At 60.0% G+C, this 57,671-nt stretch carries 49 protein-coding genes and 1 pseudogene (1 of these 50 running past the window's edge); 29 read left to right on the top strand and 21 right to left on the bottom strand.

Annotated features, from left to right (window positions below):
- Together PL597_RS18935 and PL597_RS18940 are read left to right on the top strand one after the other, a co-directional pair.
- Nucleotides 1-271 (top strand): annotated as a pseudogene (locus PL597_RS18935) (MFS transporter); the annotation flags it as partial.
- Between the two features lie 177 nt (nt 272-448).
- Nucleotides 449-1,258: a cyclase family protein gene (locus PL597_RS18940; protein WP_191217955.1), complete on the top strand. Its 810-nt coding sequence runs from the start codon at nt 449-451 to the stop codon at nt 1,256-1,258.
- 23 nt (nt 1,259-1,281) lie between these two features.
- Here PL597_RS18940 and PL597_RS18945 read toward each other — a convergent pair whose 3' ends face one another.
- Complete coding sequence (locus tag PL597_RS18945; RefSeq protein WP_191217954.1) at nt 1,282-1,749, bottom strand: Lrp/AsnC family transcriptional regulator; 468 nt, start codon at nt 1,747-1,749, stop codon at nt 1,282-1,284.
- 121 nt (nt 1,750-1,870) lie between these two features.
- Here PL597_RS18945 and PL597_RS18950 point away from each other — a divergent pair, with 121 nt between their 5' ends.
- The 11 genes from PL597_RS18950 to ehuA all read left to right on the top strand — a co-directional run bounded on the left by PL597_RS18950 (nt 1,871) and on the right by ehuA (nt 13,773).
- Entirely contained in the window at nt 1,871-3,337 is a 1,467-nt protein-coding gene (locus PL597_RS18950; RefSeq protein ID WP_271365972.1) for an NAD-dependent succinate-semialdehyde dehydrogenase, read from the top strand.
- A 13-nt stretch (nt 3,338-3,350) separates the two neighbouring features.
- Entirely contained in the window at nt 3,351-4,754 is a 1,404-nt protein-coding gene (locus tag PL597_RS18955) for an aspartate aminotransferase family protein (RefSeq protein WP_077983964.1), read from the top strand.
- Between the two features lie 159 nt (nt 4,755-4,913).
- Nucleotides 4,914-6,362, top strand: coding sequence for a MocR-like ectoine utilization transcription factor EhuR (ehuR, locus tag PL597_RS18960; RefSeq protein WP_271365975.1), 1,449 nt, complete (start codon nt 4,914-4,916; stop codon nt 6,360-6,362).
- Nucleotides 6,363-6,430: 68 nt separating this feature from the next.
- Nucleotides 6,431-7,450, top strand: a complete 1,020-nt coding sequence (gene eutB / locus PL597_RS18965) for a hydroxyectoine utilization dehydratase EutB (protein ID WP_271365977.1) — start codon at nt 6,431-6,433, stop codon at nt 7,448-7,450.
- Complete coding sequence (eutC, locus tag PL597_RS18970; RefSeq protein ID WP_137411093.1) at nt 7,447-8,460, top strand: ectoine utilization protein EutC; 1,014 nt, start codon at nt 7,447-7,449, stop codon at nt 8,458-8,460. Before eutB ends, eutC begins: the two co-directional genes overlap by 4 nt.
- Nucleotides 8,457-9,635, top strand: coding sequence for an ectoine hydrolase DoeA (gene doeA, locus PL597_RS18975; protein ID WP_137411094.1), 1,179 nt, complete (start codon nt 8,457-8,459; stop codon nt 9,633-9,635). Before eutC ends, doeA begins: the two co-directional genes overlap by 4 nt.
- 4 nt (nt 9,636-9,639) lie before the next feature.
- Nucleotides 9,640-10,653: a N(2)-acetyl-L-2,4-diaminobutanoate deacetylase DoeB gene (doeB, locus tag PL597_RS18980; RefSeq protein ID WP_137411095.1), complete on the top strand. Its 1,014-nt coding sequence runs from the start codon at nt 9,640-9,642 to the stop codon at nt 10,651-10,653.
- A gap of 61 nt (nt 10,654-10,714) precedes the next feature.
- Nucleotides 10,715-11,566 carry an ectoine/hydroxyectoine ABC transporter substrate-binding protein EhuB gene (gene ehuB / locus PL597_RS18985; protein ID WP_077983852.1) on the top strand — a complete coding sequence of 284 codons (852 nt, stop codon included), beginning with the start codon at nt 10,715-10,717 and terminating at the stop codon, nt 11,564-11,566.
- A gap of 60 nt (nt 11,567-11,626) precedes the next feature.
- Nucleotides 11,627-12,292, top strand: coding sequence for an ectoine/hydroxyectoine ABC transporter permease subunit EhuC (gene ehuC / locus PL597_RS18990; protein WP_191217946.1), 666 nt, complete (start codon nt 11,627-11,629; stop codon nt 12,290-12,292).
- Between the two features lie 12 nt (nt 12,293-12,304).
- Complete coding sequence (ehuD, locus tag PL597_RS18995) at nt 12,305-12,997, top strand: ectoine/hydroxyectoine ABC transporter permease subunit EhuD (protein WP_080793428.1); 693 nt, start codon at nt 12,305-12,307, stop codon at nt 12,995-12,997.
- A complete protein-coding gene (gene ehuA / locus PL597_RS19000) occupies nt 12,994-13,773 on the top strand; it encodes an ectoine/hydroxyectoine ABC transporter ATP-binding protein EhuA (protein ID WP_137411098.1) in 780 nt (259 codons plus the stop codon). Before ehuD ends, ehuA begins: the two co-directional genes overlap by 4 nt.
- A 14-nt stretch (nt 13,774-13,787) precedes the next feature.
- Here ehuA and PL597_RS19005 read toward each other — a convergent pair whose 3' ends face one another.
- The 8 genes from PL597_RS19005 to PL597_RS19040 all read right to left on the bottom strand — a co-directional run bounded on the left by PL597_RS19005 (nt 13,788) and on the right by PL597_RS19040 (nt 22,006).
- On the bottom strand, nt 13,788-14,783 hold the full coding sequence (locus PL597_RS19005) for a hypothetical protein (protein WP_271365980.1): 996 nt from the start codon (nt 14,781-14,783) through the stop codon (nt 13,788-13,790).
- A 159-nt stretch (nt 14,784-14,942) separates the two neighbouring features.
- A complete protein-coding gene (locus tag PL597_RS19010) occupies nt 14,943-15,812 on the bottom strand; it encodes a D-psicose 3-epimerase (protein ID WP_271365981.1) in 870 nt (289 codons plus the stop codon).
- A 66-nt stretch (nt 15,813-15,878) separates the two neighbouring features.
- Nucleotides 15,879-16,544 carry a nucleoside triphosphate hydrolase gene (locus PL597_RS19015; protein ID WP_271365982.1) on the bottom strand — a complete coding sequence of 222 codons (666 nt, stop codon included), beginning with the start codon at nt 16,542-16,544 and terminating at the stop codon, nt 15,879-15,881.
- 25 nt (nt 16,545-16,569) lie between these two features.
- Nucleotides 16,570-17,418 (bottom strand): sugar phosphate isomerase/epimerase family protein, encoded by an 849-nt coding sequence (locus PL597_RS19020; protein ID WP_271365983.1) that lies wholly within the window; start codon nt 17,416-17,418, stop codon nt 16,570-16,572.
- Nucleotide 17,419: 1 nt separating this feature from the next.
- The gene (locus tag PL597_RS19025) at nt 17,420-18,415 is read right to left on the bottom strand and encodes an ABC transporter permease (RefSeq protein WP_271365984.1); all 996 of its coding nucleotides are present in this window, start codon (nt 18,413-18,415) and stop codon (nt 17,420-17,422) included.
- Nucleotides 18,412-19,428 (bottom strand): ABC transporter permease, encoded by a 1,017-nt coding sequence (locus tag PL597_RS19030; protein WP_271365986.1) that lies wholly within the window; start codon nt 19,426-19,428, stop codon nt 18,412-18,414. Before PL597_RS19030 ends, PL597_RS19025 begins: the two co-directional genes overlap by 4 nt.
- Nucleotides 19,421-20,911, bottom strand: coding sequence for a sugar ABC transporter ATP-binding protein (locus PL597_RS19035; RefSeq protein ID WP_271365987.1), 1,491 nt, complete (start codon nt 20,909-20,911; stop codon nt 19,421-19,423). Before PL597_RS19035 ends, PL597_RS19030 begins: the two co-directional genes overlap by 8 nt.
- 117 nt (nt 20,912-21,028) lie before the next feature.
- A complete protein-coding gene (locus tag PL597_RS19040; RefSeq protein ID WP_271365988.1) occupies nt 21,029-22,006 on the bottom strand; it encodes a substrate-binding domain-containing protein in 978 nt (325 codons plus the stop codon).
- Between the two features lie 238 nt (nt 22,007-22,244).
- Between PL597_RS19040 and PL597_RS19045 the strand changes: the two genes are divergently transcribed.
- Nucleotides 22,245-23,324, top strand: a complete 1,080-nt coding sequence (locus tag PL597_RS19045; protein WP_149148082.1) for a LacI family DNA-binding transcriptional regulator — start codon at nt 22,245-22,247, stop codon at nt 23,322-23,324.
- A gap of 48 nt (nt 23,325-23,372) precedes the next feature.
- Here the strand turns inward: PL597_RS19045 and PL597_RS19050 are convergent, their stop codons facing one another.
- Nucleotides 23,373-24,701, bottom strand: a complete 1,329-nt coding sequence (locus tag PL597_RS19050) for a putative bifunctional diguanylate cyclase/phosphodiesterase (protein ID WP_149148083.1) — start codon at nt 24,699-24,701, stop codon at nt 23,373-23,375.
- A 256-nt stretch (nt 24,702-24,957) separates the two neighbouring features.
- Here PL597_RS19050 and PL597_RS19055 point away from each other — a divergent pair, with 256 nt between their 5' ends.
- The 4 genes from PL597_RS19055 to PL597_RS19070 all read left to right on the top strand — a co-directional run bounded on the left by PL597_RS19055 (nt 24,958) and on the right by PL597_RS19070 (nt 30,480).
- Nucleotides 24,958-25,296: a tetratricopeptide repeat protein gene (locus tag PL597_RS19055; RefSeq protein WP_271365990.1), complete on the top strand. Its 339-nt coding sequence runs from the start codon at nt 24,958-24,960 to the stop codon at nt 25,294-25,296.
- A gap of 150 nt (nt 25,297-25,446) precedes the next feature.
- A complete protein-coding gene (locus PL597_RS19060; protein WP_271365991.1) occupies nt 25,447-27,330 on the top strand; it encodes a sigma-54-dependent Fis family transcriptional regulator in 1,884 nt (627 codons plus the stop codon).
- 160 nt (nt 27,331-27,490) lie between these two features.
- Nucleotides 27,491-28,564 carry a 2,3-butanediol dehydrogenase gene (locus PL597_RS19065; protein ID WP_271365992.1) on the top strand — a complete coding sequence of 358 codons (1,074 nt, stop codon included), beginning with the start codon at nt 27,491-27,493 and terminating at the stop codon, nt 28,562-28,564.
- A 113-nt stretch (nt 28,565-28,677) separates the two neighbouring features.
- A complete protein-coding gene (locus PL597_RS19070; RefSeq protein WP_271365994.1) occupies nt 28,678-30,480 on the top strand; it encodes an NAD(P)/FAD-dependent oxidoreductase in 1,803 nt (600 codons plus the stop codon).
- A 45-nt stretch (nt 30,481-30,525) separates the two neighbouring features.
- Here the strand turns inward: PL597_RS19070 and catB are convergent, their stop codons facing one another.
- Together catB and PL597_RS19080 are read right to left on the bottom strand one after the other, a co-directional pair.
- On the bottom strand, nt 30,526-31,161 hold the full coding sequence (catB, locus tag PL597_RS19075) for a type B chloramphenicol O-acetyltransferase (RefSeq protein ID WP_149148087.1): 636 nt from the start codon (nt 31,159-31,161) through the stop codon (nt 30,526-30,528).
- Nucleotides 31,162-31,484: 323 nt separating this feature from the next.
- Nucleotides 31,485-34,274 carry a bifunctional aconitate hydratase 2/2-methylisocitrate dehydratase gene (locus tag PL597_RS19080; RefSeq protein ID WP_271365996.1) on the bottom strand — a complete coding sequence of 930 codons (2,790 nt, stop codon included), beginning with the start codon at nt 34,272-34,274 and terminating at the stop codon, nt 31,485-31,487.
- A 358-nt stretch (nt 34,275-34,632) separates the two neighbouring features.
- Between PL597_RS19080 and PL597_RS19085 the strand changes: the two genes are divergently transcribed.
- Genes PL597_RS19085 through PL597_RS19100 form a run of 4 tightly spaced genes read left to right on the top strand, consistent with a single transcriptional unit; the run spans nt 34,633 to nt 39,228 of the window.
- Nucleotides 34,633-35,130: a Csu type fimbrial protein gene (locus PL597_RS19085; RefSeq protein WP_271358981.1), complete on the top strand. Its 498-nt coding sequence runs from the start codon at nt 34,633-34,635 to the stop codon at nt 35,128-35,130.
- A gap of 21 nt (nt 35,131-35,151) precedes the next feature.
- Nucleotides 35,152-35,871, top strand: a complete 720-nt coding sequence (locus tag PL597_RS19090; protein WP_271365997.1) for a fimbrial biogenesis chaperone — start codon at nt 35,152-35,154, stop codon at nt 35,869-35,871.
- The gene (locus PL597_RS19095; RefSeq protein WP_271365998.1) at nt 35,843-38,281 is read left to right on the top strand and encodes a fimbria/pilus outer membrane usher protein; all 2,439 of its coding nucleotides are present in this window, start codon (nt 35,843-35,845) and stop codon (nt 38,279-38,281) included. The genes PL597_RS19090 and PL597_RS19095 overlap by 29 nt, the downstream gene beginning before the upstream one ends.
- Nucleotides 38,278-39,228 (top strand): Csu type fimbrial protein, encoded by a 951-nt coding sequence (locus PL597_RS19100; RefSeq protein ID WP_149148090.1) that lies wholly within the window; start codon nt 38,278-38,280, stop codon nt 39,226-39,228. The genes PL597_RS19095 and PL597_RS19100 overlap by 4 nt, the downstream gene beginning before the upstream one ends.
- Nucleotides 39,229-39,243: 15 nt before the next feature.
- On the opposite strand, the gene PL597_RS19105 is transcribed toward PL597_RS19100, so the two are convergent.
- The 3 genes from PL597_RS19105 to PL597_RS19115 form a co-directional block, all read right to left on the bottom strand.
- The gene (locus tag PL597_RS19105; protein ID WP_271365999.1) at nt 39,244-40,827 is read right to left on the bottom strand and encodes an ABC-F family ATP-binding cassette domain-containing protein; all 1,584 of its coding nucleotides are present in this window, start codon (nt 40,825-40,827) and stop codon (nt 39,244-39,246) included.
- Nucleotides 40,828-41,008: 181 nt separating this feature from the next.
- Nucleotides 41,009-42,811 carry an ABC transporter ATP-binding protein gene (locus PL597_RS19110; RefSeq protein ID WP_271366000.1) on the bottom strand — a complete coding sequence of 601 codons (1,803 nt, stop codon included), beginning with the start codon at nt 42,809-42,811 and terminating at the stop codon, nt 41,009-41,011.
- A 640-nt stretch (nt 42,812-43,451) separates the two neighbouring features.
- Nucleotides 43,452-43,769, bottom strand: a complete 318-nt coding sequence (locus PL597_RS19115; RefSeq protein ID WP_080793469.1) for a GCG_CRPN prefix-to-repeats domain-containing protein — start codon at nt 43,767-43,769, stop codon at nt 43,452-43,454.
- Nucleotides 43,770-43,951: 182 nt separating this feature from the next.
- On the opposite strand from PL597_RS19115, the gene PL597_RS19120 reads away from it, so the two are divergent.
- The 7 genes from PL597_RS19120 to PL597_RS19150 all read left to right on the top strand — a co-directional run bounded on the left by PL597_RS19120 (nt 43,952) and on the right by PL597_RS19150 (nt 50,155).
- Complete coding sequence (locus PL597_RS19120) at nt 43,952-44,155, top strand: CsbD family protein (RefSeq protein ID WP_149148093.1); 204 nt, start codon at nt 43,952-43,954, stop codon at nt 44,153-44,155.
- 453 nt (nt 44,156-44,608) lie between these two features.
- Nucleotides 44,609-45,760, top strand: a complete 1,152-nt coding sequence (locus tag PL597_RS19125) for an extracellular solute-binding protein (RefSeq protein WP_271366003.1) — start codon at nt 44,609-44,611, stop codon at nt 45,758-45,760.
- 32 nt (nt 45,761-45,792) lie between these two features.
- Complete coding sequence (locus PL597_RS19130; RefSeq protein WP_245307129.1) at nt 45,793-46,641, top strand: ABC transporter permease; 849 nt, start codon at nt 45,793-45,795, stop codon at nt 46,639-46,641.
- Nucleotide 46,642: 1 nt separating this feature from the next.
- Nucleotides 46,643-47,467 (top strand): ABC transporter permease, encoded by an 825-nt coding sequence (locus PL597_RS19135; RefSeq protein WP_077983874.1) that lies wholly within the window; start codon nt 46,643-46,645, stop codon nt 47,465-47,467.
- A 9-nt stretch (nt 47,468-47,476) separates the two neighbouring features.
- On the top strand, nt 47,477-48,511 hold the full coding sequence (locus tag PL597_RS19140) for an ABC transporter ATP-binding protein (RefSeq protein WP_217003885.1): 1,035 nt from the start codon (nt 47,477-47,479) through the stop codon (nt 48,509-48,511).
- 1 nt (nt 48,512) lies between these two features.
- Nucleotides 48,513-49,349, top strand: coding sequence for a glycerophosphodiester phosphodiesterase (locus PL597_RS19145; RefSeq protein WP_271366004.1), 837 nt, complete (start codon nt 48,513-48,515; stop codon nt 49,347-49,349).
- Nucleotides 49,346-50,155, top strand: coding sequence for an inositol monophosphatase family protein (locus tag PL597_RS19150; protein WP_080793483.1), 810 nt, complete (start codon nt 49,346-49,348; stop codon nt 50,153-50,155). Before PL597_RS19145 ends, PL597_RS19150 begins: the two co-directional genes overlap by 4 nt.
- A gap of 39 nt (nt 50,156-50,194) precedes the next feature.
- Here PL597_RS19150 and PL597_RS19155 read toward each other — a convergent pair whose 3' ends face one another.
- The 6 genes from PL597_RS19155 to PL597_RS19180 form a co-directional block, all read right to left on the bottom strand.
- Nucleotides 50,195-52,006, bottom strand: coding sequence for an ABC transporter ATP-binding protein (locus PL597_RS19155; RefSeq protein ID WP_271366005.1), 1,812 nt, complete (start codon nt 52,004-52,006; stop codon nt 50,195-50,197).
- Nucleotides 52,007-52,010: 4 nt separating this feature from the next.
- Nucleotides 52,011-53,795: a gamma-glutamyltransferase family protein gene (locus tag PL597_RS19160; RefSeq protein WP_271366007.1), complete on the bottom strand. Its 1,785-nt coding sequence runs from the start codon at nt 53,793-53,795 to the stop codon at nt 52,011-52,013.
- 21 nt (nt 53,796-53,816) lie between these two features.
- Nucleotides 53,817-54,689, bottom strand: a complete 873-nt coding sequence (locus PL597_RS19165) for an ABC transporter permease (protein WP_271366008.1) — start codon at nt 54,687-54,689, stop codon at nt 53,817-53,819.
- A 12-nt stretch (nt 54,690-54,701) separates the two neighbouring features.
- Complete coding sequence (locus PL597_RS19170; RefSeq protein WP_077983880.1) at nt 54,702-55,649, bottom strand: ABC transporter permease; 948 nt, start codon at nt 55,647-55,649, stop codon at nt 54,702-54,704.
- Nucleotides 55,650-55,717: 68 nt separating this feature from the next.
- Nucleotides 55,718-57,226, bottom strand: coding sequence for an ABC transporter substrate-binding protein (locus tag PL597_RS19175; protein WP_173991670.1), 1,509 nt, complete (start codon nt 57,224-57,226; stop codon nt 55,718-55,720).
- A 75-nt stretch (nt 57,227-57,301) separates the two neighbouring features.
- Nucleotides 57,302-57,671: the 3' portion of a FadR/GntR family transcriptional regulator gene (locus tag PL597_RS19180; protein ID WP_137411127.1), read on the bottom strand. 404 nt of this gene lie beyond the right edge of the window; 370 of the gene's 774 nt are visible here — the last part of the coding sequence; the start codon falls outside the window, past its right edge; its stop codon occupies nt 57,302-57,304.

Below are 57,671 nucleotides of genomic sequence, written 5' to 3' on the forward strand. Positions count from 1 at the left end.
CAGCGGCGCCGCATTCGCGCTCGTCGCGCTTTGGGGCCTTGCCTTCGGCATGGCGCCCGTGGTGCTGCCGACCAATCTTTCCCGCGGTGCACCCGATGCGCTGGAAGCAGCAGGCAGCCTGATGGTCGTTTCCTTTCAGGTGGCCATCAGTATCGGTGCGGTCTTCGGCGGCTATATCGTCGATTCCTACGGTGCCACTGCGCCGCTGGCGCTGACCGCGATACTGGCCGCATCCACGGTAGCTCTGGCCTTGCTGCAACGTCGTGATTGATCCCTCTGCCTTTCCGGGGCCGCAGGCAATGCATTTGCCTGCGGCCACCTGATGGCCGGCGGCTTGCCGAAACCGCCACGTCAGCACGGGTCAAAAATCAGGGGATGTCCCGCCTTGCGTCACCCCACCTTTGCGCTACGCTTTGGAAAAGGGATTTCTCAATGGAGGGACTGAGGCATGTGCAACAACTGCGTGATCGAGAACGTCAAAAAGAACATGCTTTCACGGCGCCTGCTGTTCAAGGGCGCTGCGGCCGGTTTGACGGCCATGACGGCGGGCAGTCTGGCTTCCCCGGCGCTTGCGCAATCGCCCCGGGAGGTCGTTGATCTCACTCACACCTATGATTCCGCATTTCCCACCTTCGATGGCAAACCGGGCATAGAATATGAGTGGGCAGCGCAGATCGCCAAAGACGGCTATCAGCTCCACAAACTCACCATCTACGAACATACCGGCACCCATATCGATGCGCCTTTCCACTTCAGCGCCGATGGCGCGAGCGTCGACCAACTGGAGCCGCAGAAACTTGTCGCTCCGCTTGTCATCATCGACATCACCGACCGCGCCAAAGAGGATGCCAATTCCACCATTGAAGCCGAAGACATCGAGCGCTGGATATCTGCGAATGGCGACATCCCGACAGGTGCAATCGTGGCTTTACGCTCCGGATGGGCAACCAAAGTGAAGAGTCCCTCATTCCGCAATGACGAAGCCGGACAATTCGCCTTCCCCGGTTTCGGCAAATCGGCGACCGACCTTCTGCTCAAGCTCGACACCGTCGCCATTGGCGTCGACACACTTTCTCTGGATCCGGGCAACTCCGCAGATTTCGCGGTCCACAATTCCTGGCTGCCAGCAGGACGCTACGGTATCGAAGGGCTGAACAACCTCGAGGCTCTGCCGGTCAAGGGAGCGACCATAATCGTCGGCGCGCCGGCACACCGCGGCGGAACGGGCGGCCCAGCCCGTATTCTGGCCCTGGTCTGACACCGGGAGCCCCTTCCGTTCAGTCATGGGTCGATTGGAAAGGCGAAGCCGGCCTTGACGCGGTCCATGACGACCATCGTCTTGAACCCCTTGATGTCGTGGTTCTCGTAAAAAAACCGGCGGGTGAAGGCCTCGTAGTCCTCCATGTCCTTTGCCGTGATTACCAGGATGAAATCGGCATCGCCTGTCACATAATAACCGATCATCACCTCCCGCGTGGCGCGAATGGCGGCTTTGAAACGGTCGACAATATCGGCCCTTTCTCGCTCCAGTGAGACGAGAACGATCATGGTAATGCCGCGCCCGACGGCCTTGGGCGAAATGATTGCCACATCGGCTTCGATCACCCCCTCATCACGCAGACGCTTCAACCGGCGCTGGCACGCGGTTGGCGACAGGTTGACGACTTTGGCCAGGTCTTCCGAGGTCAGGCGATTGTTCTTCTGCACGGCGTCAAGCAGCGCCCGGTCGGCTCGATCTATCTGGGTCATGCGGGATTCCTGCATCTGAATAATAAACTAAGCATAATTTCTGCGTAAGGGCGCGCTTAAACGCCGTCAATCAATCATGCAGCGCAGTTAACCTTCTGGCAAATGAAAAGGGATCTTGCCGATGGAAGCTATCGCCAGCGCAGCGCTTAAAAACCTTCACCGACCGGAGCTGGTCGAGCATCGTGCCTTTCTGGATGGGCAATGGGTGGCGCGTAAGGAGACGCTGGGCGTTGTCGATCCGGCAAGCGGAGATCATCTGCTCGATGTCTCTTCCTGCTCCCTGAACGACGTGGACGCGGCGGTCGAAACCGCAGGCAGAGCATTCCTCCGGTGGCGGGACATGCTGCCCGTCGAACGCGGCGACGTCCTTCGGACATGGGGCCGGCTGATGCGTGACAATGCCCGCGATCTCGCAGTTATCATCAGCGCCGAACAGGGAAAGCCGCTTTCGGAATCGCTCGGTGAAATTTCCTATGCAGCAGCCTTTCTCGACTGGTTTGCAAGCGAAGGCGAAAGATCCTACGGCGAGACAATTCCAAGCCATCTCAAAGGCGGCAACATCTCCGTACGGATGCAGCCGATAGGGGTCACGGCTGCCATCACACCCTGGAATTTCCCATCAGCCATGATCGCCCGCAAGGCGGGCGCCGGCTGCACGATGATCGTCAAACCGGCGCCTGAAACACCGCTTTCGGCACTGGCCCTGGCAAAACTGGCACAGGAGGCGGGCATGCCGGCCGGTGTGTTGCAGGTTTTGCCGGGGGAAGCCGCGCCGCTTGCGCGCCGCCTGCTGGAACATGCTGAGGTTCGGGCGTTTTCCTTTACCGGTTCGACCGAGGTGGGACGGCTACTCCTCACGCAATCGGCGGCGACCATCAAAAAAGCCTCGCTTGAACTTGGCGGCCATGCCCCCTTTATTGCCTTTGCCGATGCGGACCTTTCCCAGACCGTGAAAGGTTGCCTCGCCGCCAAATTCGCCACATCCGGACAGGACTGCCTTGCGGCAAACCGCATCTATGTTCAGCGCGAGCTTTATGACCGTTTTATTGAGCGGTTCGCCGAGGCGACCTCCAGACTGACCGTTGGCCACGGCCTTGAACCGGGCATCGACATTGGGCCAATGACCCGGCCGTCCGTCGCCGAAAAGTGCCGTCAGCAGATCGCGCAGGCGCTTTCTGCCGGTGCACGTCTCGTCTGCGGCGGACAGGACAGCCCGCTCGGCGGCAATTTCGTCACCCCCACCGTGCTCGCCGATGTGAGCGACGACATGCTGATCGCGCGCGAAGAAACATTCGGGCCGGTGGCCGCCGTGCTGCCCTTCGATGACGAGCGGGAGGTCGTGCGACGCGCCAATGCCACGGAGATGGGGCTTGCGGCCTATGTCTACACCAACGATCTCGGCCGGGCGATGCGCCTGACGGACCAGTTGGAATACGGCATGGTCGCCGTCAATACACCGAAATTCACCGGCGCGCCCATACCCTTCGGCGGCTGGAAACAGTCCGGCCTCGGTCGTGAGGGTTCGCGTCACGGCCTCATGGAATATCTCGAACCCAAATATGTCTGCTTCGGCAATCTGGCTGCCTGAAAGGAACGCGCCTATGACCATCGACATTAAAAACATCGCGCAAATGGATCGCAACGCCGTTCTGCACCCATTCACCCAGCTGAAGGACTTCGCCAGCGGCAAGCTCGGCGAACCAACCATCGTTGAAACCGGCAAGGGCATCCGCATTCAGGACGCCCACGGCAAGCAGTTGATCGATGGCTTTGCCGGTCTTTATTGCGTCAATGTCGGCTATGGCCGCACCGAGGTGGCGGAAGCGATTTCCCGTCAGGCCTATCGGCTTGCCTATTACCATTCCTATGCCGCCCACACGACGGACGAACTGGCGATCCTGTCCGACCGGCTGGTGAAGATGGCACCCGGCAAGATGAGCAAGGTGTTCTACGGCATGTCTGGCTCGGACGCCAACGAGACCCAGGCTAAGCTCGTCTGGTATTACAACAACCTGCGCGGCAAACCGGAGAAGAAGAAAATCATCTCCCGCGAAAGGGGATATCACGGCTGCAGCGTAGTTTCCGGCTCCATGACAGGCATGAGCTTTTATCACGACCACATGGACCTGCCGCGCGCCGGCATTTTGCACACCGGCGCTCCGCACCATTACTGGGGCGCAGAAGCCGGTGAAACCGAGCTGGAATTCTCAAAACGCCGCGCCGACGAACTGGAAGCACTCATTCTGCGCGAAGGCCCCGACACGATAGGCGCCTTCATTGCCGAGCCAGTGCTCGGCACCGGCGGCATTACGCCGCCGCCGGAAGGCTACTGGCCGGCGATACAGGATGTTCTCAAAAAATACGATGTCCTTTTGATTGCCGATGAGGTGATTACCGGCTTCGGCCGCACAGGCTCCATGTTCGGCTCGCAACATTACGGCATCGAGCCGGACCTCATCACCGTCGCCAAGGGTCTGACATCGGCCTATTTCCCGCTTTCCGGCGCCATCGTTGGGGAAAAAGTCTACAAGGTCATGGAGGAAGGCGCTGACCGCGTCGGCGCCTTCTCTCACGGCTACACCTATTCCGGCCATCCGATCGGCGCAGCGGCGGCAAATGCCGTGCTCGACATCGTGGAAAAGGAAGACCTGCCCGGCAATGCCCGGGCTGTCGGCAGCTATTTTCAGGAGCAATTGAAGGCGAAGTTCGCCCAGCTTCCAATCGTCGGCGAAGTGCGCGGTGTGGGCCTCATGGGCGCCATCGAATTCGTGGCGGATCGTGAAAAGAAAACGCGGTTTGCCCCCGGTCTCACAGTCGGCGCACGCGTTTCGAAGGCGGCACGCAATGGGGGCCTTATTGCGCGCGCCATGCCGCATGGCGATATCCTGGGCTTTGCACCGCCGCTCGTCACAACGAAGGCGGAGGTGGACGAGATCATCGCCATCGCCGAAACCGCAGTCCGCAGCGTCATGGATGATCTGGTGCGGGCCGGCGAAAAAATCTGATCGTCAGCACGGCGTTCAACGATCGCAAATCCTGCTCATTTCGACGGCAACTGCGCCTCTCTGCGGCGCAGTTGCCGTCGGTGTTGCATAAGGCTTCATCTTTTCGCAGAACAATGCATAATGTCATGAAATCAATATCGTCAAAAACGAGACAATTTCATGCGTCGTCAAGCCAATTCGTCAAACCCCGATCCGGTGCCCGCAACCAGACCGGCGGCATGGCGGCCGATCCTGGCCAAACAGAAGGGCGAAACGAAACATTCCGCGCTGACGGAACGAATCATCGCCGATATCGACGCCGGCGTCCTGAAGCCGATGGACCGCATGCCGACCCACCGCGATCTCGCCCGCGAACTCGGCCTATCGGTCCAGACCGTCAGCCTCTCCTACAAGGAGGCTGAACGGCTGGGCTACCTCAGCGGCGAAATCGGCCGCGGCACCTTCGTGAAAACACGGGTGACGGACCGTGCTGGCCGCATGATGCTCGATCACAGCCCGACCGAGGTGCTCGACCTCTCCATTATCCGCGGCGTTTATCTCGACGACCATGAAAACGCCTCGCGCGCCGTACTTCGCGAACTGGCCGATGGTGACAATTCGGACTTCATGCGCCCCTGCCGTCCGGTCGCGGGCCTCGACAGCCATCGCGAAACCGCCCGGATCTGGCTTGGAATGGTGGGTGTCACCGCCGGCGCGGAGCGTATTCTCGTCACCAATGGCGCTGCGCATGGCATATTTCTCGCCTTGAGCTGCATCATCCGCTCAAACGACGTGGTTCTGTGCGAAAACCTCACCGACCACGGCATCATCGGCCTGTCGAACATTCTGGGCTTCAGCCTCAAGGGCTTGCCGACCGACAAAGAAGGTATAGTGCCGGACGCGCTGGAGGCCGCCTGCGCAGCCGGGGGCGTCAAGGCGCTGGTGCTCATTCCCACTCTCAACAATCCCACGGGACATGTTTCCGGCGTTGCACGCAGACAGGCGATCGCCGCGATTGCCGAACGGTACGGCGTCTTTGTTATTGAGGACGAAGTCTATCGCCCGATCATCGAGGATGATCTGCCATCCATCACCGAAATGCTGCCTGATCTTGGTTTTTTCGTCACCAGCTTTACCAAGACGGTGCTGACGGGGTTGCGCGTCGGCTATCTCGTCGTGCCGCCTGCCTATTCCATCCGCGCCGCCTCTATCCTGCGTGTATCGAGCTGGAGCGGAACCTATCTCACGGCCGAAATCGCCACGCGCTGGGTCGAAAACGGCACAGCGCGGCGGCTGCTGAATGTCCAGCGCGCCGAAGTGCGTGCGCGGCAAAAGATTGCCACGGACATATTGGGCAACCATATCGCCTCGACCCACCCCCTCTCCTTCTGCGCCTGGCTGAAGGTTCCACCCCGCTGGACGGAGGACGGTCTGGTGCGCGCGCTCACAAACCAGAACGTCGCGGTCACGCCGTCAGAACCATTCATTGCCGGTGCCGGCCATGGCGGCGGCATCCGCATATGTCTCGGTGGACGGCTCAATCACCCAAGCCTCGTCAAAGCCTTGACCACCGTGCGGCAGACCTTCGAGCAATTGCCGCCGGTCTACGATATCGGTTCAATCGGCTGAGACAGTCGCTCGAAAATCATTGAATCATTACAATATAATAATTGACATGATTTTACTTCGCTCACAACATGACAATCATGAAGAGCGAAAACCTGTCCATATCCGCCGATAAAAACCCGCTTCCGGTCTCACTGGCCGCGATAGAGCAGGCAGCATTGCGGCTTGCCGGACAGGTGGAGCGCACGCCGTTGGTCCGCTCGGACGTCCTGTCTGAACGCTGTGGCCACCCCGTTCATCTCAAGCTTGAAACCCTTCAGCCCATCGGCGCCTTCAAGCTGCGCGGCGCGATGAACGCCATACTGTCGCTTGACGACGACGCACGCAGGCGAGGCCTTGTCACCGCCTCGACCGGCAATCATGGCCGCGCTGTGGCCTATGCGGCCAGCAAGCTCGGAATTCCCGCCACGATCTGCATGTCGGCACTCGTACCGGCGAACAAGGTTGAAGCGATCCGCGCGCTCGGTGCGGAAATCCGGATCGTCGGCATGTCACAGGATGACGCGCAAGAGGAGGTGGAGCGCCTGACTGCAAGCCATGGTCTCACCGCAATCCCGCCATTCGATGATGCTGACGTTGTGGCCGGCCAGGGCACGATAGGTCTCGAGGTCGTCGAAGACATGCTTGAGCTGGCGACGGTGCTCGTTCCTCTTTCCGGCGGCGGCCTTGCGGGCGGCATCGCCGTTGCGGTCAAGGCGCTGAAGCCACGGGCACGGGTCATCGGCATTTCCATGGAGCGGGGCGCGGCCATGCATGCGTCGGTTGCAGCCGGCCGGCCCGTCGCAATACGGGAGGAAGAAACGCTGGCGGATTCGCTGGGCGGCGGAATTGGACTGAAGAACCGCGTGACATTCGCACTTTGCCGGGAACTCCTTGATGAGATCGTGCTGGTTTCCGAAGACGAGATTGCAGCCGGTATCCGCCATGCGGCACGCGAAGAAGATTTGACGGTCGAGGGCGCGGGCGCCGTTGGTTTCGCTGCAATCCTATCCGGCAAGATCGACATGAGCGGTCCGACCGCCATCATCGTATCGGGCGGAAATATCGACCCGGCGGTCCATAAGACCATCATCGACGGGGGAGCCGCATGAGCCGCATCACCATTCTGACCGAAAAAGACCTGCGCGGTGTCATCAAGCTAGATCTCTCGGCGGTCGACTGCGTGGAGCGGGCCTTTGCGGCGCTCGCAACGCAGACCGTCGCCATGCCGCCGATCATGCGGCTCGATATCCCGGAGTTCCGCGGCGAAGTGGATGTGAAGACGGCCTATGTGCCGGGCTTTGATGGTTTCGCTATCAAGGTCAGCCCCGGTTTCTTCGACAATCCGAAATTCGGCCTGCCGAGCCTCAACGGTCTCATGATCCTTTTCAGCGCAAGGACCGGGCTGGTGGAGGCCCTTCTCCTCGACAACGGCTATCTTACCGATGTGCGGACCGCCGCGGCAGGTGCTGTCGCGGCGCGGCACCTGGCCCGCAAAGACGCGTCCGTCGCCGCGATCTTCGGGGCGGGCATGCAGGCGCGTTTGCAGCTCGAAGCCCTGATGCTCGTGCGCCCGATCAGATCGGCGAGGATATGGGCGCGGGACCACCAGAAGGCCGAGAGACTTGCGGGCGATTTCGCCAGCGAACACGGCATCGAGATTGCCGCTTTGGCCGATCCGCAGGCTGCCGCGCGGGGTGCCGATATCATTGTAACAACGACGCCCGCCGAAAGCCCGATCCTCTTTGCCGACTGGCTGGAAGAAGGCCAGCATCTGACAGCCATGGGATCGGATGCCGAACACAAGAACGAGATCGATCCGGCCGTGTTCGCCAGAGCGCGCTATGTCGCGGACCGCATCTCGCAGACCCGTATTCTCGGTGAGTTGCATCACGCCATCGCCGCCGGGCGTGCCGCGTTGGATCAGCACTTCGCGGAACTTGGGGACGTCATTGCCGGCAAGGTGCAGGGCCGCGTATCGGGCAAGGACATCACCTTTGCCGATCTGACCGGCGCCGGCGTACAGGACACGGCTATCGCCAATCTGGCCTTTGCCCGCGCAAAGGAAGCCAAGAGCGGTCAAACAATCGAAAACACCATAAAAATGGGAGACGCGGCGTGAGCGTAACGCTGAACTTTACGCGCGAGGAATATGCCGCGCGCCTGTCCAAAACCCGCAAGGCTATGGAGAAAGCCGGGATCGATCTTCTGGTCGTCACTGACCCGTCCAACATGCATTGGCTGACCGGTTATGACGGCTGGTCCTTCTACGTCCACCAATGCGTGCTGGTGCCGCCGGAGGGCGAGCCGATCTGGTACGGCCGCAAGCAGGATGCCAACGGCGCTAGGCGCACAGCCTATCTCGCCCACGACAATATCATCGGCTACCCCGATCACTACGTTCAATCGACCGAACGGCACCCGATGGACCTGTTGTCTGAGATCATCGAGGAACGGGGCTGGTCCGGCCTGACGGTCGGCGTCGAGATGGACAATTATTATTTCTCGGCAGCCGCCTTTGCATCGCTGCAAACACATCTGCCGAACGCCCGTTTCAAGGACGCCGCTGGTCTCGTGAACTGGCAGCGCGCGGTGAAAAGCCCGGCCGAACTCAACTATATGCGCAAGGCTGGCAAGATCGTCGAACTGATGCACAAGCGTATTGTCGACGTCGTTGAGCCGGGCATGCGCAAATGCGATCTGGTGGCCGAAATATACGATGCCGGCATTCGTGGCACCGCCGAGTTCGGCGGCGACTATCCCGCCATCGTGCCGCTCCTCCCTTCGGGTGCCGACGCCTCGGCGCCGCATTTGACATGGGACGACAAGCCGATGCGATCAGGCGAAGGCACCTTCTTCGAAATCGCAGGCGCTTACCGCCGTTATCATTGCCCGCTGTCACGCACGGTCTTTCTCGGCAAGCCGACACAGGCATTCCTTGACGCAGAAAAAGCAACGCTTGAGGGCATGGAGGCCGGCCTTTCCGCAGCCAAGCCCGGCAACACCTGCGAGGACATCGCCAATGCCTTTTTCGCCGTGCTGAAAAAATACGGGATCATCAAGGACAACCGCACCGGCTATCCAATCGGACTTTCCTATCCGCCGGACTGGGGCGAGCGCACCATGAGCCTTCGACCCGGCGACCGCACGGAGTTGAAGCCCGGTATGACATTCCACTTTATGACCGGCCTCTGGCTTGAAGACATGGGGCTCGAAATCACCGAAAGCATTGCGATCACCGAAACCGGTGTCGAATGCCTTTCCAATGTGCCGCGGCAACTCTTCGTGAAAGGTTGAGACGATGTTGAGCACCGCGCTTCGCCCCTCACCGATCACGCCCTCCGTCGATTTTGACGCCAAGGGCGTGCAACACGGTCATCTCCGGCTGCCATACAGCCGCGATGACAGCGCGTGGGGCTCGGTGATGATCCCGATCTGCGTGATCGCCAATGGCGAAGGGCCAACGGCGCTTCTGACCGGCGCAAACCATGGCGACGAATATGAGGGACCGGCAGCACTCTTCGAACTCGCCCACACGCTCGATCCGGCCGAAGTGAAGGGGCGTATCATCATCGTGCCGGCGCTCAACTACCCGGCTTTCCGCGCAGGCACACGCACCTCACCCATCGACCGGGGAAACCTCAATCGCAGTTTTCCCGGCCGCCCTGACGGCACGGTGACGGAGAAGATCGCCGATTACGTGACCCGCCATCTGATACCGCTTGCGGATATCGTTCTCGATTTCCATTCCGGCGGCAGGACACTTGATTTCCTGCCATATGCGGCGGCTCACGAATTGCCCGACAAGACGCAGGAGGGCCGGTGTTTTGAAGCGGTGGCGGCTTTCGCCGCCCCCTATTCAATGAGGATGCTCGAAATCGACGCCGTTGGCATGCTGGACACGACCGTCGAGGAGTTGGGCAAGGTCTTTGTCACAACGGAGCTGGGCGGCGCGGGCACGGCAAGCGCGAAATCGATCGATATCGCGCGGAAAGGCATCGTCAATCTGCTGCGCCACACGGGCATTTTAGCCGGTTCACCCGTTCCCGCAAAAAGCCGTTGGCTGGATATGCCCTCCAGCGACTGCTTCACCTTTGCCGAAGACGACGGGCTCGTCGCTTTTGTTCGCGATCTGGGAGACGCGGTCACGGCGGGTGAGACAATCGCCCGGGTTTATCCGATCGGCAAAACCGGCCTTGCGCCGGTCGATTATCGCGCCTCCCTCAGTGGCGTGCTTGCCGCACGCCACGTTCCCGGCCTCATCAAGGCCGGAGACTGCCTTTCCGTCATCGCCACGGTCACGGAGAATACCTAGTCACTAGAAACATCGTGAGATCCGAAAACGGACCACGCAACCCAACCAGAGGAGTAAGAACATGCGTATGATCAGACTAGCCGGGCTTTCCGCCCTCGCTCTCACCATCGGCGTGACGTCAGCCAGCGCGCTCACCGTCGAAGAAGTCAAAAGCCAGGGCTATATCCGCGCCGCCACGGCCAATGAAGTGCCCTATTCCTATATGCAGCCAGACGGCACCTCCGCCGGCATCGGCCCGGATGTGGCCAATGCGGTTCTGAAATCGATGGGTATCGAAGAGGTCAACTGGACGGTGACGCCCTTCGGCACGCTGATCCCCGGCCTCAAAGCCCGTCGCTTCGATTTTGCGGCCGCCGAACAGAACATCTCGCCGGAGCGCTGCAAGCAGGTCGCCTTCACCGAACCGAACTCGTCCTATGGCGAAGGACTGCTGGTGAAGAAAGGCAATCCGAAAAAGCTTACCACCTACGCCGATATCGCCAAGGACCCCTCATTGAAGGTCGCCGTTGTTTCCGGCGCAAACAACGTCGATTTCCTGCGCGCAGTCGGGGTCAAGGAAGAGCAGATCGTGTTCATCCCTGCCAATGCCGACGCTATTCCCACCGTGCAAAGCCGAGTCGACGCCTATGCGGCCACGGAACTGACGGTTTCGGAACTCGCCAAGGGTCAGGCGAACGTCGAGCAGGTGACGCCTTTCACCGATCCGGTCGTGAAGGATGCGCCGGTGCGCAATTACGGCGGTTTCGCTTTCCGCCCGGAAGACAAGGAGCTGCGTGACGCCTTCAACGCGGCGCTCGTGGAATTCCGCAAGACGGACGACTACAAAAAGATCCTCACCAAATACGGCCTGTCCGAACAGAGTATTGCGGCAGCAGCCGAAAAGAAGGTCGCCGATCTCTGCGCCGGCAAATAATGCCAGCCGGCGCCCGGGCATAACCGGGCGCCGTTCCTCGGGAATTCGGGAAATCTCCAGATGGACATGACTGCCTATCTGCCGATGTTATGGCAAGGCGCGGTCGTCACGATGACGATTACGCTTGCAGCCCTTGCCGTCGGCACGGTGCTTGCCTTTTTCTTCGGCATCCTGCGCGTCGAGGGTGGACCGATCCTGTCGGCAATCGCGCTCTGTTATACGGAAGTGTTCCGCGGCACCTCGCTGCTGGTGCAGCTTTTCTGGTTCTACTACGCCCTGCCGCTCATCGGATTGAGCTTCGATCCGATCACGACGGGGGTGCTGGTGCTTGCCGCCCATGCCGGAGGCTACGGCGCGGAAATTGTTCGCGGCGCGCTGTCCTCCGTCTCGGTGCAGCAGTTGGAGGCCGCACGCGCGCTGAACTTCACGCGGATGCAGACGCTGTTTCGCATCTCGCTGCCGCAGGCCGTTGTCGAGATGATGCCGGCCTTCGGCAATCTCGCCATCGAAACGCTGAAGCTTTCATCGCTCGTGTCGTTGATCTCGATTGCCGATCTCACTTTTGCGGCGCAGTCGATCCGCAACCTGACGCTCGATAGCGCCAGCATCTATTCGATTACGCTGCTTTGTTATTTCGCGATGTCGCTGATCCTGATGGTCGTCATCCGGGTGATCGAACGCTTCGTGCGGCGCGGCAACGTCTTCCCGCGCACGCGCCATTCGTAAGGATATCTGCTCATGATGTATGGTTACGAATGGGATACGACCACCTGGCTCACCTACACGACCTCCATCCTGCCCATCATTCTGATCGGGCTCACGGTGACGCTGAAGGCCGCCGCCGCCGGCTTTGCCATCGCGCTGGTTCTGGGGCTCGTCTTTGCACTGCTACGCCGCAGCCAGGTGAAAATGATCTCTTGGCCGACCGCGCTGATTGTCGAGTTCCTGCGCGATACGCCGCTTCTGGTGCAGCTGTTCTTCCTCTATTACGTGCTTCCGGATTTCGGCATTGTCCTGCCGGCATTTCTCACCGGCGCGCTGGCGCTCGGCCTGCAATATGCCGCCTATACGTCCGAAGTCTATCGCGGCGGGATAGAGGCGGTGCATCACGGCCAATGGGAAGCGGCGACGGCGCTTAATCTCACGCACATGCAGACCTACAGGGACATCATCATCCCGCAGGCGATTCCGCGCATCGTTCCGGCCATGGGCAATTATCTTGTCGCCATGATCAAGGAAACGCCGGTGCTATCCGTCGTCACGGTTCTAGAAATGATGGGGCTTGCCAATATGATCGGCGAGCGCACCTTCGAATATCTGGTGCCGCTGACGCTGGTCGGCCTGATCTTCCTCCTTCTGACCATAATCTGCTCGGCAGGCCTCAGCCGCCTGCAAAGGGCGCTTCCAAAAGCAGGAATTCCCTTGCGATGACCAACACCACCAACAAGCCACTGATCGAATTTTCCGATGTCACGAAACGCTTCGGCATTCTGACGGTGCTCGACCGGTTCAATTTCAGCGTCGCGAAGGGCGAAAAAGTCACCCTCATCGGTCCATCAGGCTCCGGCAAATCAACGGTCCTGCGCATTCTCATGACGCTAGAGCCGTTCCAGGAGGGAAGACTGAGGCTTGCGGACATGTCCTACCAGGAGCCGGGCGGCAAAGGACCTTTCAAAGCCTCCGAAAAGCATCTTCGCCAGATCCGCAATCACGTCGGCATGGTGTTCCAGAGCTTCAATCTCTTTCCCCATATGACCGTCCTTCGCAATATCGTGGAGGCGCCGGTGCGGGTTCTGGGCATCAGCCGCGCAGAGGCGGAGGCGCGCGCAATCGAATTGCTGAAGATGGTCGGGCTTGTGGATAAGAAGGATCATTATCCAGTGCAGCTTTCCGGCGGGCAACAGCAGCGCGTCGCCATTGCCCGCTCGCTTGCCATGCGTCCGCGTGTCCTGCTTTTCGATGAACCGACATCGGCGCTCGACCCGCAACTGGTTGGCGAAGTGCTGTCCGTCATCCGCGACCTGGCCCATGAGCATGACCTGACGATGCTTCTCGTCACCCACGAAATGCGCTTTGCCCGGGAAGTCTCGGACCGCGTCTGCTTCTTCGACAAGGGCCGCATCTGCGAACAGGGGAAACCGGACGAGATTTTCGGCCAGCCGAAAGAAGACCGCACACGCGAATTTCTCGCCTCCGTCTTACGGTGAATTCTATAGTGCCGTCAGTCGGCAGGGCTGGACAGAACCTTTCCGTCCCTGCCCTGCACGATATCGTGCAGCGGCACCGGTGGAGCATCGGCAGCGGGCAGAGGCGGAATTATAAACCACGCGCCGGGATAGTCGTTGCGAAGATGCCGGGGATTGTAGCGAATACTGGTTCCGGCGGCATGGTGAAGCGTCCCGAGCGTTGCGTCTTTTGACAGGACACCTCTTTTGATCTCGTGGACTTTTCGCTCGCCATCAAGGGCAAGCGTCGCCTCGGAAAGATCGAAACTGTCGATGTGAATGGTATGGTCCTGAGCCGTATCGAGAACCCATCGATCGGAATCGACAAAGCCATCAATATAGACATTGCCGGTGGAGGCACGCAGGGACGTGCCTTTCGGCAGAGTGATGCCGTCGACAACATTGCCATCCGAAAGAGTGCAGTTGCTGAAAGCGGAGATGCCGCCATCGGGCGAAAGAACGAATTCCACCGGTTGCGTCGCGTCGCAGCGCCAGCCGTTCTGGGTGGTCACGCCGTTGCCGGTGATCCGCATGGTCTGCGGGGTAAAGCCCACCGTTTCATAATTCTCGTTGGTTTCTATCGCAATATAACGGGCGATTTCGACGGCATCGATATCCGCCACCCGCACCGGATGCGGAAACACGGCCCGGTCGAAGGCTTCCCTGTCGTTGGCAATGGCCAGTTCGAGTTTGGTGCCCTTGGGCATATCGATCTGGCAAAGGCGCGCCGGCTCGAGCAGTTCCGGCCGATGGCTTGCCGTCCTCTCTTTGTCATAGGCGCGCATCTGGAGATAAAAATCACCGAACCGAAAGAGGGTGAAAAGCGCGACGGTGGTTACCAGCCCATAGGGCAGGATCATCGGACGTTTCCAGCGGCCTGCCACATATTGCACGAACAGCGAGAGCGTCCAGGCGATCCATATGAGGGTCGTGATGAGCAAGAAGGCAAGGAGAAGCAACGCTTCGACGGACGGGAGTGCGACAGGGATCATGCAAACCAATGGTCTTGGGCGGATCGCTTTGATCCCGAAGAGACATCAGTGCTTTAGCCCACAAGCGGTTGTCTTTTCAACTCGGCGATTGCGGGCGAACATAGCAGTGGCTGCCCGGGCGACAGATAGCCGCCGCCCGGTCAATGCGCTTATCAGCCATCAGCCGCCAAGCACGAAACGGGAAAATGCCAGGGCATTGCGGGCATCCTCGTCCATTTTCGCCAGGTCGGCGCCGCCGCTGAGATCGCGCCACACCTTGATATCAGAGCCGATCGTGCCGCCAGTCTTGACGAAGGGCTCCATGACAACAGCACCGGTGTAATTGATATCGCGAAGGGCCAGACCAATTTCGTGCCAGGGCATCCTGCCCTTGCCCGGTACGCGGCGATTGCTCTCACCGGTATGAAAATGCCCCAGCAACGGGCCAGCCGTGCGGATGGCCTCGCCAAAACTGTCTTCCTCGATATTCATGTGGAAGGTATCCAGCATGACCTTCACATTGTTCTTGCCGACATCCTTGACGAAGGCAACACCTTCGGCCGCCGTGTTGAGCACGTGGTTTTCAAAGCGGTTGAGGACTTCGATGCACAGGTTGATGCCGAGATCATTGGCGAAATCGGCAATGCCGTGAATGCCCTCGACGCCGCGCGCATAATCACCCGCCTTGTCGACCGGCTGCGAATAGTCGATCGGCCAATAGGAATGCAATGCGCCGCCGATGGTATGGATGTCGAGCTTGGCGACATTGGTAAGAGTGCGTTCAAAGAACGCCTTGCCGGCTGCGCGCACGGAAGCATCCTCCGACGACAGGTTCTTCGTTTTCGAGGGGCCGATGCCGGCGGTGAGGATGATGCCGTTATCCTTCGCGCTCTGCCTGATGACGGCGAGTTCGGCGTCGCTGTATTCATTGATGTGGTGGGCGGCGACTTCGATGATATCGAAACCGAGCCTGGCGACCTTCTCGATATAGGGGCCGAACCTGGCGCTCCACTCATGTTCCCAGTAAGAATAATAGATGCCGTGTTTCATGGGGATCTCTTTCGCTTTTCTGTTTCGCTGAATTTGAATTTGGGCGGGACAGCGGCTCAGCCGGCTTCACGAAGTCGGCTTGCTTCCCGGATTTCCGATATGAAGGTCCGGCTCTGTGCTCGCGGAAATGATGAACCGGCCGTTCGGAAGGTCATTCTCTTCAACCTTGCGATTGATCTCGTCCTCACCGAGGCCAAAGCTGCGCCAACGCTCTCTCAGCCGTGCACGCAGGTCGTCCTCATCGACATCGACAAAGACCGTCAGGTCAAAAATCTGTTTGAGACGATCCCAAGGCGACTGGCTGGCAAGGAGATAATTGCCCTCACAGACAATGATATCGACGGATTGCGAGATGAGCCGGCCGCCTGCCCGGGCAATTTCAATCGCGCGATCAAAGACTGGGACAGCGACGACGTCGTCCTCATTTGCCTTCAGGCGCTCAAGCATGTGGCGCAAGCCGTGAGCATCGAACGTATCGATTGCGCCCTTGAAGGGACGGCGCTTCATCTCTTCCAGCACGGCATCGTCATAATGAAAGCCATCCATTGGCAAGAGTGCCCCAGACACGCCTTCGCCCGCGTTCAAAAGGTCAACCACATGCTCGGCAATGGTGGACTTTCCCGATCCGGGCGCACCGGCAATCGCAATCATCACACGCCGCCCATTGGCGCCGGCAAGACGCTTGAGGGTCAGGCCCGCAATTTCACGGGCATTATCGTCAATAGTGTTCAAGGTGCTCGCCTCGATAGTGGTACTGTCAGAAAACCCGGTACTGGTTCGCCTTGTCGCGCAGGAATGCCAGGCCCTTGTCGAGAACCTCATCGGCGCTGGGCGCAACCGGCCGCCAGGTCGAAATCACGCCCGCCATGTCCTTCGGCATCGCGACAAAACTTTCGAGCGTCAGCACGCCCTTGAAACCGATGGCGGCGAGTGCGGAAAACACTTCGTCCCAGTCAACGTTGCCAAACCCGGGCGTGCCGCGGTCGCTTTCCGACATATGCATGTATTTCAGGTGGTTGCGGGCGGTGATGATGCCGTTTGCGATGCCCTTTTCCTCCATGTTCATGTGGAAGGTATCGAGATGGATAAAGACGTTGTCCGCACCGATGCGCTCCACCAGCGCCACCGCCTGCTCGGCGGAATTGAGCAGATGGTTTTCGTAGCGGTTGACGGTCTCGATACCTAATTGCAGGCCGAGCGTTTTGGCGTGACCGGCAGCCCGCGAAAGCGCCCTTGTCACATTGTCATATTCACCCTGTGTCGGCGGAAATCCGGTTCGCTCATTGGTGCCGCCATAGGTGACCCCCGTCAGCGCCTCCGCCCCCATATCGGCGGCCTTGTCGAGCGCGGCATTCAGATGGTCGATTGCCGCATCGGGACGCACGGACGCCCAGGCGGGCTCCGGCAGCACCAGCGAACAGACGGCGCGCAGGCGGTACTTCTCCAGCAGGGCGCGCGTGTGTTTTGCATCGACGGAGGGTATATCGATAAGCGGAATCTCGATGAAATCCTGCCCGTAATCCGCAGCAGCGGCGATGGACCGTCGGGCGTTTTCGTGGTCCCATTTCAGAGACCACATCATTGCGTGAACACCGAAGCCTTTCACGTCATACCTTCTTTCTGAGAGATGCGAAGTAGCTTGAAAACAGGCCGCGCGCCGCCATGACGACAATCATCAGCACACCCCAGAGCGCCGTTGCCAGATGCTGGTTGGCGCCGAGAAGATTGAGGCCCGACGACAGGAGTTGGAGAACAATGAGCGCGACGAAAACCGGCAGCACCCGACCGAAACCGCCGAACGGATTGATGCCGCCGAGGAATGCCGCCAGCACCGTGATCAGCAGATAGGATTCCCCGTGGCCAACACGCACGGAGTTGAAACGGGCAAGCATGATGATGCCGGCAACCGCGCACATCAGGCCCGAGAGCGTGTAGACGAGAACCTGGATCTTGCGTGTATTAAGGCCCGAATAGCGCGCGGATTCGATGTTCGAGCCGATCATCAACAGGCCGAAACCTAGCTTGGTGCGCGTCAGCAGCACATGCCAGAGGCCGACGCAGACGATGAAAATCAGAAGCGGGACCGGCAGGCCGAGAAGCGTCCCGTGACCGAGCGGCGCCATATAAGCGGGGAAACCGGAAACGTCTCCTCCACGGGTGAGAAACTCGCCAAGGCCGCGCAGAAAGATCATCATCGACAACGTCACCAGAATGGGGTGCGCCCGGGTATAAGCGATTGCCGCCCCCGTCATCGCGCCGGCAGCGCCGCCGGTGACAAGTGCGGCAAGGCAGGCGAACAGGAATGCACTCGGCGGCGCATCCACCCCGCCATGGGCCTGCAATACCCAGGCTGCGGCAAGACCTGACAGATTGGCGGCGAAGGTGACGGACAGATTGATGCCGCCCGTCAGAAGCGGCAGCAGCATCGCCAGCGTGAGCAGGCCGAGTTCCGGCAATTGGAAGGCGACCGACCCGAATGTCGCGAGCGAAAGGAAGTTATCGGCAAACAGACCGAAGATGAGCACAACCGCGATGAAGGCAATCACCGGCCCGGCCATGTCGGCACCCAAAATTGCGTTGAATTTCCGAATGAGACTGTTCATCGCTGGGCGCTCCCCTTTTTCGTGGATGTGCGAAGGGTACGCGGCAGCAGCTTGTCGAAGCGGGTGGAAGAGAGTGTGATGGCGACGAGAATGATGGCGCCCACGATCATCTTGAAGGCAAAGGGAGAAACGCCCATCAGGTTGAGGCCGTTCTGGGTAATCGACACCATCAGCACGCCGAGCACACAGCCGATGACCGAGCCCTTGCCGCCGCCGAGCCGCGCGCCGCCGAGCACGGTGGCCGCCAGAACATCCAACTCGCGGCCATAAAGCGCGTTCGGCACCACTTCCTGTGCGTAATGCGCCTGCATGAGCCCGGCAATGCCCGCCATCAGGCCGAGCCAGCCAAAGGAAATGTAGTGCATGGCGCCGATATTGATGCCGAAGCGACGTGCGCCTTCCGGGTTATCGCCGAAGGCATAGAGTTTGCGACCGACAGTGGTGCGCGACATCATGAACCAGGTGGCGAGGCAGCAGAGGATCATCACAACGACTGGCAGCGTCAGCTCTACCCAGGAACCATCGGACATTTCACGCTCATAAAATACCACCCGCGTCGACAGCCATTCCGGCAGGTCGTAGATCGACACGCCCTTGGTGAAGAACATCAACAGCCCGAAGAAGATGTTGAAGGTGGAGATGGTCGCGACGATTGAGATGATGTTCAGCCGCCAGACGAGGAAGGCGTTGACGAAACCGAGACTAAGGCCGACCGCACCGGCAATGATAAAACCTTCCGCCCAGTTTCCGCCGCCGAGCGCATTGAGCGCCAGCACCGTCACATATTGGACGACGGAGGCCGCGACCGCGAAGGAGATGTCAATACCACCAGAGATCAGCACCACGAGCAGGCCGACCGCAAAGATGATGTTGACCGCCGAGACATTCAGCACATCGAAGGCATTGGAGATGGTGAGGAACCGGTCGGTGGCGAATGACAGTCCCGTGCAGAGCAGCACCATGACCACAAGCAGGGTGAATTCGGTCGTATGTCCGAGGATGAGCCTACGCATAGATGGCGGCCTCCAGTTCGGCAAGCGACAGGCATCGCGGATCATAGGTGGCGTGGAACCGGCCTTCGACCATGTGGATGACCCTGTCTGTATTGAAATAAACTTCCGGCGCTTCGTCGGAGATCACGATGATCGAGAGACCTTCTGCGGCAAGCTTGCGGACGATTTCGAAGATACCGGCGCGGGCGCCGACATCGACCCCCACCGTCGGCGCATCGAGGATGAGGATTTTCGGGCCGATGGCCAGCCATTTGGCAATCGCCACACGCTGCTGGTTGCCGCCCGAAAGCGTGCGGATCGGATCTTCCGGCAGGCCGATCTTGACGCCGAGCGCCGAAATCCAGCGAGAAACGACATCCGCCTTTTTTGACGGTGATATCAGGCCGCCGCTCAACAAGCGGTCGAGCGAGGCCATGACGAGATTGTCGGCGATGGATTGCGGCTGGTTCAGACCAAGCGAAAGCCGGTCTTCGGAAAGATAGGCAACGCCCGCCCGGATCGCATCGCGGTTGGAATGCAAATCCACCTTCTTTCCATCGATGAGGATTTCACCCGACTGCGCCCGATGCATGCCGAACAGGGTCAAGGCCAGTTCCGTGCGGCCGGCTCCCAGAAGACCGGTTATGCCGAGCGTTTCTCCCCGCCGCAGATCGAACGAAACATCCTCGAACTCGCCGGCACGGCTCAGCCCGCGCACGGAAAGAACGACGGGCATGTCATCATGATCGGCGGCAATGACGGCGCTGTCGAAATTGCGCCCGGTCATAAGCTCGGTCACCCGCGACTGGGTCATGCCTTCAACGGGAAAGACACCGACAAGCGATCCATCCCGCAGCACCGTGATGCGGTCTGAAATTTCCAGCACTTCCGCGAGGCGATGCGAGACAAAGACTACCGCCACACCCGAGGCCGACAGGTTGCGGACGATGTCGATCAGATAATCTGTTTCCGACTGCGTGAGCGACGCGGTCGGTTCATCCATGAAAACGAGCCGCGCTTCCCCGACCAGCGCGCGGGCAATCGCCACGATCTGACGCTGGGCAATGGGCAGTTCCTTGAGCGGCTTATCAAGGTCGATCTCGACGCCGAGCCGGGCCAGCGCCTTTTCGGCCGCCTGTTCGATGGCACGTTTGTCGACCAGCCCGTATTTTCCATTCACCGCGTACTGGAAGCCGATATTTTCAGCCACGGTCATTTCATCGAACAGCGCCAGATCCTGCCAGATCACCTGAATGCCAAGCGATTGCGCAAGCGTCGGGTTCATCGCGGCTATCGGCTTGCCGTCGAAATAGAGTTCGGCGTCGCTTTCGGGCGTATAAACGCCTGTTATGACCTTGATCAGCGTGCTTTTGCCACAGCCGTTTTCGCCGGCAAGGCAATGTACTTCCCCCGGATTGACCTCGAAAGAAACACCCTTCAGAGCGCGGACGCCGCCGAAGGTGACTTTGACATTTTTGAGGGACAGGAGCGGTTCTGCGCTCATGATAACGTAAATCTCCTTCCGCCGCGAAAGCATCGCAGACGTGGCGCTCGGCATGTTTTCCAGATGAGGCGTCGCGCGCGTATCGCACCCGCGCGACGCCCTTGGCCTTGGGGAGGATCAGAGGCCCATGGAAACGAGCTTGTCGATGCTTTCCTTATCGATCTTCAAAAGCTGGTCGACGACGATGGTGTTACCTTCGGGATTGATGGTACCGAGACCTTCGATATTGTCGCCGGCCTTGGGTGTCTCGCCCTTGGCGATACGGTCGGCAAGCGTGATGAAGACCTCACCGGCCTGTTTCGGGTTCCACATGAAGCCCCCCGTCAGCGCGCCTGATTTGATGAGCTTTGCGCCCTGCCCCGGTGAGAACGGTCCGATGACGAAGACCTTGCCATCCTTGCGCCGCTCTTCGACGGCGCGGCCGGCACCGATCGGCCCCTGCGAACCGAAGGCGAGGAAGCCACCCAGGTCAGCATTGGCGGACATCAGGTCAAGCGCGGTCGAACGGCTTTTATCGAGATCTTCGGCGACACCGTAGCGGTCACCGACGAGCTTCATGTCCGGATAATTGGCCTTGATGTAGGCGATGGCGGCATCGGCCCAGGCATTATGAAGCGGAACGGTGAGCGAGCCGACGAACACGGCATAGGAACCCTTGCCGCCCATCTTTTCCGCCAGAAGCTTGCCATGCGCTTCGCCGAAACCCTTGGCGGAAGCGAGTTCGAAATCCCAGTCAGCGCCAAGCTGCTTGGGCGATTCATGGGTGATGACCTTGATACCGGCGGCCTGGGCCTTTTTCAGCACAGGCTCCAGCACCTTTGCATCATTCGGCACGACACCGATAAAATCGACCTTCTGGGCGATCAGGTCCTCGATGGCGCGAACCTGCAGCGCCGGGTCGGCACTGGTCGGGCCGACCATGAAGCCGTCAACGCCGAGCTTCTTGCTCTGCTCCTTGATACCGGCCTCCATGGCGTTGAACCACGGAATACCGCCGATCTTCACGACAACGCCCACCTTCGGCCCTTCGGCAAAGGCGGCGGACGAGAGCAGCGCGAGCGACAGACCGACCGCTGCACAAATAATCTTCTTCATAATGTTCCTCCTCAAAAAATCGGCAAACGAAACCCGCCGCGACCATTTTTTCATCTGGCGCGTTCAAAATTTCTCATCTCGCTTATTCGAGACTCTCCCTTGCCGCTCCCACAGCAACCATCTTGCACAATCGATATTGCCAAGCTGCACAATCGATGGTGCAATAACCATATCATGAAGCTCCCTTCCGTCAAGGGGACGCCTGCTCTAATAATCGGAATCAGTTGGGGAGATCACAGTGACGGACATAAGTTCCAAGAAAGCCACTATTTATGACTTGTCGATATTGTCCGGCGCATCAGCCTCGACGGTCAGTGCCGTCTTGAACGGATCGTGGCGCAAGCGGCGGATTTCAGAAGAGACTGCCGACAAGATTCTCTCGCTTGCCAAGGCGCAACGTTACACCACCAACCTGCAAGCCCGCGGCTTGAGGAGTTCGAAATCCGGCCTCGTCGGGCTTCTGGTTCCAGTTTATGACAACCGGTTCTTTTCCTCTATGGCGCAGACGTTCGAGGGTCAGGCGCGCAAACGCGGCCTGTCGCCCATGGTGGTTTCCGGGCGGCGCGACCCCGAGGAGGAACGGCGCACCGTCGAGACCCTCATCGCCTATTCCATCGACGCCCTCTTCATTGCCGGCGTGACCGATCCCGATGGCGTGCACCAGGTCTGCGCCCGTGCGTCGCTGCCCCACGTCAATATCGACCTTCCCGGCAAATTTGCATCCTCGGTCATCTCCGACAACAGGCACGGCGCGGAAATACTGACGGCGGCGATCCTTGCCCATGCAGCGAAAGACAGGCCTCTCGGCCCGGATGACGTCATCCTCTTCGGCGGGCACGACGACCACGCCAGCCGCGAGCGTATTGACGGCTTCCATGCCGCCAAGGCCGCTTATTTTGAGGCGGAGAGCGGAGACGATATAGAGATCACCGGCTATTCACCGCATATGACGGAGCTGGCGTTTGAACGTTTCTTCGAGCGCAGAGGCCGCCTGCCCCGCTGTTTCTTCGTCAACTCATCAATAAATTTCGAAGGACTGCTTCGCTTCATGGGGCGTCATGACGGCGAAGCCTTCGGCGACATCGTTGTCGGCTGCTTCGACTACGACCCGTTCGCATCGTTCCTTCCCTTCCCGGTCTATATGATCAAACCCGATATCGCGCAGATGCTGGAAAAGGGTTTCGACCTGCTGGAAGAGAACCGGAGCGAGCCGGAAGTCACCACCATCGAACCGAAGCTCATTCCCCCAAGAACCGCTCTCGAAGGCCCGCTCGACGACATATGGGACCCTGTTGCACTGCGTCGCATGGCGCGATGAAGACCGCCTTCAGGCTGCCGAAACACAGGATTTCGGGATAAAGGTGTGTCAATGCACTCGAGCGCGAGCCGCATACTGCTCAAACTCCTCCAGTGGTGTGGGCCTTGCGAAAAAGTAGCCCTGGAAAAACTCGCAGCCGTATGACAACATCATGCGCAGTTCGGCCTCTGTTTCCACGCCTTCGGCAAGGACCTCCAGAGAGAGGTCGTGTCCCATTCTGACAATGTTTTTGGTAATTGCCGAAAGACGTCCGCTTTCGCTCACGCCCTTTACAAAGCTGCGATCAATCTTGAGCTGTTTCAACGGCAATTGACGAAGATAACTGAGAGACGAATAGCCGGTTCCGAAATCATCAAGCGCGATTGCAAACCCCGCGCGATGCAGGAGCTTCATCTTGGCGATGGCCGCGTCTATATCCGAAAGAAAAACGCTTTCGGTCAACTCCAGCTTGAGTAACCGTGCGTCAATTGCATTAGACGAAACGGCTTCGAGAAGCTGAGCGGCAAATCCCGTATCCACGAAATGATCCGCAGTGATGTTGATCGAAAGCGTCAAGTGACGAGTCGAAGCGTTTTCCTGCCATCTTGCCAGGGTCTTGCAAGCTTCAACAATCACCCATTCGCCGATTGTCGGCATAAAGCCCGTGCGTTGGGCAAGTGGAATGAATTCCGCCGGTGATATCTTGCCCCGTTTCGGATGGTTCCAGCGCAAAAGCGCTTCTGCGCCGTTCACCGAACCGTCCGCACGCACCTGCGCCTGATAAAAAAGTTCGAATTGCCCATTGGAAAGCGCAGTCCGCAACTCCAGTGCGTTTTTAGTCTGGCTTCGAAATTGCGCCTGCATCGCCGCGACGCCTCCGCACAACATACCCGTCGCGAAAATGCCGTTGAACCATGCGCTTACGCTTCTCACTTCCTGCGAGATCGAGATATGGAAAGGGAAGCTCGCAGCGGAGGCACACAGAAAAACGAAAGCCATGAGACCGGACGAAATGACAATGAACTGCGAGATCGAGCGCTGGCGTTGAAAATTCATATAGCCAACGAAGACGATGACGAGCAGGTAAAGGTGTGTCGTTCTGGGCACTGCCGCGTCCTGCACATCGATCGAGACCGAATACCAGCACACAAACAGGGTGCAAGCGATCTGGGCGAGGATAAGACCGCAAGAAAAATGGCCCTTCAGGCAAATCAGCCAGCAAGGAATGACCGCTGCACCAAGCACAAGAAGGCTGATTGCGATATTCCACCGTCCCGTCAGCGCAAAGAACACGAACCAACCCGCCCCAAGCGCAAGGCCGAGCCATGCTGCGATGCGGCACAGAAGTAGCAGATGCTGTGAATATTCCTCTCGGTCTTTGTTTTTTTGGAGGGGCATGCTGGCCTTGCTTGCGATTAAGAACGGCGAACTGGCTCCTTGCTGGAAAAGCCATGAGGAAGCTAGACCTATAAAACCGGAGGTTGGGCTTTTCAAACGACGCGGTTAAACAAAGCCAAATACGACGCGACAAGTTTTCATCAACGATATCTGTTGACCTCAACCACTCTCGAGGCCGTATCCCGTAACCTCGACTGATGCGGGGGGCACGACTGCTCTCCCAAACCCAACCCGACAAATGGTCCTGGATAATTTGATGAAACAGCAGCTGACGAACATTCTGAACAGCGGCCGAGACAGCGCGCTTCTGCGCTTTTCGCTAGCCAAGTCCTTTGCAGCCTCCGGGGAATTTCCGGAAGCTGTGCGGCATCTTCAGGAAGCGGTCCGGCAAAAACCGGATTATTCCGCCGCCTGGGCGGAGCTTGGCCTCAACCTGTTGCGATTGGGCGACAATGAAGGGGCCACGGCGGCTTGGCTAAAAGGCATCACCGTTGCCACGGCCCAGGGCGACGCGCAGGTGAGACGGCAGCTGGAAGTGAGGCTGCGACGGATGAGGTCGCAACTGCCGAAAGTTTCCTGTAATGGGCCAAGCTGATCGTGATACATCTCAAATTGCGCCGCCAGGCGAACATCGTCCCAACAGATCCAGCCCGTCAAAAATTCGCCAGAGATTAGCCAGGCTTCATAAAACCGGTTATGATCACCAGAAAAATCACGGGAGGCGGCCGTCGAGGGCCGGTGATTTATGGGTTTTTCCGATCACATCCAGGAAATAGAGCACGTCGGACAGGGCAGAAATACCGGCCGCGACGCGGTGGTGCTAGAATCTTGGCGACGTTGTCTCGATACCTATCAGCTTGATCCGGCCAAGGCGCGAGAAGCCGTCATCGTTTCCGAGACATGCCTGCGCGAGCATCGTCAGCGGGCAGAAGACCTCGTCCACATCGCCCGTTCCGGCCTGGAACGGCTGTATCGGCAGGTGGCTGAGCAGAATTACGTTCTTCTTCTGTCGGATCAACAGGGAGTGACGGTCGAGTTTCTGGGCGACCCGTCATTCAACAACAATCTGCGCAAGGCCGGGCTTTACCTCGGCTCGGAATGGTCGGAACCGCGTGCCGGCACCTGCGCCGTCGGCGCCTGCATCGCCACCGGCGAAGCGCTGACGATCCACCAGACCGATCATTTTGATGTGACGCATACGCCGCTTTCCTGCACCGCAGCCCCGATCTACGATACGCAGGGGGCATTGACGGCGGTGCTCGATATTTCACTCCTAAGTTCCCCCATCCTCAAGACGAGCCAGAACATGGCGCGTCATCTGGTTTCATCGACCGTGCGAAGGATCGAGCTGGCAAATCTGATGGCCAGCAGCCGCCATGATCTGGTGCTGCGCTTTGCGGGCGCGCCCGAATTTCTGGATGTCGACCCCGAAGCCGCCGTCTCCGTCGATGGCTCCGGCCGGATCACGGGCATGACGCACGCCGCCGCACGCCTTCTCGCCGCCTCGCGCGGGCTTGACTGGCGCATGCCGGAACGCCTCCTCGGAGAGCGCGTGGAGGAGTTCTTCGAGGCCGGCTTCGATGAACTCGCCTCCCTCACCCGATCAAGCCTGCCGCAGGAGAGGCGCATCGTCGTGAAGGACGGCACCGTACTTTATGCGCACGCGATCGAACCGCAGCAGCGCCGCTCGAACATGCCGCTTGCCCGTCTGAAATTCCAGCCGGTTATGGAAGAGATCGGCGGCGATGGGCCGGCGGTGCGAAACCTCAGGCGCAAGGTGGAAAAACTGGCGCCTGCAAAATTGCCTATCCTGCTGCAGGGCCAGACCGGAACCGGCAAAGAACATCTCGCCCGCATCATTCATGACACAAGCGGCGTTTCCGGCCGCTTCATCGCCGTCAATTGCGCCGCCATTCCCGAACAGCTGATCGAAAGCGAATTGTTCGGTTATCTGCCGGGAGCCTTCACGGGGGCGCTGGCGAAAGGACGCAAGGGGCTGGTGGAGGAGGCGCAGGGCGGAACACTTTTCCTCGACGAGATCGGCGACATGCCGTTTGCGGCGCAAAGCCGGCTATTGCGCGTATTGGCCGAAGGCGAGATCCTGCCCGTTGGTGGCTCCACCCCCCAGAAGGTGGATTTCAGGGTGATTTCTGCCTCGCACCGCCCGTTGAGCGACATGGTGCGGACAGGTGATTTCCGCCAAGACCTCTATTATCGCCTGAATGCGGCTGTGTTGACCTTGCCTGCACTTAGCGAGCGGGATGACTTCCCCTGGCTTCTCGATAAGTTTCTGGAAAAACATGGGCTGCCGGGTCGCCCTCTGACGCTCTCCAACGCCGCGCGGATGTTGATCCTTGGCCATTCCTGGCCCGGCAACATCCGCGAGCTGGACAATGCCATAGCCTTTGCCGCCGCCCTTTGCGATGACGGGGTGATTACGGCGGAAGACCTTCCCGATCATCTTGCCTCCGCAACGTCAGCCCCGATGATCGACAGTCGCGGCGCCGATCTCGGCGCGCTTCTGGCCGCCTGCAACGGCAATGTTTCGGAGGCCGCCCGCCGGCTCGGCATCGATCGCACGACGATGCACCGGCGAATGCGACGCCTCGGCATCGGAAAACCTCACTAGAAAAGGTGAGGCACGCGCCATGGCTGTCGCGCCACAGCTGTGGCGTCATATAAAACCGGCACTCTGGTAAAACCCCGCAATTTCGGGCTTCCGGCACGGCAAACCGCGCTGGCACGGGCATTGCAGCTTCTCTGGCATCAGGAGCCATCGAGGAGAAAACATGCGCGCGCTCAGATTTCATGCAGCCAGGGACTTGCGGGTTGAAGACATTCCCGAGCCGAAACGGCCGGGGCCGGGGCAGGTTCTTGTCCGCAATCGATTCGTCGGTATCTGCGGCACCGATCTGCATGAATATAGTTACGGACCGATCTTCATCCCCACCGAACCGCACCCCTTTACAGGCGCTCACGGCCCGCAAATTCTCGGTCACGAATTCGGCGGTGTCGTGGAGGCCATCGGCGAAGGCGTCACCTCGGTTGGCGTCGGTGACCGCGTATCGATCCAGCCGCTCGTCATGCCGCGAACCGGTGACTATTTCGCCGACCGTGGCCTCTTTCATCTGAGCACGCAGCTGGCGCTGGTCGGTCTCAGCTGGGAAGGCGGCGGCATGGCGCAGGCAGCACTCGTCAACGAATATAACGTCCAGAAGATTCCCGACGCGATGACCGATGAAGAGGCCGCACTCGTCGAACCCTCGGCCGTTGCCGTTTATGCCTGCGACCGCGGCGGCGTCACCGCCGGCAGCAGCGTTCTGGTCACGGGCGCAGGCCCGATCGGCATGCTCACACTTCTCGCCGCGCGTGCTGCCGGCGCCGCGCAGCTTTTCGTATCCGATCTCAATGATACCCGCCTTGAGCTTGCCCGCAACGTAATCACCGACGTCATTACCATCAATCCGAAGCGCGATAATGTCGGCGATATCGTGCGCGCAGCGACAGAAGGCAAGGTCGGCTGCGATGTCGCGATCGAATGCGTGGGCAATGAACATGCGCTCAAGGCCTGCGTCGATGCCGTGCGCAAACAGGGCGTTGTTGTCCAGACAGGGCTGCATCCGCACGAAAACCCGATCGACTGGTTCCAGGTGACATTCCGCGACCTGGAGATCAAGGGCTCATGGGCCTATCCGACCCATTACTGGCCACGGGTCATCCGGCTCATCGCCTCCGGCCTGTTGCCAGCAACGAAGATCGTTACCAAGCGCATCACGCTCGATACGGCCGTGTCCGAGGGCTTCGATGCCCTGCTCGACCCCGCCGGCACCCATCTGAAGATCCTGATCGATCTTTCGAAATAGGCCTGCTCCCTCGGCATACCGGGAGAGGAGCCCGCTATGCCGACGGCACAGGCTTTCGGGGGCGGCGATTTCGCCGCTCCACCATCAGACCAAGCACCATGGAGGAGATGAATATGCTTGATGTCAGTCCCGCCACCAAAATCGACACGGTTCTTTCCAAGCTCGGCAATGCGCTGGAAAATGGAGACATATATGCGGCCGTCAACCTGTTTCAGGCCGATTGTTACTGGCGTGACCTCGTAACCTTCACCTGGAACCTGAAAACGCTGGAGGGACGTGAGCAGATCCGCGATATGCTGACAAACCAGCTTTCCGCAATCAAACCCTCGGGCTTGGTGCAGGATGTGAAGGAGCAGGCCTCGGAAGGCAATGGCATCACCGAAGGCTGGTTCGAGTTCGAGACCGGGGTTGCCCGTGGTTACGGCCATATCCGCCTGAAGGACGGGCTGATCTGGACATTGCTCACCACCATGAGCGAACTGAAGGGCCACGAAGAGCCGAAGGGCATCCGCCGCCCGATGGGCGCGTCGCACGGCCACGACCGCAACCGCCGGACCTGGAAAGAAAAACGTGAGACTGAGGCCGCCGAACTCGGCTATTCGGAGCAGCCCTATGTCGTCATTATCGGCGGCGGCCAGGGCGGCATTGCGCTCGGCGCGCGGCTTCGCCAGCTCGGTGTGCCGTCGATCATCGTCGAGAAGACTGAACGGCCCGGCGACAGCTGGCGCAAGCGCTACAAGTCGCTCTGCCTGCATGACCCCGTCTGGTACGACCACCTGCCCTATATTCCGTTCCCGGAAAACTGGCCCGTCTTCACGCCGAAGGACAAGGTGGGAGACTGGCTGGAAATGTACACAAAAGTCATGGAGCTGAATTATTGGGGCTCCACCACCTGCAAGTCCGCCCAATACGACGAGACGACGGGCGAATGGACCGTGGTCGTCGACCGCGCCGGCAAGGAGGTCGTGCTGCGGCCGAAACAGCTGGTGCTGGCGACAGGCATGTCCGGCAAGGCGAATATCCCGAAATTCCCCGGACAGGATGTCTTCAAGGGCGAGCAGCAGCACTCCTCGCAGCATCCGGGTCCTGACGCCTATGCCGGCAGGAAGGTCGTGGTGATCGGCTCCAACAACTCGGCGCATGATATCTGCGCAGCGCTCTGGGAAGCTGGCGCTGACGTCACCATGCTGCAGCGGTCATCCACCCATATCGTCAAATCCGACTCGCTGATGGATATCGGTCTTGGCGACCTCTATTCCGAGCGGGCGGTGGCAAACGGCATGACCACGCGCAAGGCCGACCTTATCTTCGCCTCCCTGCCCTACAGGATCATGCATGAATTCCAGGTCCCCGTTTACGATCGCATTCGCGAACGGGACGCCGATTTTTATACAGCACTGGAGAAAGCGGGCTTCATGCTCGATTTCGGCGATGACGAATCCGGCCTGTTCATGAAATATCTGCGGCGTGGATCGGGTTATTATATCGACGTCGGGGCCTGTGACCTCGTGATCGACGGCTCGATCAAGCTGAAATCCGGAGTGGATGTCTCGCATCTGACGGAGAATGCCGTGGTGCTGAAGGACGGCACGGAACTTCCTGCCAATCTGGTGGTCTATGCGACCGGCTATGGTTCGATGAACGGCTGGGCGGCCGATCTCATTTCGCGTGAGGTGGCCGACAAGGTGGGCAAATGCTGGGGCCTCGGTTCTGACACCACCAAGGATCCCGGCCCATGGGAAGGCGAGCAGCGCAACATGTGGAAGCCGACACAACAGCAGGCACTGTGGTTCCACGGTGGCAACCTGCATCAATCGCGGCACTATTCGCAATATCTCTCGCTCCAGCTCAAGGCGAGACAGGTGGGCCTGCAAACACCCGTTTACGGCCTTCAGAAGCCGCATCATCTGTCCTGACCCGAAGGGAGTTCCGGCCCGACTCGATGAGGCGGGCCGGGTATTTTACGACTGGGACTTATCGGATTGCCAGAACCGATAAAGCTCCGTGACATTGCCGCTGGTCATGAGCGGCATTGCAGCCTTCAACTGCTCAGCCGGCCAATCCCACCATCTCATCTCGAGCAGCATGGCGATACTGTCGTCATCGAACCGCTTGCGGATCGTCTTTGCGGGATTGCCGCCAACGATGGCGTAAGGTTCGACATTTTTCGTTACCAGCGCCCGCGTTCCGATCACTGCGCCATCACCAACCGTAATGCCGGGCATGATGATCGCTTCCGAGCCTATCCAGACATCGTTACCGATGACGGTGTCGCCCGCCGGCAGATAACCGTTGCCGGCGTTTTCGAACTCCGGCACTTCGGGCATGAAGAAAAATGGGAAGGTACTGATCCACTCGTTGCGATGACCCTGATTGCCCGCCATGATGAAGGCGGCGCCCGAACCGATCGAACAGAAGCTCCCGATTATCAGCCTGTCCGCGCCTTCATCCGACAACAGATAACGGGCGCAGTCCTCAAAGCTGTGGCCGTGATAATAACCGGAGTAATAGCTGTATTTCCCGACCACGAGGTTTGGGTTCTTGACCTGCTTGTCAAGCGTGACGCCCCGGAACGGGCTTTCGAAGTAGTTTTCCATTGGGGTAATCTCACTGCATATGTTCGCACTGGCTTGCCTCAAGGCAAACCGACGCCAAGCGCCAAGCCTGTCGGCTTTTCGCTCGATGCTCCTCACGCAACGGAGGGAGCTAGATGCAGGTGATACTCGAAGTTTTTATCATCGAGCCTAGTTAACGCAAAAATCCGCGACGGCCAAGCCGTGAAACGTTTTCGATCTCGTGTCGCTTACATCGCAACACCACCGGCCCATAAAAACAGCGGGGATTTTTCCCCGCTGTTCTCGTTGGTTGGTGCATCGCCAGCGCGGGCGTCATACAGCCGCGCCCCGCGACGATCACAATCTTAGTAGTGCACCGACTGGGAATCGATCGGCGTTACCTTCGGCGGAGCGAACTTCGTCAGATCGATCCCATCGACAGCAGAACGATACTCCTCGATGCTCGGCGTGCGGCCGAGGATGGCCGAGAGCACGACGACCGGGGTGGAGGCCAGGAGCGATTCACCCTTCTTTTCGGCGCTGTCTTCAACCACGCGGCCCTGGAAAAGGCGAGTCGACGTCGCGAGAACCGTATCGCCCTTTGCCGCCTTTTCCTGGTTGCCCATGCAAAGGTTACAGCCCGGACGCTCGAGATACAGGATGTTTTCGTATTCGGTGCGGTTCGTTGTCTTCGGATTGATATCATCGAACTCGAAGCCGGAATATTTCTGGAGGATTTCCCAGTCTCCTTCCGCCTTCAACTCATCGATGATGTTGTAGGTTGGAGCAGCGACGACGAGCGGCGCCTTGAACTCGACCTTGCCTTCGGCCTTTTCGAGGTTCCGCAGCATCTGCGCAACGATCTTCACGTCACCCTTATGCACCATGCACGAGCCGACGAAGCCGAGATCGACCTTCTTGGCGGCGCCGTAATAGGACACAGGGCGGATCGTGTCGTGCGTGTAGCGTCTGGAAACGTCGTTATTGTTGACGTCGGGGTCGGCAATCATCGGCTCGTTGATAACATCGAGATCGACAACGACTTCCGCGAAATATTTCGCATTCGCGTCCGGCTTCAAGGCTGGCACTTCACCTGAACGGATCTCGGCAATACGTTGATCTGCCTTAGCAATCAGACCTTTCAGGGTCTGTGCAGAATTGTCCATACCCTTGTCGATCATGATTTGGATGCGCGACTTGGCTATTTCCAGCGACTCGATCAGCGTCTCGTCTTCGGAAATGCAGATCGACGCCTTGGCCTTCATTTCGGCCGTCCAGTCGGTGAAAGTGAATGCCTGGTCGGCAAGCAGCGTGCCGAGATGGACTTCGATGATACGGCCCTGGAAGACGTTGTCGCCGTGCTGCTGGAGCATCTGCGCCTGCGTGGCATGCACCACGTCGCGGAAGTCCATATAGGGCTGCATCGTGCCCTTGAAGGTAACCTTGACCGATTGCGGGATCGGCATGGTCGCTTCACCGGTTGCCAGTGCCAGCGCGACGGTGCCGGAGTCGGCACCGAAGGCGACGCCCTTCGACATGCGGGTGTGGCTGTCGCCGCCGATGATGATTGCCCGGTCATCCACGGTGATGTCGTTCAGCACCTTGTGGATCACATCCGTCATGGAATGATAGACGCCCTTCGGGTCACGACCCGTGATGACACCGAAATTGTGCATGAAGGACATGAGCTTCGGCGTGTTGGCCTGGGCCTTCTTGTCCCAGACGGAGGCCGTGTGGCAACCGGACTGATAGGCGCCGTCCACCAGCGGCGAAATGACGGTGGCCGCCATCGCTTCCAGCTCCTGCGCGGTCATCAGACCGGTCGTATCCTGCGAGCCGACGATGTTGACCTTGACGCGTACGTCCGAACCGGCGTGCAGCACCTTGCCGGGCGTGACGCCGACGGCGTTGCGGTTGAAAATCTTCTCAACCGCGGTGAGGCCCTGTCCTTCGATGGATATTTCCTTGTTGGGCGCGAAGACCGGAGTGGCCTCGACACCGAGCGTCTCAGCCGCGAATGTCTGGAGCTTCTTGCCGAAGACGATAGCATAGGAGCTGCCGGCCTTCATGAACTCCATCTTCTGGGGTGTGAAGGAAGAGGCGAGGTCCACCAGTTCAGTGCCGTTCTCGTCACGAAGCTTGTAGTTTTTGGCATCGATCTTCAACACGGTCCCGGTTTCGACCGAATATTTCTGTTCGAGGATCGGGTTGCCGTCATTGTTGAGGATCGGCTTGCCGTCTTCGCCGAGCTTCTTCACCCAGTTTTTCAGGTTGATGCCGATACCGCCGGTCACATCGACGGTGGTTGCGAAAATCGGTGAAATGCCGTTGGTGCCGGCAACGATCGGCGCGTAGTTGACGAAAGGCACATAGGGGCTGGACTGCTTGCCGGTCCACAGCGCCACGTTGTTGACGCCCGACATGCGCGACGAGCCAACACCCATCGTACCCTTTTCGGCGATCATCATCACTCGCTTGTCGGGGTGCTGCTTCTGAAGCGCGACGATCTGCGCCTGCGCTTCCGGCGAGATCATACACTGGCCGTGCAGCTGGCGGTCCGACCGCGAATGCGCCTGGTTGCCGGGCGACAGAAGATCGGTAGAAATATCGCCTTCGGCGGCGATGAAGGTGACGACCTTGATCTCGTCTTCGACATCGGGAAGCTTGGTGAAGAATTCGGCCCTGGCGTAGCTTTCCAGAACGTCCCTGGCGATGGCGCTGCCGGCCTTGTAGGCGTCACGCAGGCGGAACATGTCGGCATCGTAAAGGAAGACCTGGGTCTTCAGCACTTCACCGGCTTGGGCGGCAATCGCAGCGTTGTTGCCGAGCGCGATATCGAGCAGCACCTTGATCGATGGGCCGCCCTTCATGTGCGACAGCAGCTCCAGCGCGAAGGAAGGCGTGATCTCCGGCACGATCGCTTCGCCGAGGATGATCTGCTTCAGGAAGGCCGCCTTGACACCAGCGGCGCTCGTGGTGCCCGGCAGGGTGTTGTAGATGAAGAATTTCAGGGCCTCAGGGCGATGCTCGCTGCCCGCATCCTTGATGAGTTCGATAATCTCGGCCGTCAGTGCACCGTCATCGATCGGCTTGGGCGCGAGACCCTGTGGTTCTCTGCTTTTGATTTCAGCCAGGTAATCCAAGTAAAGGTTCATCGCAATCCCAACGTCATGGTGTCTATGGAGCCGAACACAGCCTCACCGAACGGTACTGTTGATCGGCCCGGGTTTCTGTCGATTTCGAGTACGCCAACCGGGGCCGGCTGACAAGATGTCGCATTTCAGTAAAAAAGCCGTAGACGGGTTTTAGCGCCGATCGCGTGCTTTGCGATCACGCCGTGGCACTTTTGATTGTGGCGTCCGCTGCATTTCAGCCAGTGGTTTTTCAGACGTCGACATTAAGGATTTATTAACCAGATCAGGACGAATATTAGATTATTCTAATTACCCGTTATTGGCGTAATTGCATGTTGCACACCGAAAAATCGGCAGCGCAGCAGCTTGGGGAGGCAGCATGAAGTTTGCAGCATCAGGCTATTTGTTATCATTTGCGGCGCTGGTTCTCACCCCGGCATCCGGCGTCGCGCAGGTCGCCACGACGAATTTCAACGTCCAGATCACCATTCAGGCCGCATGCCAGATCAATTCCGCCGGCAACCTTGATTTCGGCACGAATGGTGTGATCGGCAGCAATATCGATGCGACCAGCGACATTGTCGTGCAATGCACGGCCAGTACCCCTTTCAGTCTCGGCCTCAGCGCCGGCGCCGGCTCCGGCGCGACGGTCGCCAACCGTCTGATGACATCGCCTGGCGGCGCGACCATTTCCTACTCCCTTTATACAAGTGCGGCGCATAGCACGGTGTGGGGCAACACCGTTGGAACGGACCGGCAAACGGGAACGGGAACCGGAGCGCCGCAGACATTCACTGTCTATGGGCGCGTTCCTGCCCAGACGACACCTGCGGTCGGCGTCTATACCGATACGGTGACGGCCACGCTCAACTACTGATCGCCACAGGGAGGATCGCGCATGCGTGTTTTTACCTTAGCGGCTGCGTTTTTTGCCGGTTTGACTGTTTCATCTTCACAGGCTGCATCGCTGCGGGTCGCCCCCGTACTTCTGGATCTTAAAGCGCCCACGGCGGCCTCCAGCCTCCGCATCTGGAACGATGCGAAAACCCCGATCAACGTTCAGGTCAGGATATTCCGCTGGACCCAGCAAAATGGGCAGGACGTCTATACGGCGGCGCAGGACGTCGTCGCCAGCCCGCCGATGACGCAGCTGAAGGGCGGGGCGGAGAATCTTATCCGGATCGTCCGGCTTTCAAAGGCGCCGCTGCGCGCCGAAGAGAGCTACCGCGTCATCGTCGATGAGTTGCCGCCGGCGGGAAGACCGCAATCCGGCACGGTTAATCTGGTGGTGCGCCACTCCATACCCGTTTTCTTCTCGCCCGCTTCCACAGGTGATGCGGAACCGGCCTGGAAGGTGACGCCGCAGGGCAATGGCTACCGGGTCTCGGTGTCCAATGCGGGCGCAAAGCGGATAAGGATCGCCAACCTGATGCTTTCCGGCGGCAACGGGCAGGCGATTGCCCGGCAGCAGGGGCTGGTGGGATATGTGCTTGGCGGATCCGCCGCAAGCTTTGTGGTTCCGGCAACGGGCGGCAAGAGAGGCGGCGGCACGCTGAAGATTTCGGCAGACAGCGAAGGCGGCCCCGTCAATGCGACGGCGCGCGTCTCGGGCGGCTGATCTCGCCGTTTTGACGATTGCCGCTCTGACGGTCATTTCATCGGGCAATTTTTCCGTGGCGCAGGATATACCTCCTGCGGCGCAACCGGCCTCTTTTGCCGCAAAAGAAGCGGGACTGTTGCAGCTCGAAGTCTACATCAACGATGTTTCGACAGAACTGATCGCCACATTTCGTCAAAACGACGCCGGATCGTTTCTCATTGAGCCGGAACAGCTGAACAATATCGGGATTTCCCCGGTCGAAAGCGCGGTCGGCGATGATGGCTGGATCGATATTTCCCGGCTGCCGGATGTGGTGGCGCGTTACGATGAAGGTCGCCAGTCCATGCATTTTACCCTGCCGATGGCGGCGCGGGCAAACAGGGTGATCGACGCCTCCGGCAAGATTGCGCAGGAAGAAGACGAAGAGACCCGGGAAAAGGCCAAAAGCGATTTTGGAGGTCTGGTGAATTACACGATCTATGGTTCCTCCGGCGGCAACAAATGGTCTGACATCGCCGATTTCAACGGTGTCTCGGCGCTTTTGGAAAGCAGGGCCTTCGGTCCGCTCGGCGTGCTGTCCTCGTCACAGGTTTTGAGCACATCGCGCCTGTCGGAGTTCGATACCCAGCGCCTCGATACCACCTGGAGCTATTCGGACGAAGAAATGCTAACGAGCTACCGGACCGGCGATCTCATTACCGGCGGGTTGAGCTGGACACGCCCAACGCGGCTCGGCGGCCTGCAGATCCGCCGCAATTTCGACCTGCGGCCGGATATCGTCACCATGCCGATGCCGGAATTTGCCGGTTCAGCGGCCGTGCCCTCCACTGTCGACGTCTATGTCAACAACATCCGCCGTCTGTCGCAGGATGTTCCCGAAGGCCCGTTTTCCATCACCAATCTTCCCGTTATCAGCGGCGCGGGCAATGCGAGGCTGGTGGTGCGGGATGCGCTGGGGCGCGAAACCGTATCCGAAACGCCCTTTTATACGTCACCGGACCTGCTGGCGAAGGGTCTCGTCGATTTTTCAGCGGAGCTCGGTTTTGCCCGGCGCAATTACGGAACCTCTTCCTTCGATTACGACGAAAAATTGCTTGGATCGGCGACGTTTCGTTACGGCCTGTCTGATGGCCTGACGCTTGAGGGCCATGCGGAAGGCGGCGAGGATTTCTATAATATCGGCTTTGGCGGCGTCTTCACGCTTGGAGTTCATGGGCTGGCGGCGATTTCCGGCGCATCCAGCCGCTTTGGCGAGGAAAGCGGCCACCAGCTCTCCGCAAGCGTCGAAGCCGAATTGCTCGGGCTCAAATTTCACGCCCGGTCGCAACGGGCATTCGGCGATTATCACGACATGGCGTCGGTCTCCGCCGATAGCTCTACACTCAGGACGATCTCTGGCCTGCTGAGCGCGCGGCCGCCGCGTGCCGTGGATCAGATTTCCGTTTCCACACAGCTTGCTTTCGATGAAACGAGCCTGAACTTTTCCTATACGCAGGTGGAAACCTTCGATGAAAGGAAATCTCGGTTGCTTGGCTTTTCTGCCACGCGGCCGTTCGGCGAGAACGGCAATATCTTCATCACCGCCTATAAGGACCTTGAGGACAGCCAATCCTACGGCGTCTTCGCGGGCCTGTCCTGGTCGTTCGGCGGTGGCGTCTCCGGCTCGGCCGGCATGTCGTTGGATGCGGATGGCTATTCGCTAACAGCAGAGGTCGGAAAATCCGAAGAACAGGCCGAGGGAAGTTATGGCTGGCGCCTGCGCGGCTCGACCGGCGGCAACGATATCGCCTCCGTTTCCGGCAGTTACCGCGGCAGCACCGCCCGCGTTTCGGCCGGCGTCGATCAATTCAACCGCACAACACAGGCCTATGCCCAGATCGAAGGATCGATAGCGCTCGCCGGCGGCGATGTCTTTGTCGGCAACCGGATCGATGACGCTTTCGCCGTGGTGGATGCGGGCGCGCCCGGCGTCGATATCCTTTTGGAAAACCGCCCCATCGGCCAGACCAACCGCCGCGGCAAGATATTGCTTCCGAACCTTCGTTCCTACGACGTCAATAACATCACGCTCGACCCCAGCAATCTTCCGGTCGACGCCCGCATAGACCGCACGAAACAGACCGTGACGCCGACCGACCGCGCGGGGGCCGTGGTCAATTTCAAGGTGGAAACCGAGGGGCAGGTGGCGCTGGTGACGCTGAAAGACGAGAGCGGCGAGTTCATCGAAACCGGATCGACCGGCAAAATCGACGGCAAGCGCGATTTCATCGTCGGTTATGACGGACAGGCCTATCTCGATAATATCAGCGAAACCCATCGCCTCCGCATCATACAGCCGACGAAGGGCGCGTGCGAAGCGCAGATCACCGTGCCCTCTGCCAGCAAGACCCGCGCAACTTTCGAAACCCTATGCAGGAGCATCCAATGAAGGTTTTGACCCGTGCCGCCCTTGCCATCGCCGCTTTCCTCTCGGCTTCACCGGTCCTGGCGCAAAGCTGCACCTTCAACATGTCGGACATGAATTTCGGTTTCGTCAATCTCGCAGGCGGCAGCGCCGTGGACACGACGGCGACATTGTCGGTCACCTGCTCCAACCCGTTATCGCTGGCGCTTTCCATCCGCATCTGCCCCAACATCAATGCCGGAAGCGGCGGACAGTCGGGCGGCATCCGTCGCATGCTTCAGGGCAGCAATATCCTCAACTACCAGCTTTACCAGAACTCGGCGCGGACGACCTCCTGGGGATCGGTCACGCAGCCCGCACTCGGTTCGCCTCCGCCGATCGATATGGCGCTACCGCTTTTGGTCAACACCACGAGCCGCACGGTCTATGGCCGGATCAATGCCGGTCAGGCTTCGGCAGTGCGCGGCCTTTATCTTTCCAGCTTCGCCGGCGCGGAAACGAGCTTCACCTATACGACCTTTACCCTGCTTGCACCAAGTTGCTCTTCCGTGACCCAGAACCCCACGCAGGTGCCGTTCAACGTGTCGGCCGCGGTGGCGCCCACATGCATCATCTCGGCCCAGAACATCGATTTCGGCAGTCATGGCGTCTTGAACACGGCAGTCAATGCGACCGGAGCGATCAATCTGACCTGCACCACCAATCTGAACTATAGTGTCGCGCTCAATGGCGGCCTGAGCAACAGCCCGCCGGCCGCGCGCCAGATGGTGCAGGGAGGCGCATCTATAACCTATGGTCTCTACCGCGACGCGAACCGCACGACTGTATGGGGAAGTGCGGCAGGCGAGATAGCCACCGGCACCGGAACAGGCGGCTTGCAAACATTGACCGTCTATGGCCGCGTCCCGGCGCAGACCACGCCAGCGCCGGGGAACTACTCCGATACGGTCGTCGTGACGGTGAACTACTGAGCGCCCGAACGCATCTCACTTTCCAAGTTCTAGCCGCCGATCGATGCCGATGCCAGCGAGAAACGCCTCATCATGGCTGACGACCAGCAAGGCGCCGTCATAAGCCCGAAGGCCAGCCTCCACGGCAGCGATGGAATCGATATCGAGATGGTTCGTCGGCTCATCAAGGATCAGCAATTGCGGTGGCTGCGGGCCTCCCAGAACACAGGCGAGACCCGCCCTGAGCATCTGCCCGCCCGAAAGTGTCGCAACGATCTGCAGAGCGGCGTCGGCACGAAACATGAAGCGCGCAAGGGCGGAGCGGCAGGCATTCTCTCCCGCCCTAGGGTTAAGCCGAAGGAAGTTGTCGCGAATGGAGAGGCTCGTATCGAGCAGGCTGACCTGCTGGTCGAGAAACACGGACTTCACCCCGACATGTACCGTCCCTTCGAATGGCGCCAAGTCCCCCGTGATCACCGAAAGCAGCGTCGTTTTTCCCGATCCGTTCGGGCCGGTTACGGCAACGCGTTGCGGCCCGGTGATTTCGAAAGAGAGATCGCAAAGCACGGGTTGGTCGGCCTGATATCCTGCGGTCAGGTTCTGCAGGCTGAGAACGGTCTTTGTCGTGTGTAGCCCGCTCGCGGGCAATGTAACACTGACATCCTGGAGGATTTCGATCCGCTCTCGCGCCGTCTTCAGATCTTCCGTCGCCTCGGCCGTCAGACGGCTGGCCAGATTGGCGTTGTCGCCACTCGTCTTTTCGGCACGCCTCTTCATCGCACCAACAAGGATACGGGGCATGTCTCCCCTCGCCGCTTTTGCAGCGCCCCTGCTGTCACGGCGGGCCTTGCGCTCCAGCGCCTCCTGTGAACGGCGCCTGACCTCGGACAGACGCTTTTCCGCATTCGCGAAGTCCTGTTCGGCGGCGGCCAGTTCCAGCGCTTTTTGTGCGCGATAGCGGCTCCAGTTGCCGCCGTAACGGGTTGCCCCGAGCGTGGTCATTTCCACAATCGCATCAAAGGTTTCGAGAAGCTCCCGATCATGGCTGACGACGATTGCTCCACCACGCCAGGCCGCCAGAAAATCGGCAACGAAAATGCGCCCCTCCCGGTCGAGATTATTGGTCGGTTCGTCGAGGATCAGGAAATCCGGCGCGGCATGGATTTGAGCCGCGAGTGCGGCCCGCGTGCGCTGCCCGCCGGAAAGCGCCGAAAGCGGCGTAGAGGGCAAGGCGTCCAGCCCGACCTGCACGAGCGCCTTGGCAATTTCCTCCTCCAGCATCCAGTCAATGTCCTCAAGCTCATCGAGAGTGGCCGTTCCCGACTGCGCACGGGCGAGCGCGTCCAGCGCCTCGCGCGCACCAAACAGGTCGGCGACAGTCTCGTCGGACACAACCTGTACGCTCTGGCGCAGGAGGTTGACGCAGCCCGAAACGGAAACCGTGCCCGCCGACGGCGACAATTCGCCGGCGATCAGTTTCAGAAGCGTCGTCTTGCCGACGCCGTTGCGCCCGACAAGGCCGGTGCGTTCGGGTCCGAAGTGAAGGTTGATGTCGGAAAAGAGCGGATGACCGTCAGGTGTGGACCATGAGAGGTCTAAAAGCGTGATGGAATGCGACATGGATATGGGTTCCCCTGATGACAAGGCGTTGTGGCTTTGCGATCGGATGGAAATCCATGGTTCACCGTCCTGTTGGTGTTGCGCGAAACACGCCCTTACGCAAAAAAAGCGGCGCGCTGATGGCGTGGGTTCAATGTTCGGGTAGTGAACGCCGGGGGAACACCCCCGGCGTCCCTTTTTTTCAGGCCACCAGGCCCTTGGTCAGCTCCAGCGCCTGCCGTTCGAACAGCCTGCGGTAGATGCCGTCATGGAGGCGGATCAGCGCCTGGTGGTCACCCTCTTCGACAATCCTGCCCTTGTCGAAGACGAGCAACCGGTCCAGCGCCCTGACCGTGGACAGCCGATGGGCGATGACCAGCGTGGTGCGGCCGACCATTAGCCGTTCCATCGCCTGCTGGATCTGCACTTCGCTTTCGCTGTCGAGGCTGGAAGTGGCCTCGTCCAGTATCAACACCGGCGCATCCGCAAGGAAAGCACGGGCGATGGCGACACGCTGACGCTCGCCGCCCGACAGCTTGACGCCGCGCTCACCCACCATCGTCTCATATCCCTTGGGAAGGGACATGATGAAATCATGGGCGCTCGCCTGTTTCGCCGCCTGCTCGATCTGACGCCGCGTGGCGCCCGGCCGGCCATAGGCGATGTTTTCCGCCAGCGTGCGGTGGAACAGGATGGGCTCCTGCTGCACGATGGCGATCTGGCCGCGCAGGCTGGACTGCGTCACCCCGGCGACATTCTGGTCGTCGATGCGGATTTCGCCCGACTTGATGTCGTAAAGCCGCTGGATGAGCTTGACGAAGGTTGTCTTGCCCGAACCGGAATGCCCGACCAGGCCCACCCGTTCACCCGCCTTGATGGTGACCGAAAAGTCATCGTAAAGCGGCGTAGGATGCGCGCCATACTGGAAGGTGACGTGATCAAAGAGGATCTCGCCCTTTCCGATCCTGATCGGTCCGGCGTCCGGCCTGTCCTCGATGCCGAGCGGCATCTTGTCCAGCAACACCAGCTCTTCCATGTCGTTGACGGCGCGTTGCAGGTTGCGGATATCCTGTCCCACATCGCGCAGATAACCTTGCAGCACGAAGAACATTGCCAGCACGAAGGTAATGTCGCCCGGCGTCGCCAGCCCCTGTCGCCACATGATGATACCCGTACCCAGAATACCGGCCTGCATGGAGACCATCATGAAGCTCTGGATCGTGCCGTTCAGCGTGCCGCGCTTCCATGTCCGGCGTGTGCGGTGGTCCCACTTCACCAGCACATGGCCCAGGCGCGTTTCCTCGCGGGTTTCTGCGCCAAAGGCCTTGACCACTGAATTGCAGCTGATGGCGTCCGCCAGCGCACCGCCCAGTCTGGTATCCCAGGCATTGGCAAGCCTTGCCGCCGGCGAAACATAGCCCATCGAAAGCCCCACGGTCACGCCGATATAGATCAGCGATCCGAGACCGACGATCAGGCCCATGATTGGCCAGTAGCTGCCGAGCACAATGGTGGCGCCCACCAGCATGACGATGGAAGGCAGAAGTGCGACCAGCAGAAGGTCATTGAGCGAATCCAGCGCCCACATGCCGCGCGTGATCTTGCGCACCGTGGAGCCGGCGAAGCTGTTGGCATGCCAGTCGGTGGAGAAACGCTGCACCTTGTGGAAGCCGTTATTGGCGACATCCGCCATGATTTTCAGCGTCAGCCGGATGATGCCGTTGAAGATGAACCAGCGCAGCACAACGCTAACCAGCCCAAGAGACACCACGATGACGAAGGCGCGCAGCGCCTTATCTGCCCCGTTGCCGGCCTCGTCTCCACCGGCTATGGCATCGACGATCTGGCCGGAAAAGACCGGCACCATAACTTCAGCCAGCGTGCTGGCAATCACCAGAACGATGATGAAACCCACCAGCGCCGGCCGATGACGCCAATGGTTGAAAACAAAGCCGAGCACATGTCGATAGGCATCGGCGCGGAAATCGAGCTTCTTGCGAGTCATTTTTACCAGCCCAGCGCCCTATAATCGGCGACCGGTCCTCAAAACGGGAGTTGGATGGCACAGCCCGCGCGGGAGACGAAGTGATCCCGTCAGATCAATCGGGCTATGGGGGAAAATAAAACCGCATGTCGGGCGCGCAATCGGCGGGCCGCGAATGGATATGACCTAGTGTCGGGTCATTCCCTGCGGGAGGGTTTCGAAGAATGCCGGTGTCATGCAACGCCTCCCTTTGTTCGATCTGACGCGGTAGCGAGAGTTGTAACTCAACGGCCCGAGCTTGCCAAGCGGGTTTTTGCAACCGACTGGTGAGTGATGCGGAAACACCACACCAGCTGGATGCGCAAGCGGAACGTCGGGATGGCATCGGTGATTACCGGTCATTCCATCTGCACATTCTTGTCCTTGACCACCGGTCCCCCACTTGGCGATTGCCGCCGCAACGTGGGCTTTCAGCTCATCCAGCGAAGGGCGACGATCCTGGCGCTGAAAGTATGCCATGCGTGCGACAACCGCCGGATCGGCGAGCACATTCGGCGCCATCAGGAGCGGCGAAACCGGTGTGGGATCCTTTTCCGGATCGTAAGGACCTCACCGGGCCCTATGAGAAAGGCCCTCCCGAGGTGTGGAGGGCCTTGCCAGATCAGTATCTATAATAGTCGCGTCGGTCGCGATAATCCCTGCGGTCGCGCCACTCACGCCATTCCCGTCTGGCCTGACGCTCGCGCCATTCTCGGCGGGCTTCCCAGCGGTCGCGCCTGTCCCAGCCGCGCTCATAACGCGGTCCGTTCGGACGACAATAGCCGCGCGGGGTCAAATGGAAACCGCGTCCGCAGGCATAGTCCACCTTTTGAATGTGGGACGCCGAAGGTGCAGACGGTTGACCGACAGGCGTGGCGTTCGCCCCGGTGCCGAACAGGGCGCCCAAAATCAGTCCGGCGGTTAAAATCATCTTGCGCATCTTATCTCCCTCCTTGTGGGATGAGAGGATTTAGCGCCCCGCCGCGTGAACTGCGGCTGAATGAATCGTGATCTTTTCGTGGCAGCAGACCACAGTTGCGCCGAACATAACGACCGATGGACGGAACCCTGCGCTAGCTCGAACATTTACAAGTGCAAGCCAAACAAAATGGGAGAGCACCGATGGATTGGAATCGCGTTGAAGGTAACTGGAAGCAGATGAAGGGCAAGGTCAAGGAGCAGTGGGGAAAACTCACCGACGACGATCTTGACGTCATCAACGGCAAGCGCGAGCAGCTGGAAGGCAAGATTCAGGAGCGTTACGGCTACGAAAAGGACCGGGCCCGGAAAGATATTGACGACTGGTATGGTAGCCAGCGCTGGTAAGATCAAACCCCGCTTCATTCGGCGGGGTTTTTTTTGCGCGGAATTTACCTGTCCGCCGGCAACGGGCAAGACGGCGCCGATGACGATCAACAGAACCCCACCCATCTGAAGTGACGAACAACGGGCGGCCGAGCGGCTGCGTTTCTTGACAGCGGCAAACAGCCGAAGCCGACACACTTCCCTCCCTCCAATACTGCCGCGGTCATCCTACCTGCCGGCAACGCCTCTGGTAGAGCCCGCGCGCTTTTGAACGGCCACCGGGAAAATGCGTTTCGCGAAGGGTTAAGATGTCTGTCGGCGGCAACCGTCACGAAAGCGTTATGTAAAGACTTTAGAACCGCCGCCGGCCCGTTCAAAAAATGCACGGCTGTGCAACGACCGGCCAGAGCCTTCCCCATCTTTGCGGAGTTAGCGCTCAGCAGTCCACTCGCGCCGAAAACATCGGAGACATAGATGAAACGCCGCACCTTTATGATGTCCGCCGCAGGCGCCGCCGCCGGTCTCGCCCTTGCACCGCGCATGAGCTTCGCCGCTCCGGGCACGATCGACTGGTACACCAGTTCGGATACCAATATCCTCGATTTCTGGTCCAATACAATCAAGCCCGCCTTTGAAGCCGCCAATCCCGGCATGAAGCTCAATCTCGTCGATGCCGGCGACAGCGCCGGTATTATCGCCATCGGTGAGCGCGCCATCGCCGCAAAGCAAACGGGCACCGATCCGCAGGCCGATTATTTCGAAACGGCCGATCCGCTGCTTCCCACCGGCGCCATCGAGGCCGGCATCTATGTGAACATGGCGAAAGCCGACCTCTCCAACTATTCGCGCGTCAATCCGCTTGCCATCCGCAGCGAATACAGCCTGCCCTATCGCGGCAGCCAGGTGCTGCTCGCCTATGACACCAGCAAACTGAAGCCGACGGACGCGCCGAAGACCTGGGATGAGCTCGTCAAATGGATCAAGGCCAATCCCGGCCAGTTTGTCTATAACCGTCCCGACAAGGGCGGCTCCGGCGGCAACTTCGTCCGCCGCGCCATCCACCAGGCCAACGGCCTCGACCCCAAGGCCTTCACGGTCGACAATTACACCCAGGAAGCCGCCGACAAGGCTCTCGGCAAGGCATGGGCGCTGCTGAACGATATCGCCCCGTCGCTCTATGACAAAGGTGCATACTCCTCCGGCAACACGCAGTCGCTGCAGCTTCTTTCGCAGGGCGTCGTCACCATGACCCCCGTCTGGTCCGATCAGGTGCTGAAGGCCATCGATCAGGGCGTTCTGCCGCAAGAAACAGGCCTCGTCCAGCTTCAGGACTTGGCGCTTTGCGGTGATTTCTCGCGCGCCGTGGTGCTTGCAAACGGCGCCAATCGCGACGCTGCCCTAAAGCTCGCCAATTTCGTGCTGTCGGAAGAAATTCAGGGCGCGATCCTTACCGAACTCGGCGGTTTCCCCGGCGTTTCCTGGGACTATGTGCCGGCCGAACTGCGCAAGCGCTTCGCCGACATCATCCCGCAGACCATCCCGACCTTCCCGGCCGGAAAATGGGAAACCGCCATCAATGACGGCTGGTATCGCAACGTCGCTCCCAACGTCGACCGCAAGTCGTGACCGAGGTTGCGGAAGGAGCGGTTCGCCCGCTCATCGACAATACGGCAGGCAGGAGGCCAATCGGCCTCCTGCTCGTCGCCATCCCCGTCTTCCTGATCGTCTGGCTGGTCATCTGGCCTGCCCTCAACGCCATCGGCCGCACCGTCTGGCGCACCGGAGCGAGCGGCGAGACGGGATTCGACCTTTCGAGCTACATCTTCTTCTTCTCGGACCGCTACAGCCTCGATAATCTTGCCGTGACGCTGTGGACGACAATGGTCTGCGCGATCCTCCTGCTGATGATCTGCCTGCCGATCGCGCTTTACCTGCGCTTTTCGCAAGGCCGCCTTTCGGCTTATGTGCAGGCGCTCGCCATCTTCCCCATGTTCGTGCCTTCCATCATCCTCGCCTTCGCCTTCATCCGCGTCCTCGGGCCTAACGGCATGGTGGACATATTGCTCAATGCGGTCGACCTGCCGAAAATCCGCACGCCCTATCTCACTCCGTGGGGGCCGGTCATCGGTCTTGTCTGGGATAATATTCCGCTGACCGTTCTTATCCTGCTCGCGGGACTCGGCAGCGTCGCCAACCAGTCGGTGGAGGCGGCGCGGGATGTGGGCGCAAACGCGCTTCAGGTCTTTTGGCACATCATCCTGCCCCGCATTTCCAATTCCATTCTCGTGGCGCTTTCCTTTTCAGTGCTCGGTATTTTTTCCTCCTTCACCCTGCCCTATCTTCTCGGACCGGCTTCTCCCGAAATGCTCGGCCCCTTCATGCAGCGCACGCTGCGCGAAGTGCAGGATCCCATCGGCGCCATGACCCAGGCCGTCATCGCTTTCGGTTTCTGCATTGCCTTCGGCCTGTTCTACGTGCGTTCGGTCGCACGCAACCAGGGGAAATAACATGACGACCCTTTCACCGGCGCGAACGCGCATGGATTGGCCCGGCATATTTTTCGCCACCCTTCTAACCGTCGCCATCGTCGGGCCGCTGCTTGTGGTGGGCACCTGGGCATTCACCGAGGTCTGGCGTTTTCCCAACGTCATTCCCCAGCAATTCGGTTTCCGCTTCTGGGGCCAGACGCTGGGCCGCGCCGATGTGTGGAACGCGTTGATGCTGAGCCTGCGGCTGACAACGGTGGTAACGCTGCTTTCAGCGGTGATCTGCCTTCCCGCCGCCTATGCCTTTGCGCGCATGAGTTTTCCCGGCCGCAACCTGCTGTTTTTCTCCTTTCTTGCCGGCCACGCCTTCCCGAAATTCGGGCTTCTTGTGGCGATTGCCGCCATTTTCCTCCAGCTCGACCTCATCGGCACCTTCTGGGGCGTCGTTCTCATCCAGCTCGTCGGCACGCTGATGTTCATGATCTGGATTCCGGTGGCGGCATTTCAGGCCGTCGACCGGCGCATGGAAGAGGCGGCCCGCGATGTCGGCGCCAGTCCGCTTAGGGTCTTCTGGTCGATTACGCTGCCGCAGGCGGGACCGACCATCGCTGCCGCCGTGCTGCTGAGCTTCGTTGGCACTTTTTACGAGACGGAAGGCGCATGGCTGATCGGTGCACCGGGCATTCGAACGATGCCGGTGCTGATGATCAGTTATATCAACAACCAGATGGTCATCCAGTATGGCGCGGTCCTGTCCGTCCTGCTGTGGGCGCCGTCCTTCATTGCCCTCATGTTCGCCCGCCGCGTCATCGGTGGCGGCGCATTCGCCCGCGGTTTCGGCGGTTAGGAAATCATCATGTCCGTACTTCACATCCGCCAGGTTACGAAAACCTATTCCGGCGAGACCAATGCCGTCGACAGTTTTTCGCTCGATGTCGCCGATGGTGAACTCGTATGCCTTCTCGGCCCCTCCGGTTCGGGCAAATCGACGCTGCTGCGCATGGTCGGCGGTTTCGAGCAGCCGACGGGCGGACAGATCTCCATCGATGGCGAAGATGTCACGCATCTGCCGCCGGAGCGACGGCCGACCGGTATGGTGTTTCAGAGCCACGCGCTCTGGAGCCACATGAATGTCTTCAAGAACCTCGCTTTCGGCCTCAAGCTGCGCCGCATGCCGGCTGCCGTTATCAGAGAGAAAGTGGAGGCGGTGCTCGAACTCGTCGGGCTTTCCGGTTTTGGCGAGCGCGCCACCGGCCAGCTTTCCGGCGGCCAACAGCAGCGGGTGGCGCTTGCCCGCTCGCTGGTTCTCGAACCGAAAATACTCCTGCTCGACGAACCCTTCGCCAGCCTCGACCAGCATCTGCGCGAGCGGTTACGGGAGGAAGTGCGCGATATCCAGCAGCGCCTCGGTATCACCACGCTGTTCGTCACCCACGGTCAGGATGAGGCCCTTTCCATGGCCGACCGCATCGTCGTGATGGCGAACGGCAAGACCGAACAGATCGACCGGCCGAATGTGATCTACCGCGAACCGCAGACCCCGTTCGTCGCCGGCTTCATCGGCACCATGAACCTGATAGAAGGCGCAGTTTCAGACGGGAATTTCATGCGGGCCGATTTCAGCTTGCCGCTTCCCGTCTCTGACGGACCGGCCATTCTCGCCGTTCGCCCGGAAGCCATCGATCTGACGATCTCCGAGATGCGGCAAGCAAGTGTGCACCGGGTGACGGATTACGGCACCCACGGGCTTGTAGACCTTGATCTCGCCGATGGTACAAGAATCAAATCCATGGTCGCCCACCCGGATATGTTCCAGACGGGACAGGGCGTGCAGATTTCGCCCCGTGCCGTTACGGCCTATCGCGACAACCGCCCAATCTACCGGAGCTGACATGAACCAGCCGATCCTTATCGACCGCGACGGCCACAGAACATGGCTCAAGTGGCATCGCGCCCGGCGTCGTGCCGAAGATCCGGTCTTTACCGGCGAGCGTATCATCGAGGCGATGCGGCTTGGCGCAAGCATCGAGGTCGATCTCGTCATCCATGCCGATCACGGCTGCGCCGTTTTGCATGACCGGACGCTGGAGCGGGAAACCACCGGCACTGGCCGGGTGCGCGATACATCCGCCGCCGCCCTGCGCCAGCTCCACCTGCGGGACAATGACGGCCACCCCATCGATGCGAAGGTCATGCTGCTCGAAGACCTTTGCGCCCTGCTTGCCGAGGGCGCCGTTCATCCCGACGCCCTGCTCCAGCTCGATTTCAAGGAAGACCGGCAGGCGCTCACCCCGCAGGTGGTCGCCGGTTTCGGGGCGAGCGTTTCGCCCATAGCAAGCTCGGTGATCCTGTCGGGCGGCGATTTCGACGCCATCGCCATGCTGGCCGGTTCAGCACCGGGACTTCGCACCGGATACGATCCCTGCCACCGCGGCACATTAGCTGCACTGAAGGCAAGCGGAAACTATCCGGGCTTCATCGAAGACGCCCTTGCCACAGCACCCGTTGCGGACATGATCTACCTCGCCTCCGAGATCGTGCTTGCCGCCGAGGATGCGGGCGTCGATATGATCGCCCCCATACATGCCGCAGGCCGCCGCGTCGACGCCTGGACGATCAACAGCGTCACACTGCAATCCATAGAACAGGTGAAACGCCTCCTGCGGCTTAAGGTGGACCAGATCACCACCGATGATCCGGAAGGGCTCGCCGAGGTTTTCTGCCGATGACAGTCAATTACAGCACCATTCTACACCATATGGTCGCAACCGCCCGCGAAGCCGGCGCATTGACGCTCGACCATTTCAGGCGCTTCCGCGACATCGAGATCGGCGTCAAGGGACCGGGGGATTTCGTTTCCGATGCGGACCGGAATTCCGAGACGCTGATCCGCGAGCGCCTGCTCGGGCAATATCCCTGGGGACTGACGGGCGAGGAATTCGCACCCGTCGAAGGGGCGGATCAGGATCACCGCTGGCTGGTCGACCCCATCGATGGCACCACCAATTTTCTCTTCGGTCAGCACTATACGATCACCATTGCGCTTCGCCGCGGCAATGAAACGATCTGCGGGCTGGTCTACAATCCCGTTTCCGACGAGATGTTCACCGCGATCAAGGGAGACGGCGCCTATCTCAACGGCGAGCGCCTGCAGGTCAATGCCAGCACCGATGTCGCCCTGATGTGCGTCGGCACCGGCTTGCCCACGCCCAATCTCCAGCTTTATCCCGGCGCCTATCTGCGCCTTGATGCCATCCGTGCGCCCATCGGCGCGGTCCGCGTGGTCGGTAGTGCTGCCAATTCCTGCGCTTACGTCGCCTGCGGCCGACTAACTGGCTACTATGAGGAAACGGGCTTCGTGGACACGGCAGCCGGCATTCTGCTGGTGCAGGAGGCTGGCGGCATCGTGACCGACTGGTGGGGCCGCGGACCGGAATTCTATGAAAAAACCGGCACGCTGATCGTCGCCAATGCCGCGACCCATGCCTATCTTATGGAGCACCTGCGTGGCGTTCCGCCCAAGAACCCCGCATAACGGCTTCGTCTTCGGAGCATCCATGCCGCAGCTATCGTCTCAGGCCACCTGCACCAGGTGGCCGGGCGACACCGTCCTGTAGTTTCGCACCGGCGTTTCATATCCCACTGCCCGTATCGGGCTTTTCAGCTCATCATTCGATATGCCGCGCCTTATCCCGCGCCTTGCCGGGTCCGGCACGGGCACGGCGGCCATGAGCTTTTTCGTATAGGGATGCTGCGGATTGTCGAAAACCGCCGCACGCGGCCCGATTTCGACGATCTCGCCGAGATACATCACCGCCACCCGGTGGCTGACGCGCTCCACCACCGCCATGTCATGGCTGATGAACAGGAAAGCGAGGTTGAGGCTCTGTTGCAGGTCGAGCAGCAGGTTGCAGACCTGCGCCTTGATCGAAACATCGAGCGCCGAGACGCTTTCATCGGCAACGATGACCTTGGGATCGAGCGCCAGCGCACGGGCAATGGCGATGCGCTGGCGCTGGCCGCCGGAAAACTCATGAGGGTAGCGGCTGGCCATATCGGCGGAAAGGCCCACCTTTTCGAGAAGATCGGCAGTCTTTTCCTTCGCCTGTCTGGTGTTGCCCAGTTTGTGCTTGATGAAGGGCTCGGAAATCGCCGTGCCCACTGTCATGCGCGGATTGAGCGACGAGAACGGGTCCTGAAAGATCATCTGCACGGATTTGCGCATATTGCGCAGGCCGACCGTATCGAGCCTCATCACATCGTACCCGTCGAGCGACACGTCGCCGGCCGTCGGTTCCACAAGCCGCATGATCGAGCGGCCGGTGGTTGATTTTCCGCAGCCGGATTCCCCAACCAGCGACAGCGTTTCCCCCTGAAACAGATCGAAGGACACGTTTTCCACCGCATGGACCGCGCCCGTCCGGCGCGCCAGTAGGCCGGAGCGGATGGCAAAACGCGTCACCAGGTTCTTGACCGACAGAACCGGCGTCTGCCCGCTCGCAACTGTCCCGGCCACTTCCTGCGGCTCGCTCGAAAGGCCGGTTTTCATGTCGAGCACCGGAAACCGTGTCGGCCATTGCCGGTCGCGCATCGAGCCGAGCTTCGGCACCGCCGAAAGCAGCGCCCGTGTATAGGGGTGCTTGCCGCACCGGAAGATGTCTTCCGTCGGTCCGGTCTCGACCTCATCGCCACGATACATCACGATCGTCCGGTCGGCGATTTCGGCCACCACGCCCATGTCATGGGTGATGAAAAGGACCGACATGCCCTCCTCTTCCTGCAGCAGCTTGATCAGATCGAGAATCTGCCCCTGAATGGTGACGTCGAGCGCCGTCGTCGGCTCGTCGGCGATCAGCAGTTTCGGCCGTGAGGCAAGCGCCATGGCGATCATCACCCGCTGGCGCATGCCGCCGGAAAACTGGTGAGGATATTCATCGAAACGACCGGAAGCGTTTGGAATGCGAACCTTTTCCAGAAGCCGCACCGTCTCCGCCCGCGCCTCCTGCTTCGAAAGCCCCTTGTGCCGGATGAGTACTTCAGAAATCTGGCGGCCGATGGAGAAGATCGGATTGAGCGAGGTCATCGGCTCCTGGAAGATCATCGAAATATCGTTGCCGCGCACACCGCGCATTTCCCTTTCGGAAAGCGCAAGAAGATCGCGCCCGTTGAGCAGCACCTCCCCCTCGATCCGGCTGGAGGCCGGGGCGAGCAGGCGCATGAGAGACAGCGACGTCACCGATTTGCCGGAGCCGGATTCCCCGACAATCGCGACGGTTTCGCCAGGCGCGACATCGAAGGACACATTGCGCACGACGCTCTTCCACGCGCCATCCACGAGGAAGGAAGTGGTGAGGTTACGGACGGAAAGGACGGGGCTTGTCTCCATGGTGTCACCGCCCTACCGCATAGGCCTGCATCAGCCGCGGTGTCGCGGCGGCGCGCAGCAGGCCGTCCGCATCGCGGCGCGCGGCGGTGAGCCGACCGACCGACCATGCATCGGCAACCGTGACGCGGTGCCCTCGACGGCGAAGCTCCTGCAAGGTCGCTTCGCCCACCGTGCTTTCCACGGTGATTTCGCCCGGCGAACGGGTGCGCGGATAAAACGACCCCGGAAAATGCGCAGTGTGGAACAGTGGCATGTCGATGGCGGCCTGCAGGTTCTTGCCGTGATGGGCATAACGCAGGAAGAAGGGCAATTGCCACTGGTCCTGCTGATCGCCGCCTGGCGTGCCGAACACCATGGAGGGACGCCCCTGATGAAGCGCAAGCGAAGGCGTCAGCGTGGTGCGCGGGCGTTTGCCCGGTGCAAGCGAGGTCGGCAGGCCTTCCTTCAGCCAGAACATTTGAGCGCGGGAATTGAGCGCGAAACCGAGGCCGGGCACGATGGGAGAGGATTGCAGCCAGCCGCCCGACGGCGTGGTGGAGACCATGTTGCCCCACCGGTCAATGACATCGATATGCACCGTATCGCCGCGCTTCTCCGTCAGATGCGACATGGTCGGCTCGTAGACCGTGCCGGCGCCGCTCATCTCGGCCAGCATGGCCATCGTGGCGTCCACCTGCTTTTCGTAACCCGGCACAGTGCCGGGGCGCAGCTCCAGCGAGGCCTCGCCGCTTATTAGCGCGCGGCGTCCGGCATTATAGCCTTCCGACAGGAGATATTCCGTCGGGATCTGCCCGAATTCCGGATCGCCGTAATAGACTTCGCGGTCGGCATAAGCGAGCTTCATGGCTTCGACGATGGTGTGGATGAAATCGGGACCGGACGGGTCCATGGCCGCAATGTCGAAGCCTTTCAGAAGCGCAAGCGATTGCAGCAGAACCGGACCCTGTCCCCAGGCCGGCGTCTTGGCAATCGTCCAATCTTGATAGTCGAGCGTCTGCGGCGCTTCGACGGTCGCGCTCCAGTCCGCCAAATCCTGCGCCGTTAGCACGCCCTTGTGCCGCGCGCCGCTGGCGTCCATGACTTCCGCAGTCCCCACGTAACGGTCGATAGCTTCCGCAACGAAACCCCGATAGAAGGCGTCGCGGGCCGCATCGATCTGGTTTTCGCGGCCGGAACGCGCTTCGGCTTCGGTGACGATCCGCTGATAGGTCGCAGCCAGAACCGGATTGCGGAAATTGGCGTGAGGCTCTGGTGCGGCACCACCCGGCAACCACGTCTGATGGGATGTCGGCCATTCCTTCTCGAAGAAATCGGCCAGCCCCTTGATGGTGGCGGAGACACGCGGCAATGTCGGATGCCCATGTTCGGCATAATAGATCGCGGGCTCAAGCACGTCGCGCACGCTCATGGTGCCATAGTCGCGCAGCATCAGCATCCAGCCATCGAAAGCACCGGGAATAACGGTGGCCAGCAGCCCATCGCCGGGGATCAGCTTCAACCCTTCCGACGTGTAATGTTCAATCGTCGCACCGCTCGGGGCCGGGCCCTGAGCGCAGATGACCTCCACCCTGTCCTTCTTTTTCGAATAAAACACGGCGGGCATATCTCCGCCCGGACCGCAAAGATGCGGCTCGACGATCTGGAGGACGAAACCGGTGGCGACGGCGGCGTCGAAAGCATTGCCGCCTTTTTCGAGGATCGCCATGCCGACGGCCGACGCGATCCAGTGGGTTGAGGTGACGACGCCGAAGGTGCCAAGGATTTCAGGGCGTGTGGTGAATTCATTCATTCCGATATTCCTTGTAAAAAATCATGCTTCGCGCGGATCGAGCGCATCACGCAGGCCGTCGCCCAGAAGATTGAAGCCGATGACGACGAGGAAGATGGCGATGCCGGGCCACATCGTCATCCACGGCGCCTGGCTGAGGAAATTCTTTGCAGTATTCAGCATCGAACCCCAGGAAGGCGCAGGCGCCTGCTGGCCAAGCCCGAGAAAAGAGAGGCTCGCCTCAGCAATAATGGCGGTCGCAACGGTCAGCGTCGCCTGCACGATGATGGGGGCGAAGACGTTCGGCAGGATGTATCGCGTCATGATGTCGATGTGGTTGAGGCCGATGGACCTTGCGCCTTCGACATAGTCTTCTGTCTTGACCGCCAGCACCTGCCCGCGCGTCAGCCGCACGAAAATCGGCATGGCGGAAAGGCCGATGGCGATCATCGCATTGGTGAGGCTCGGGCCAAGGAAGGCGGCAAGCGCGATTGCCATGATGAGGAACGGCATGGCCAGCAAGGCTTCGGTGATGCGGGATATGACCATATCCACCCAGCCGCCGAAATAACCTGAAATCAGGCCAAAGGGCACGCCGATGACCACGGCGATCATCACCGAGACCACGCCAGCCATCAGCGAGGCGCGCGCGCCATAGATCATTCGGGAAAGGATGTCTCGGCCGAGATCGTCGGTGCCAAGCCAATGGGCGGCCGAGGGCGCCTTGCGGATGACCGACCAGCTGGTCGCCACCGGATCGGCAATCGGCAGGATCGGCGCGGCGATGGCAAGAACGGCGAAAAACAGCACGATAACCATGCCGGCAAGCGCCGATTTGTTGCGCTTCATCTTTTTCCAGGCGCGGCTTTCCTGCCGCGTTGCCGCTACGGAGAGGTTTTGATCGAGAACGGTCATGATATCGGGGCCTCAGATCGTCGCCCTAAGGCGAGGGTTGAGCAGGACATAGGCAATGTCGGCCAGAAGGTTCATGAGGATGAAGCCGACAGCGGTGCAAAGAACGATGCCCTGCACGACGGCATAGTCGCGGGTGAACACCGCATCGACCGTCATCTTGCCGAAGCCGGGAATGGTGAAAATCTGCTCCGTCAGCACCGCCCCGGCCAGCAATTCGCCGAAGAGCAGCGCAAGAAGCGTGATAACGGGCAGAAGCGCATTGCGGAAACTATGCGACAGGATGATCTCGCGCGGCGAAAGACCCTTGGCTCGGGCAGTGCGGATATAGTCGGAACTGAGCACCGCCACCATCGCCGACCGGGTATGGCGCATCAGCGTTGCCGCAAGCGCGTTGCCCAGCACGAAGGCGGGCATGATCATGGTTTCGATGGAGCGCACGGGATCGACAAAGATCGATTCATAACCGGATGCCGGCAACCACCCGAGTTTGACCGACACCAGCAGGATCAGCATGATGCCGAGCCAGAAATTCGGGATAGAGAGGCCGGAAAGCGCAACAATATTGGCCGCGTAATCGATCCAGGTGTTCTTCTTGACGGCGGCGAGAATACCGATCGGAATGCCGATGACCATAGCAAAGAACATCGCCATCACCGCAAGCTGAATGGTGACCGGCAGCTTCTGACCGATGAGTTCCAGCACTGGCTGGTTTGTGCGCAGCGAAATTCCGAAATCGCCCGTCACGACGCCGCCCAGCCAGTTGACATATTGCAGCGGAACCGGGTCGTTCAGGCGATATTTCTCACGCAGGAATTCAATCGTCGCCGGATCGCGCTCTTCGCCAGCCATGGCGAGAACCGGATCGCCCGGCAGCAGCTTCTGCAGCGAGAAAACGAAGATGGAGATGATCAGAAGCGTCGGGATAGCGACCAGCAGTCGCTTGCCGATATAAACAGGCATGGCGTGGCCCTCGTTCGTGCCAATTCGTGAGGGCCGCACGGCAGGGCCGTGCGGCGCATGCGACGTGTTCAGTCCTTGGAGACGCCGAGAAGGCGGATCATGCCATCCGGCGACGGCGCCCAGCCCTTGACCTTGTTGGAAATGGCGTAGGCATAGGGCTGGTGACCGAGATAGATGATCGGCATGTCATCGTTGAGGATGACGCTGGCGGCATCGTATTTTTCCTTGCGCACTGCATCTTCGGTCGAGGCGCGGGCCTCGTTGAGCAGCTTGTCGACCTCAGGATTGCAATATTTCACATCGTTGATGCCGCCCTTGCAGGTGACGAACTGATGCAGGTTGCCATCCGGATCGATGCGTCCCGACCAGTCGGAACGGCTGAGCTGATAATTGCCGGCGGTCTGCTCGGAAAGAAGCGTGGCAAATTCCGTGGCCTTCAGGGTGACGTTGAAGCCGGCTTCCGCGACCATTGACTGGATGACCTGCATCATCTGCGTCTGCGTCGTGTTGTTAGCGTGCTGAAGCTCGACGTCGAGTTTTTCGTAACCCGCCTCCTTCATCAGTTGCTTGGCCTTGTCGATATCGCGCGCCGGCACAGGAAGGTTCTGGTTGAACCATGGGCTTGTGGGCGGAAAGGCCTGATTGCCTGCTTTTGACGTACCCTCGAAGACGATCTGGCCGATCGCTTCCCGGTCAATCGCATAAGAAAAGGCCTGACGCAGGCGCTTGTCCTTGCCGAGCGGATTATCCGCGCGGGGGCCGTTGTTGATGTTGACATACATGGCCATGTAGCCCGGACCGATGACATCCGCATAGGTCAGATTGGCGTCGTTCTTCACGGACTCGGCATCGGAGGCCGCGATGCGTTCGGCGATATCGAGGTCTCCCGAGCGAAGATTGGCAAGCTTCACGGTCGTATCCGGGATCGGCAGATAAACGACCCTGTCAACCAGAATTTTGTCCTTGTCCCAATAATCGGCGAATTTCTCGAGCACGATGCGGTCCTGCTGGATGCGTTCCACGAATTTGAACGGTCCGGCGCAGACCGGCTTCGAACCGAAATTGGCGCCCAGTTCCTTGGCCGCCTTCGGTGCGACGATCATACCGGCGCGGTCGGAAAGCTGCGCCAGCAGGGTGACATCCGGCGTCTTCAGGGTGAATTTCACTTCAAGCGGCGCGGTGGCCTCAACCTTTTCGATCGAGGAAAGCTCACTCTTGCGGCGGGATTCCGGCAAGGTCATGTTGCGCTCGATGGTGGCCACGACAGCCGCCGCATCCAACGTCTCGCCGTCATGGAATTTCACGCCGTCGCGGATTTTCATCGTCAGCACCTTGCCGCCGTCGGACCAGGCCCATTCGGTGGCAAGCTGGGGAACGATCTTCATGTCCTGCGAGATATCGACGAGCTTGTCGCACATGGCGGTATAAACGATACGCCCGACGAAGGTGCGCGATTGCGCGGGGTCTAACACGTCGGCGTCGTCATTAAGGCCGATACGCAGTTCGGACGAGATCGCCGGCGCGGACAGGAATGCACCGGCCAACAGGGCGGCGGTCAATGTCTTGATCTTCTTCATGTTCTATCCTCTGGTCTGGTTATCTTTGTTTTTTCATTGGCCGGGTCTGAAAGTCCGGCAGGTCTGCTCTGCCGCCTATGAGATCGGCGTGAGCGGATTATCGGCATCGCCCGTGCTGCGGGCGGCAATATCTTGTCCGGTTTTCTCCTCCAGAAAGCCGAGCGAGGTGGCGCGGATCAACCTTTCCTGATGCATGAGCAGGTGCTGGCGCATCGCTTCGCCAGCTCTTGCGGGGTCACGATCGGCGATGGCGTCGACGATCGCTATGTGCTGTTCGAAGGAAGCCTTGCCGTTCGTGCCGCTGCGGCGCGCCAGCTCCCGTATCGACTGCCATGCATCGTCCTGGCGAATGCGGTTGATGACATCAAAGATGGACAGGAACAATTTGTTGCCGGCGCTCTGGGCGATCTGGCGGTGAAGCGAACCATCCCACAACTCCTTGGCG

It is taken from the genome of Agrobacterium sp. ST15.13.013 (genome assembly GCF_027956525.1).
GTDB classification, from domain to species: Bacteria; Pseudomonadota; Alphaproteobacteria; order Rhizobiales; family Rhizobiaceae; genus Agrobacterium; species Agrobacterium salinitolerans.

Coding starts and splice junctions, on each gene's coding strand:
- ehuB (WP_077983852.1), top strand. CDS start 10,715: ATGCGTATGATCAGACTAGCCGGGCTTTCCGCCCTCGCTCTCACCATC.
- eutB (WP_271365977.1), top strand. CDS start 6,431: ATGACAATCATGAAGAGCGAAAACCTGTCCATATCCGCCGATAAAAAC.
- ehuA (WP_137411098.1), top strand. CDS start 12,994: ATGACCAACACCACCAACAAGCCACTGATCGAATTTTCCGATGTCACG.
- PL597_RS18950 (WP_271365972.1), top strand. CDS start 1,871: ATGGAAGCTATCGCCAGCGCAGCGCTTAAAAACCTTCACCGACCGGAG.
- PL597_RS19125 (WP_271366003.1), top strand. CDS start 44,609: ATGAAACGCCGCACCTTTATGATGTCCGCCGCAGGCGCCGCCGCCGGT.
- PL597_RS19120 (WP_149148093.1), top strand. CDS start 43,952: ATGGATTGGAATCGCGTTGAAGGTAACTGGAAGCAGATGAAGGGCAAG.
- PL597_RS19170 (WP_077983880.1), bottom strand. CDS start 55,649: ATGCCTGTTTATATCGGCAAGCGACTGCTGGTCGCTATCCCGACGCTT.
- PL597_RS19100 (WP_149148090.1), top strand. CDS start 38,278: ATGAAGGTTTTGACCCGTGCCGCCCTTGCCATCGCCGCTTTCCTCTCG.
- PL597_RS19035 (WP_271365987.1), bottom strand. CDS start 20,911: ATGAGCGCAGAACCGCTCCTGTCCCTCAAAAATGTCAAAGTCACCTTC.
- PL597_RS18940 (WP_191217955.1), top strand. CDS start 449: ATGTGCAACAACTGCGTGATCGAGAACGTCAAAAAGAACATGCTTTCA.
- PL597_RS19105 (WP_271365999.1), bottom strand. CDS start 40,827: ATGTCGCATTCCATCACGCTTTTAGACCTCTCATGGTCCACACCTGAC.
- PL597_RS19030 (WP_271365986.1), bottom strand. CDS start 19,428: ATGCGTAGGCTCATCCTCGGACATACGACCGAATTCACCCTGCTTGTG.
- ehuC (WP_191217946.1), top strand. CDS start 11,627: ATGGACATGACTGCCTATCTGCCGATGTTATGGCAAGGCGCGGTCGTC.
- PL597_RS19115 (WP_080793469.1), bottom strand. CDS start 43,769: ATGCGCAAGATGATTTTAACCGCCGGACTGATTTTGGGCGCCCTGTTC.
- PL597_RS18945 (WP_191217954.1), bottom strand. CDS start 1,749: ATGACCCAGATAGATCGAGCCGACCGGGCGCTGCTTGACGCCGTGCAG.
- PL597_RS19080 (WP_271365996.1), bottom strand. CDS start 34,274: ATGAACCTTTACTTGGATTACCTGGCTGAAATCAAAAGCAGAGAACCA.
- PL597_RS19010 (WP_271365981.1), bottom strand. CDS start 15,812: ATGAAACACGGCATCTATTATTCTTACTGGGAACATGAGTGGAGCGCC.
- PL597_RS19135 (WP_077983874.1), top strand. CDS start 46,643: ATGACGACCCTTTCACCGGCGCGAACGCGCATGGATTGGCCCGGCATA.
- PL597_RS19165 (WP_271366008.1), bottom strand. CDS start 54,689: ATGACCGTTCTCGATCAAAACCTCTCCGTAGCGGCAACGCGGCAGGAA.
- PL597_RS19155 (WP_271366005.1), bottom strand. CDS start 52,006: ATGGAGACAAGCCCCGTCCTTTCCGTCCGTAACCTCACCACTTCCTTC.
- PL597_RS19095 (WP_271365998.1), top strand. CDS start 35,843: ATGCGACGGCGCGCGTCTCGGGCGGCTGATCTCGCCGTTTTGACGATT.
- PL597_RS18955 (WP_077983964.1), top strand. CDS start 3,351: ATGACCATCGACATTAAAAACATCGCGCAAATGGATCGCAACGCCGTT.
- PL597_RS19040 (WP_271365988.1), bottom strand. CDS start 22,006: ATGAAGAAGATTATTTGTGCAGCGGTCGGTCTGTCGCTCGCGCTGCTC.
- PL597_RS19085 (WP_271358981.1), top strand. CDS start 34,633: ATGAAGTTTGCAGCATCAGGCTATTTGTTATCATTTGCGGCGCTGGTT.
- catB (WP_149148087.1), bottom strand. CDS start 31,161: ATGGAAAACTACTTCGAAAGCCCGTTCCGGGGCGTCACGCTTGACAAG.
- PL597_RS19140 (WP_217003885.1), top strand. CDS start 47,477: ATGTCCGTACTTCACATCCGCCAGGTTACGAAAACCTATTCCGGCGAG.
- ehuR (WP_271365975.1), top strand. CDS start 4,914: ATGCGTCGTCAAGCCAATTCGTCAAACCCCGATCCGGTGCCCGCAACC.
- PL597_RS19070 (WP_271365994.1), top strand. CDS start 28,678: ATGCTTGATGTCAGTCCCGCCACCAAAATCGACACGGTTCTTTCCAAG.
- PL597_RS19175 (WP_173991670.1), bottom strand. CDS start 57,226: ATGAAGAAGATCAAGACATTGACCGCCGCCCTGTTGGCCGGTGCATTC.
- PL597_RS19150 (WP_080793483.1), top strand. CDS start 49,346: ATGACAGTCAATTACAGCACCATTCTACACCATATGGTCGCAACCGCC.
- PL597_RS19065 (WP_271365992.1), top strand. CDS start 27,491: ATGCGCGCGCTCAGATTTCATGCAGCCAGGGACTTGCGGGTTGAAGAC.
- PL597_RS19110 (WP_271366000.1), bottom strand. CDS start 42,811: ATGACTCGCAAGAAGCTCGATTTCCGCGCCGATGCCTATCGACATGTG.
- PL597_RS19025 (WP_271365984.1), bottom strand. CDS start 18,415: ATGAACAGTCTCATTCGGAAATTCAACGCAATTTTGGGTGCCGACATG.
- PL597_RS19145 (WP_271366004.1), top strand. CDS start 48,513: ATGAACCAGCCGATCCTTATCGACCGCGACGGCCACAGAACATGGCTC.
- PL597_RS19090 (WP_271365997.1), top strand. CDS start 35,152: ATGCGTGTTTTTACCTTAGCGGCTGCGTTTTTTGCCGGTTTGACTGTT.
- doeB (WP_137411095.1), top strand. CDS start 9,640: ATGTTGAGCACCGCGCTTCGCCCCTCACCGATCACGCCCTCCGTCGAT.
- ehuD (WP_080793428.1), top strand. CDS start 12,305: ATGATGTATGGTTACGAATGGGATACGACCACCTGGCTCACCTACACG.
- eutC (WP_137411093.1), top strand. CDS start 7,447: ATGAGCCGCATCACCATTCTGACCGAAAAAGACCTGCGCGGTGTCATC.
- PL597_RS19050 (WP_149148083.1), bottom strand. CDS start 24,701: ATGCCCCTCCAAAAAAACAAAGACCGAGAGGAATATTCACAGCATCTG.
- PL597_RS19005 (WP_271365980.1), bottom strand. CDS start 14,783: ATGATCCCTGTCGCACTCCCGTCCGTCGAAGCGTTGCTTCTCCTTGCC.
- PL597_RS19160 (WP_271366007.1), bottom strand. CDS start 53,795: ATGAATGAATTCACCACACGCCCTGAAATCCTTGGCACCTTCGGCGTC.
- PL597_RS19055 (WP_271365990.1), top strand. CDS start 24,958: ATGAAACAGCAGCTGACGAACATTCTGAACAGCGGCCGAGACAGCGCG.
- PL597_RS19060 (WP_271365991.1), top strand. CDS start 25,447: ATGGGTTTTTCCGATCACATCCAGGAAATAGAGCACGTCGGACAGGGC.